55 protein-coding genes (2 of these 55 running past the window's edge) are annotated in these 55,674 nt (G+C 64.7%); 28 read left to right on the forward strand and 27 right to left on the reverse strand.

Annotation, left to right across the window (positions count from 1 at the left end; all coding sequences use genetic code 11):
* The 7 genes from ACFOLG_RS00565 to ACFOLG_RS00595 all read right to left on the reverse strand — a co-directional run.
* Positions 1 to 559: the 5' portion of a class I SAM-dependent methyltransferase gene (locus ACFOLG_RS00565; protein ID WP_386087332.1), read on the reverse strand. The gene continues 392 nt to the left of window position 1, outside the view; the window shows 559 of its 951 coding nt (coding positions 1-559); its start codon is at positions 557 to 559; the stop codon falls past the left edge of the window.
* A 210-nt stretch (positions 560 to 769) separates the two neighbouring features.
* Positions 770 to 1,309, reverse strand: coding sequence for a pantetheine-phosphate adenylyltransferase (gene coaD / locus ACFOLG_RS00570; protein ID WP_174873313.1), 540 nt, complete (start codon positions 1,307 to 1,309; stop codon positions 770 to 772).
* 248 nt (positions 1,310 to 1,557) lie between these two features.
* The gene (locus ACFOLG_RS00575) at positions 1,558 to 2,532 is read right to left on the reverse strand and encodes a peptide ABC transporter ATP-binding protein (protein WP_386087335.1); all 975 of its coding nucleotides are present in this window, start codon (positions 2,530 to 2,532) and stop codon (positions 1,558 to 1,560) included.
* The gene (locus ACFOLG_RS00580) at positions 2,529 to 3,503 is read right to left on the reverse strand and encodes an ABC transporter ATP-binding protein (protein WP_386087337.1); all 975 of its coding nucleotides are present in this window, start codon (positions 3,501 to 3,503) and stop codon (positions 2,529 to 2,531) included. The genes ACFOLG_RS00575 and ACFOLG_RS00580 overlap by 4 nt, the downstream gene beginning before the upstream one ends.
* A gap of 9 nt (positions 3,504 to 3,512) precedes the next feature.
* Positions 3,513 to 4,439 (reverse strand): ABC transporter permease subunit, encoded by a 927-nt coding sequence (locus tag ACFOLG_RS00585; RefSeq protein WP_386087339.1) that lies wholly within the window; start codon positions 4,437 to 4,439, stop codon positions 3,513 to 3,515.
* A gap of 13 nt (positions 4,440 to 4,452) precedes the next feature.
* Positions 4,453 to 5,481, reverse strand: a complete 1,029-nt coding sequence (locus tag ACFOLG_RS00590) for an ABC transporter permease subunit (protein WP_349588299.1) — start codon at positions 5,479 to 5,481, stop codon at positions 4,453 to 4,455.
* A 344-nt stretch (positions 5,482 to 5,825) separates the two neighbouring features.
* Positions 5,826 to 7,418: an ABC transporter substrate-binding protein gene (locus ACFOLG_RS00595; protein WP_386087341.1), complete on the reverse strand. Its 1,593-nt coding sequence runs from the start codon at positions 7,416 to 7,418 to the stop codon at positions 5,826 to 5,828.
* A gap of 407 nt (positions 7,419 to 7,825) precedes the next feature.
* On the opposite strand from ACFOLG_RS00595, the gene ACFOLG_RS00600 reads away from it, so the two are divergent.
* Positions 7,826 to 8,752, forward strand: a complete 927-nt coding sequence (locus tag ACFOLG_RS00600; protein ID WP_386087343.1) for a LysR substrate-binding domain-containing protein — start codon at positions 7,826 to 7,828, stop codon at positions 8,750 to 8,752.
* A 63-nt stretch (positions 8,753 to 8,815) separates the two neighbouring features.
* Here ACFOLG_RS00600 and ACFOLG_RS00605 read toward each other — a convergent pair whose 3' ends face one another.
* Entirely contained in the window at positions 8,816 to 9,937 is a 1,122-nt protein-coding gene (locus ACFOLG_RS00605; RefSeq protein WP_386087345.1) for a beta-ketoacyl-ACP synthase III, read from the reverse strand.
* A 327-nt stretch (positions 9,938 to 10,264) separates the two neighbouring features.
* Here ACFOLG_RS00605 and iscR point away from each other — a divergent pair, with 327 nt between their 5' ends.
* The 13 genes from iscR (at position 10,265) to ACFOLG_RS00670 (ending at position 19,980) form a co-directional block, all read left to right on the forward strand.
* Positions 10,265 to 10,756 (forward strand): Fe-S cluster assembly transcriptional regulator IscR, encoded by a 492-nt coding sequence (iscR, locus tag ACFOLG_RS00610; protein ID WP_386087347.1) that lies wholly within the window; start codon positions 10,265 to 10,267, stop codon positions 10,754 to 10,756.
* A gap of 22 nt (positions 10,757 to 10,778) precedes the next feature.
* Positions 10,779 to 11,996, forward strand: coding sequence for an IscS subfamily cysteine desulfurase (locus ACFOLG_RS00615; protein ID WP_386087348.1), 1,218 nt, complete (start codon positions 10,779 to 10,781; stop codon positions 11,994 to 11,996).
* A gap of 54 nt (positions 11,997 to 12,050) precedes the next feature.
* Entirely contained in the window at positions 12,051 to 12,434 is a 384-nt protein-coding gene (iscU, locus tag ACFOLG_RS00620; protein ID WP_386087350.1) for a Fe-S cluster assembly scaffold IscU, read from the forward strand.
* A 104-nt stretch (positions 12,435 to 12,538) separates the two neighbouring features.
* Positions 12,539 to 12,862 carry an iron-sulfur cluster assembly protein IscA gene (iscA, locus tag ACFOLG_RS00625; protein WP_386087352.1) on the forward strand — a complete coding sequence of 108 codons (324 nt, stop codon included), beginning with the start codon at positions 12,539 to 12,541 and terminating at the stop codon, positions 12,860 to 12,862.
* 87 nt (positions 12,863 to 12,949) lie between these two features.
* The gene (gene hscB / locus ACFOLG_RS00630; protein WP_386087354.1) at positions 12,950 to 13,483 is read left to right on the forward strand and encodes a Fe-S protein assembly co-chaperone HscB; all 534 of its coding nucleotides are present in this window, start codon (positions 12,950 to 12,952) and stop codon (positions 13,481 to 13,483) included.
* Between the two features lie 59 nt (positions 13,484 to 13,542).
* On the forward strand, positions 13,543 to 15,402 hold the full coding sequence (hscA, locus tag ACFOLG_RS00635) for a Fe-S protein assembly chaperone HscA (RefSeq protein WP_386087356.1): 1,860 nt from the start codon (positions 13,543 to 13,545) through the stop codon (positions 15,400 to 15,402).
* Positions 15,403 to 15,444: 42 nt separating this feature from the next.
* Entirely contained in the window at positions 15,445 to 15,786 is a 342-nt protein-coding gene (fdx, locus tag ACFOLG_RS00640; RefSeq protein ID WP_386087358.1) for an ISC system 2Fe-2S type ferredoxin, read from the forward strand.
* Positions 15,787 to 15,797: 11 nt separating this feature from the next.
* A complete protein-coding gene (gene iscX / locus ACFOLG_RS00645) occupies positions 15,798 to 15,992 on the forward strand; it encodes a Fe-S cluster assembly protein IscX (RefSeq protein ID WP_386087360.1) in 195 nt (64 codons plus the stop codon).
* Positions 15,993 to 16,124: 132 nt separating this feature from the next.
* Positions 16,125 to 16,760, forward strand: coding sequence for a glutathione S-transferase family protein (locus tag ACFOLG_RS00650; protein WP_386087362.1), 636 nt, complete (start codon positions 16,125 to 16,127; stop codon positions 16,758 to 16,760).
* Between the two features lie 107 nt (positions 16,761 to 16,867).
* Positions 16,868 to 17,482, forward strand: coding sequence for a uridine kinase (gene udk / locus ACFOLG_RS00655; protein ID WP_386087364.1), 615 nt, complete (start codon positions 16,868 to 16,870; stop codon positions 17,480 to 17,482).
* Between the two features lie 239 nt (positions 17,483 to 17,721).
* The gene (locus ACFOLG_RS00660; RefSeq protein ID WP_386087366.1) at positions 17,722 to 17,979 is read left to right on the forward strand and encodes a hypothetical protein; all 258 of its coding nucleotides are present in this window, start codon (positions 17,722 to 17,724) and stop codon (positions 17,977 to 17,979) included.
* A 256-nt stretch (positions 17,980 to 18,235) separates the two neighbouring features.
* Positions 18,236 to 19,474, forward strand: a complete 1,239-nt coding sequence (gene hmpA, locus ACFOLG_RS00665; protein WP_386087539.1) for an NO-inducible flavohemoprotein — start codon at positions 18,236 to 18,238, stop codon at positions 19,472 to 19,474.
* A 56-nt stretch (positions 19,475 to 19,530) separates the two neighbouring features.
* Positions 19,531 to 19,980: an Rrf2 family transcriptional regulator gene (locus ACFOLG_RS00670; RefSeq protein ID WP_386087368.1), complete on the forward strand. Its 450-nt coding sequence runs from the start codon at positions 19,531 to 19,533 to the stop codon at positions 19,978 to 19,980.
* A gap of 80 nt (positions 19,981 to 20,060) precedes the next feature.
* Here the strand turns inward: ACFOLG_RS00670 and hemN are convergent, their stop codons facing one another.
* Entirely contained in the window at positions 20,061 to 21,467 is a 1,407-nt protein-coding gene (gene hemN, locus ACFOLG_RS00675) for an oxygen-independent coproporphyrinogen III oxidase (RefSeq protein ID WP_386087370.1), read from the reverse strand.
* 111 nt (positions 21,468 to 21,578) lie between these two features.
* Here hemN and fnr point away from each other — a divergent pair, with 111 nt between their 5' ends.
* Entirely contained in the window at positions 21,579 to 22,325 is a 747-nt protein-coding gene (gene fnr, locus ACFOLG_RS00680) for a fumarate/nitrate reduction transcriptional regulator Fnr (protein ID WP_386087372.1), read from the forward strand.
* A gap of 55 nt (positions 22,326 to 22,380) precedes the next feature.
* Here the strand turns inward: fnr and ACFOLG_RS00685 are convergent, their stop codons facing one another.
* The 3 genes from ACFOLG_RS00685 to ACFOLG_RS00695 are packed head-to-tail and all read right to left on the reverse strand — an operon-like array spanning position 22,381 to position 24,525.
* A complete protein-coding gene (locus ACFOLG_RS00685; RefSeq protein ID WP_386087374.1) occupies positions 22,381 to 22,836 on the reverse strand; it encodes a flavodoxin family protein in 456 nt (151 codons plus the stop codon).
* 4 nt (positions 22,837 to 22,840) lie between these two features.
* Positions 22,841 to 23,752, reverse strand: a complete 912-nt coding sequence (locus tag ACFOLG_RS00690; protein ID WP_386087375.1) for a DUF1853 family protein — start codon at positions 23,750 to 23,752, stop codon at positions 22,841 to 22,843.
* The gene (locus tag ACFOLG_RS00695; RefSeq protein WP_386087377.1) at positions 23,749 to 24,525 is read right to left on the reverse strand and encodes an RNA methyltransferase; all 777 of its coding nucleotides are present in this window, start codon (positions 24,523 to 24,525) and stop codon (positions 23,749 to 23,751) included. The genes ACFOLG_RS00690 and ACFOLG_RS00695 overlap by 4 nt, the downstream gene beginning before the upstream one ends.
* A gap of 144 nt (positions 24,526 to 24,669) precedes the next feature.
* Between ACFOLG_RS00695 and ACFOLG_RS00700 the strand changes: the two genes are divergently transcribed.
* Positions 24,670 to 25,458: an inositol monophosphatase family protein gene (locus ACFOLG_RS00700; RefSeq protein WP_386087379.1), complete on the forward strand. Its 789-nt coding sequence runs from the start codon at positions 24,670 to 24,672 to the stop codon at positions 25,456 to 25,458.
* A 178-nt stretch (positions 25,459 to 25,636) separates the two neighbouring features.
* On the opposite strand, the gene ACFOLG_RS00705 is transcribed toward ACFOLG_RS00700, so the two are convergent.
* The 4 genes from ACFOLG_RS00705 to ACFOLG_RS00720 form a co-directional block, all read right to left on the reverse strand.
* Positions 25,637 to 25,771, reverse strand: coding sequence for a DUF3149 domain-containing protein (locus tag ACFOLG_RS00705; protein WP_386087381.1), 135 nt, complete (start codon positions 25,769 to 25,771; stop codon positions 25,637 to 25,639).
* 209 nt (positions 25,772 to 25,980) lie between these two features.
* Positions 25,981 to 26,991, reverse strand: coding sequence for a cytochrome d ubiquinol oxidase subunit II (locus ACFOLG_RS00710; RefSeq protein ID WP_386087383.1), 1,011 nt, complete (start codon positions 26,989 to 26,991; stop codon positions 25,981 to 25,983).
* Positions 26,988 to 28,325, reverse strand: coding sequence for a cytochrome ubiquinol oxidase subunit I (locus tag ACFOLG_RS00715; protein ID WP_386087385.1), 1,338 nt, complete (start codon positions 28,323 to 28,325; stop codon positions 26,988 to 26,990). The genes ACFOLG_RS00710 and ACFOLG_RS00715 overlap by 4 nt, the downstream gene beginning before the upstream one ends.
* A 3-nt stretch (positions 28,326 to 28,328) precedes the next feature.
* Complete coding sequence (locus tag ACFOLG_RS00720; RefSeq protein ID WP_386087386.1) at positions 28,329 to 28,898, reverse strand: GbsR/MarR family transcriptional regulator; 570 nt, start codon at positions 28,896 to 28,898, stop codon at positions 28,329 to 28,331.
* Between the two features lie 312 nt (positions 28,899 to 29,210).
* Between ACFOLG_RS00720 and ACFOLG_RS00725 the strand changes: the two genes are divergently transcribed.
* The 3 genes from ACFOLG_RS00725 (at position 29,211) to ACFOLG_RS00735 (ending at position 34,210) form a co-directional block, all read left to right on the forward strand.
* A complete protein-coding gene (locus tag ACFOLG_RS00725; protein ID WP_386087388.1) occupies positions 29,211 to 31,061 on the forward strand; it encodes a sensor domain-containing diguanylate cyclase in 1,851 nt (616 codons plus the stop codon).
* 94 nt (positions 31,062 to 31,155) lie between these two features.
* Positions 31,156 to 33,699 carry a DNA mismatch repair protein MutS gene (mutS, locus tag ACFOLG_RS00730; protein ID WP_386087390.1) on the forward strand — a complete coding sequence of 848 codons (2,544 nt, stop codon included), beginning with the start codon at positions 31,156 to 31,158 and terminating at the stop codon, positions 33,697 to 33,699.
* Positions 33,700 to 33,772: 73 nt separating this feature from the next.
* Entirely contained in the window at positions 33,773 to 34,210 is a 438-nt protein-coding gene (locus ACFOLG_RS00735; protein ID WP_386087392.1) for a hypothetical protein, read from the forward strand.
* A 99-nt stretch (positions 34,211 to 34,309) separates the two neighbouring features.
* Here ACFOLG_RS00735 and aceK read toward each other — a convergent pair whose 3' ends face one another.
* From aceK to ACFOLG_RS00750, 3 genes are all read right to left on the reverse strand, one after another.
* Positions 34,310 to 36,082, reverse strand: a complete 1,773-nt coding sequence (gene aceK / locus ACFOLG_RS00740; RefSeq protein ID WP_386087393.1) for a bifunctional isocitrate dehydrogenase kinase/phosphatase — start codon at positions 36,080 to 36,082, stop codon at positions 34,310 to 34,312.
* Positions 36,083 to 36,163: 81 nt separating this feature from the next.
* Entirely contained in the window at positions 36,164 to 36,835 is a 672-nt protein-coding gene (locus ACFOLG_RS00745) for a pseudouridine synthase (protein WP_386087395.1), read from the reverse strand.
* Positions 36,796 to 37,047 (reverse strand): hypothetical protein, encoded by a 252-nt coding sequence (locus ACFOLG_RS00750; RefSeq protein ID WP_386087397.1) that lies wholly within the window; start codon positions 37,045 to 37,047, stop codon positions 36,796 to 36,798. Before ACFOLG_RS00750 ends, ACFOLG_RS00745 begins: the two co-directional genes overlap by 40 nt.
* A gap of 251 nt (positions 37,048 to 37,298) precedes the next feature.
* On the opposite strand from ACFOLG_RS00750, the gene ACFOLG_RS00755 reads away from it, so the two are divergent.
* Together ACFOLG_RS00755 and icd are read left to right on the forward strand one after the other, a co-directional pair.
* Complete coding sequence (locus ACFOLG_RS00755) at positions 37,299 to 39,536, forward strand: NADP-dependent isocitrate dehydrogenase (protein ID WP_386087399.1); 2,238 nt, start codon at positions 37,299 to 37,301, stop codon at positions 39,534 to 39,536.
* Between the two features lie 296 nt (positions 39,537 to 39,832).
* On the forward strand, positions 39,833 to 41,077 hold the full coding sequence (gene icd, locus ACFOLG_RS00760; protein WP_386087401.1) for an NADP-dependent isocitrate dehydrogenase: 1,245 nt from the start codon (positions 39,833 to 39,835) through the stop codon (positions 41,075 to 41,077).
* Between the two features lie 76 nt (positions 41,078 to 41,153).
* On the opposite strand, the gene ACFOLG_RS00765 is transcribed toward icd, so the two are convergent.
* Positions 41,154 to 42,041 carry a LysR family transcriptional regulator gene (locus ACFOLG_RS00765; RefSeq protein WP_386087403.1) on the reverse strand — a complete coding sequence of 296 codons (888 nt, stop codon included), beginning with the start codon at positions 42,039 to 42,041 and terminating at the stop codon, positions 41,154 to 41,156.
* Between the two features lie 94 nt (positions 42,042 to 42,135).
* On the opposite strand from ACFOLG_RS00765, the gene mdtH reads away from it, so the two are divergent.
* Positions 42,136 to 43,335: a multidrug efflux MFS transporter MdtH gene (mdtH, locus tag ACFOLG_RS00770; RefSeq protein ID WP_386087405.1), complete on the forward strand. Its 1,200-nt coding sequence runs from the start codon at positions 42,136 to 42,138 to the stop codon at positions 43,333 to 43,335.
* A 64-nt stretch (positions 43,336 to 43,399) separates the two neighbouring features.
* Here mdtH and ACFOLG_RS00775 read toward each other — a convergent pair whose 3' ends face one another.
* The gene (locus ACFOLG_RS00775) at positions 43,400 to 43,603 is read right to left on the reverse strand and encodes a cold-shock protein (protein WP_386087407.1); all 204 of its coding nucleotides are present in this window, start codon (positions 43,601 to 43,603) and stop codon (positions 43,400 to 43,402) included.
* A gap of 238 nt (positions 43,604 to 43,841) precedes the next feature.
* Here ACFOLG_RS00775 and clpS point away from each other — a divergent pair, with 238 nt between their 5' ends.
* Together clpS and clpA are read left to right on the forward strand one after the other, a co-directional pair.
* A complete protein-coding gene (gene clpS, locus ACFOLG_RS00780) occupies positions 43,842 to 44,150 on the forward strand; it encodes an ATP-dependent Clp protease adapter ClpS (protein WP_386087409.1) in 309 nt (102 codons plus the stop codon).
* On the forward strand, positions 44,150 to 46,432 hold the full coding sequence (clpA, locus tag ACFOLG_RS00785) for an ATP-dependent Clp protease ATP-binding subunit ClpA (RefSeq protein WP_386087411.1): 2,283 nt from the start codon (positions 44,150 to 44,152) through the stop codon (positions 46,430 to 46,432). Before clpS ends, clpA begins: the two co-directional genes overlap by 1 nt.
* 131 nt (positions 46,433 to 46,563) lie before the next feature.
* On the opposite strand, the gene xerD is transcribed toward clpA, so the two are convergent.
* The 6 genes from xerD to ACFOLG_RS00815 all read right to left on the reverse strand — a co-directional run bounded on the left by xerD (position 46,564) and on the right by ACFOLG_RS00815 (position 52,241).
* On the reverse strand, positions 46,564 to 47,454 hold the full coding sequence (xerD, locus tag ACFOLG_RS00790) for a site-specific tyrosine recombinase XerD (protein ID WP_386087413.1): 891 nt from the start codon (positions 47,452 to 47,454) through the stop codon (positions 46,564 to 46,566).
* A gap of 81 nt (positions 47,455 to 47,535) precedes the next feature.
* Positions 47,536 to 47,895 carry a 50S ribosomal protein L19 gene (gene rplS / locus ACFOLG_RS00795; RefSeq protein ID WP_349588397.1) on the reverse strand — a complete coding sequence of 120 codons (360 nt, stop codon included), beginning with the start codon at positions 47,893 to 47,895 and terminating at the stop codon, positions 47,536 to 47,538.
* 1 nt (position 47,896) lies between these two features.
* The gene (gene trmD / locus ACFOLG_RS00800; protein WP_386087415.1) at positions 47,897 to 48,667 is read right to left on the reverse strand and encodes a tRNA (guanosine(37)-N1)-methyltransferase TrmD; all 771 of its coding nucleotides are present in this window, start codon (positions 48,665 to 48,667) and stop codon (positions 47,897 to 47,899) included.
* Positions 48,667 to 49,176: a ribosome maturation factor RimM gene (rimM, locus tag ACFOLG_RS00805; RefSeq protein WP_386087417.1), complete on the reverse strand. Its 510-nt coding sequence runs from the start codon at positions 49,174 to 49,176 to the stop codon at positions 48,667 to 48,669. Before rimM ends, trmD begins: the two co-directional genes overlap by 1 nt.
* Positions 49,177 to 49,209: 33 nt before the next feature.
* Entirely contained in the window at positions 49,210 to 49,458 is a 249-nt protein-coding gene (gene rpsP / locus ACFOLG_RS00810; protein ID WP_088965286.1) for a 30S ribosomal protein S16, read from the reverse strand.
* A 77-nt stretch (positions 49,459 to 49,535) separates the two neighbouring features.
* The gene (locus ACFOLG_RS00815; RefSeq protein WP_386087419.1) at positions 49,536 to 52,241 is read right to left on the reverse strand and encodes a bifunctional acetate--CoA ligase family protein/GNAT family N-acetyltransferase; all 2,706 of its coding nucleotides are present in this window, start codon (positions 52,239 to 52,241) and stop codon (positions 49,536 to 49,538) included.
* A 237-nt stretch (positions 52,242 to 52,478) separates the two neighbouring features.
* Between ACFOLG_RS00815 and nadA the strand changes: the two genes are divergently transcribed.
* From nadA to ACFOLG_RS00835, 4 genes are all read left to right on the forward strand, one after another.
* Positions 52,479 to 53,396 carry a quinolinate synthase NadA gene (nadA, locus tag ACFOLG_RS00820; protein ID WP_386087421.1) on the forward strand — a complete coding sequence of 306 codons (918 nt, stop codon included), beginning with the start codon at positions 52,479 to 52,481 and terminating at the stop codon, positions 53,394 to 53,396.
* A gap of 108 nt (positions 53,397 to 53,504) precedes the next feature.
* Entirely contained in the window at positions 53,505 to 54,245 is a 741-nt protein-coding gene (gene surE / locus ACFOLG_RS00825; protein WP_386087423.1) for a 5'/3'-nucleotidase SurE, read from the forward strand.
* Complete coding sequence (locus ACFOLG_RS00830) at positions 54,230 to 54,904, forward strand: protein-L-isoaspartate(D-aspartate) O-methyltransferase (RefSeq protein WP_386087425.1); 675 nt, start codon at positions 54,230 to 54,232, stop codon at positions 54,902 to 54,904. Before surE ends, ACFOLG_RS00830 begins: the two co-directional genes overlap by 16 nt.
* A gap of 87 nt (positions 54,905 to 54,991) precedes the next feature.
* Positions 54,992 to 55,674, forward strand: the 5' portion of a protein-coding gene (locus ACFOLG_RS00835; RefSeq protein WP_386087427.1) for a peptidoglycan DD-metalloendopeptidase family protein. 406 nt of this gene lie beyond the right edge of the window; only the first 683 of its 1,089 coding nucleotides appear in the window; it begins with the start codon at positions 54,992 to 54,994; the stop codon falls past the right edge of the window.

Consider the following 55,674-nt stretch of genomic DNA (forward strand, 5'->3'; position numbering starts at 1 on the left):
CCTGGTAGGTGTTGGACAGGTCCACCGTCTCGCTGCTCACCGCGCCACCGGCGGCGGCGTACACGGTGAAGCTGCCGGTGTAGGCGAACAGGTTGAGAAAGCGCTTGCCGGCGGCCTCGTCGCGCACCCGCAGCCGGGTGTTGCGGTGGTCGAGGAACAAGCCGGTGTCCAGGTAGGCATCCAGGTTCACCCAGAAGCGCAGCCCCTGCTCCGCCACCACGAAGTCCTCGCCGTCGCGGCCGGTCTTCTGGTACTGGCTGTCGCCCTTCTGCCGGCGCCGCGCCTTCAGCGCGATCTTGTCCGCCGTCACGCCGGTCACCGCGCAGATCGCCTGCTGCACCGCCGCCATCCATTCGGCGTACTCGTCATCGCCGATCTGCCAGCCGGTATCGTATTCCTGCAGGTGGATACGCTCGCCGTAGATGTCGATGATCAACGGGAACTGCGGCACGTCGCGGTCGTACACGCGCCAGGCGTCCAGCCCGCTGCGCTTGGCCCACTTGGCGTAGTGCTTGTAGTTCTTGGAAAGACGGCCCTGGAAGGCGGATACGTCTGCCATGTTTTACCTCGGAAATGCGACGCGCCGGAACGTGTCCGGCGCGGGATGTATTCGGTGTGCGGCCAACGTTGGCCGCGCGATTCAAGCGCTATGTACGATCTCGCGCGCCAAGACGAAAGCGGCTGAGGAAGCGGAATTTGTACCTGCTAACTGCGCATGTCGAATGCCGCTGGCAACGCAAGTCTCGCCGACGCGCAGCAGGTCGTAGCCTCAGTCCAGCTGCTGCACCTGCTGCTGGTAATAGTTTACCAGCTTGCGGTACACCGGTTCCGGCACGTAGTGGCGGATCATCTGCTCCCAGCCCTGCGGCCCCATCAGGCCCTTCACCATGGTAGAGGACACCTCGGCGTACTCGCGCGGCGGCAGCAGGAAGATGGTGGTGATGTCGGCGTGCAGGTCGGAGTTGATGTAGCGCATGGTGCGCTCGTACTCGTAGTCGCTGGCGGTGCGGATGCCGCGAATGATGTAGTTGGCGTCGATGCTCTGCGCGTAGTTGACCAGGAACTGGTTCTCGAACACCTCCACCTTGAGCTTGGAAAAGCCGCGCGTCACCGCGCGCAGCATGTCCAGCCGCTCGTCCACCGAGAAGCTGCAGCGTTTTTCCGGGTTGACGCCGATGGCCACCACCAGCTCGTCGAACAGTTCGACGGCTTCGCGGATCATCCACAGATGCCCGTTGGTTACCGGGTCAAAACTGCCGGCATAGACGGCTCGCTTCAATTGACGCTTTCCTTTGTTGCTATGTGTCATGGCGGAATGTACTTGCGGCTAGAAGGTGGGACAAGGCTTTTTTGCTGCAATGCAGAATAAAAAGCACCGGAGCGGTGCGATTCACCACTCCGGTGCTTGTACTGTAGTGCATGCGTGCCCAGCCAGGCGGTCAGGCGCACGAAGGGTCAGCCAAGGCGCAACGGGCCGAAACAGCGGCATGTACACCAGGTACATGCGCATGTTGCGGCACGTTGCAACGCAGGCTCAGCCGAATCCGCCGCTCACGCTCAGGCGTTGATGCTTTCCGCGTGATGACAGGCCACCTGGTGTCCGGCCAGTTCGCGCAGCTGCGGCACTTCCTGGCTGCAACGCTCGGTGGCGAACGGGCAGCGCTTGTGGAAGGCGCAGCCGGTGGGCGGGTTGAGCGGGCTGGGCAGCTCGCCGCTAATCTTGATCTTGGCGCGGCGGTCTTCCTCGCGCACCGACGGCGTGGCCGACAGCAGCGCCTTGGTGTACGGGTGCAGCGGCTGGCTGTAGATCGCCTCCTTGCTGCCCACTTCCACCGCGCGGCCCAGGTACATCACCATCACATCGTCGGCGACGTGCTCCACCACCGCCAGGTTGTGCGAGATGAACACGTAGGCGGTGTGGAACTCTTCCTGCAGATCCATGAACAGGTTCAGCACCTGCGCCTGGATCGACACGTCCAGCGCCGAGGTCGGTTCGTCGGCCACCACGATCTGCGGCTGCAGCATCATGGCACGGGCGATGGCGATACGCTGGCGCTGGCCACCGGAGAACATGTGCGGGTAGCGGTAGTAGTGTTCCGGGCGCAGGCCGACGCGCTGCATCATGGCGCGCACCTTGGCCTCGCGCTCGCTGGCCGACAGCTTGGTGTTGATCAGCAGCGGTTCGCCCAGCTGGTCGCCGATCTTCTGCCGCGGGTTGAGCGAGGCGTACGGGTTCTGGAACACCATCTGCACCTTGCTGCGCAGTGCCTTCAGCTCGGCATGGCTGGCACGGGCGATGTCGACGCCATCCAGCACCAGCGAGCCGGAGGTCGGCGCCTCGATCAGCGTCAGCTGGCGCGCCAGGGTGGACTTGCCGCAACCGGATTCACCGACCACGGCCAGGGTTTTGCCGGCCTTCAGTTCGAACGATACGCCGTTGAGCGCCTTTACCATCGCCTTCGGCTTCATGAAGCCCTGCGACACCTCGTAGTGACGAGTCAGGTCGCGAGCCTGCAGTACGGTCTGGCTCATTTGGCCTCCTTGTCAAACAGCGGGAAGAAGCAGCGCACGGCGCCGTGCTCATACGGGGTGATGGCCGGGCGCTCGGCGCGGCAGCGCTCCTGTGCGTACGGGCAGCGCGGGCTGAGCAGACAGCCCTTGGGGCGGTCGTACTGGCCGGGCACGATACCCGGCAGGGTGGTCAGCCGGCGTGCGCCCTTGCTGTGCTCTGGGATGGAGGCCAGCAGCGCCTCGGTGTACGGATGTACCGGGTGCTGGAACAGGCGCGGCACGGTGCCCTCTTCCGCCACCTGGCCGGCGTACATCACCGCCACGCGGTGCGCCACTTCGGCAATCACCGCCAGATCGTGGGTGATCATGATCAGCGCCATATTGCGCTCTTTCTGCAGGTTGACCAGCAGTTCCATGATCTGCGCCTGGATGGTGACGTCCAGCGCGGTGGTCGGTTCGTCGGCAATCAGCAGCTTGGGGTTACAGGCCAGCGCCACCGCGATCATCACGCGCTGGCTCATGCCGCCGGACAACTGGTGCGGGTAGGCCTCCAGCCGGGTCTTGGCGGCCGGGATTTCCACCAGCTCCATCAGCTCCAGCGCGCGCGCCTTCAGCTCGGCGCCGCGCAGGCCCTGATGCACCTTGAGCACTTCCATGATCTGGTAGCCGACGGTGTAGCTGGGGTTCAGCGAGGTCATCGGGTCCTGGAAGATCATGGCGATGTCCTTGCCGACGATCTTGCGGCGCTCCCGCGCGCTGATGGTGAGCAGGTTCTTGCCGTCGAATTCCAGCTGATCGGCCACGATGCGGCCCTGGCCTTCCAGCAGGCCCATCATCGCCATCATGGTGACGGATTTGCCGGAGCCGGATTCGCCGACGATGCCGACGATCTCGCCCTGGTCGACACTGAGGTCCAGGTTTTCCACCGCGCGGAACGGGTTGGCCGCATTGCCGAACTCGACCGACAGATTCTTGATTTGCAACAGACTCATGATTTTCCCTTACGCCGCGCGCTTCATTTTCGGGTCCAGCGCGTCACGCAGGCCATCACCCATCAGGTTGATCGACAGGACCGCCAGCAGAATGGTCAGGCCCGGCATCAGCACCACCCACCAAGCGCTGGTCATGTAGTCGCGCGCGCCGGACAGCATGGTGCCCCACTCCGGCGTCGGCGGCTGTACGCCCATGCCCAAGAAGCCCAGGGCGGAGATTTCTAGGATGGCGGAGGAGAAGCTCATGGTGGCGTGCACGATCAGCGGCGCCATGCAGTTGGGCAGCACGGTGACAAACATCAGGCGCAGCAGCTGCGCGCCGGAGACGCGGGCGGCGGTGACGTAGTCGCGGTTCAGCTCGGTGATGGCCGAGGCGCGGGTCAGCCGCACATAGCCCGGCAGACCGACCACGGCGATGGCGATCATGGCGTTGACCAGGCCCGGGCCGAGGATGGCCATGATGGCGATGGCCAGCAGCAGCGACGGCAGCGCCATCATGATGTCCATCAGCCGCATGATCAGGCTGCCGATCACTTTCGGGAAGAACGCCGCCAGCAGGCCGAGAATCACGCCGGGAATCAGCGACAGCAGCACCGATACCAGGCTGATCAGCAGCGACATCTGCGCGCCGTGGAACAGGCGCGCCATGATATCGCGGCCCAGTTCGTCGGTGCCGAGCAGGAACTGGCTGTTGCCGCCTTCGGCCCAGGACGGCGGGGTGAGCAGGTGGTCGCGGAACTGTTCCAGCGGGTCGTGCGGCGAGATCAGCGACGCGAACAGCGCACAGAACAGCACGATGGACATGAAGATCAGCCCGGCGACGGCGCCCTTGTTCTGCTTGAAGCTCTGCCAGAACTCTTTCAGCGGCGACGGGTAGCTCAGCGCCGGATCATCGTTGGCCGCAACGGTTTGCGGCGAGGTATTCACATTGGCCATGTTGGTTTCCTGCTTACTTGGCGTGACGGATGCGCGGGTTGGCGATGCCGTACAGGATGTCGACGATGAAGTTGGTGACGATAACCAGCGTCGCCACGATCAGGATGCCGTTCTGCACCACCGGGTAGTCGCGGCGGCCGATGGCTTCGATCAGCCACTTGCCGGTGCCCGGCCAGGAGAAGATGGTTTCGGTCAGCACCGCGCCGCCCATCAGCGTGCCCACCTGCAGGCCGATCACGGTCAGCACCGGAATCAGCGCGTTGCGCAGGGTGTGGATGAAGATCACGCGTGCCGGCGACAGGCCCTTGGCGCGGGCGGTGCGCACGTAGTCTTCACGCAGCACTTCCAGCATCGAGGAGCGGGTCATCCGCGCGATGGTGGCCAGCGGGATGGTGCCCAGCACGATGGTGGGCAGGATCAGGTGCATCACCGCGTCCTTGAAGGCGCCGGCGTTCAGCTCCGGATCGGCGATCTGGGCGCGCCAGGCGTCGATCAGCATGAAGCCGGTGTACGGCTGCACGTCATACTGCAGGTCGATACGACCGGACACCGGGGTCCAGCCGAGGAAGACCGAGAAGAACATCACCGCCAGCAGGCCCCACACGAAGATCGGCATGGAGAAGCCGGTGAGCGAGATGCCCATCACGCCGTGATCGAAGATGGAGCCGCGCTTGATGGCGGCCACCACGCCGGCCAGCAGGCCGAACACGGTGGCGAACACCAGCGCGCACAATGCCAGTTCCAGCGTGGCCGGGAACAGGGTGGTGAATTCCTTCCACACGCTTTCCTGGGTCTTGAGCGACGCGCCGAGGTCACCGTGGAACAGCTTGCCGATGTAGTCGAAGTACTGCACGTAAAGCGGCTGGTCGAGACCGAGGCGCTTCATGGCGGCGGCGTGCATCACCGGATCGAGCGAGCGTTCGCCGACCATGACTTCGATCGGGTCACCCGGAATCATGCGGATCAGCGCAAAAGTCAGCAGCGTGATGCCGAAGAAGGTTGGGATGAGGACACCCAACCGACGCAGAATGAATGCGAACATGTGAATACGTCTCCCGTGCATATCGCTTGTGACGACATGACGTGTCCTACCGGATCAGGGAAAGCGCAAGGAAAGCAGGAAGACGGTAAACGTCAGGGGGAGGCGCCGGGCGGCTGGTTGCATCTGAACCACCCACCTATACCAGCTGCAAGGCCGCCACGGCAGAACGCACTTTAGCGGTACCCGGCACTACCGGCCTTGACCCAGGTCAACGCTGCCGCTGCTCGCGGCGCCGCCGACTTTCCTTTTGCATAACCTGATAGCCAATCAGCAAACAAGGAGGGGCCGATGGCGCCCTCCTTGTCCTTGAGTGCGGAGCAAGCCCCGCGCAACTTCAATACCGCTTATTTAACGCTTACGCCTTCGAAGGCATAGTCGCCGAACGGGCTGATCTTGAAGCCGTTAACTTCCTTGCGCATCGGCTGGTTCACAGTCGAGTGGGCAATGGTCGACCACGGCAGATCTTTCTTGAAGATTTCCTGTGCCTTCATGTACAGCGCGGTGCGCTCTTTCATGTCGGTGCTCTTGCGTGCCTTCAGTACCGCAGCGTCGAAGTCCTTGCTGCAGTAACGGGCATAGTTGGAGCCACCCACGGCTTCGCAGGTCAGCAGCACGCCCAGGAAGTTGTCCGGGCTGGCGTAGTCGCCGGTCCAGCCGATCAGGCCGGTGTCGTGCTCGCCGTTCTTCATGCGCTTCAGGTACTCACCCCATTCGTAGGTAGTGATCTTGGCCTTCACGCCGATCTTGGCCCAGTCGGACTGGATCATTTCGGCCATCAGCTTGGCGTTCGGGTTGTACGGACGCTGTACCGGCATCGCCCACAGGGTGATTTCAAAGCCGTTCGGGTAGCCGGCCTTGGCCAGCAGTGCCTTGGCCTTGGCGATATCGGTCGGCTGGTTGCGCAGCTTGCTGTTGTAGGACCACAGCGAAGCCGGGAACGGGTTGGCCGCTTCCTGGCCCTGACCCTGGTATACCGCGTCGATGATGGCCTTGCGGTTGATCGCCATGTCCAGTGCCTGACGCACTTCCAGCTTCTTCAGCTGCGGCTTTTCAACGTTGTACGACAGGTAGCCGATGTTGAAGCCCGGTGCAGTGGTCACTTTCAGTGCCGGATCAGCCTTCATGCCGGCCAGGTCCTGCGGCTTCGGATAGGACATGATGTGGCATTCGCCGGCCTTCATCTTCTGCGCACGCACCGAAGCATCGGTGGTGATGGCGAAGATCAGGTTGTCGACTTTAACCGCGCCCTTGCGCCAGTAGTCTTTGTTGGCCTTGTAACGGATCTGCGCATCTTTCTGGTAGCGCACGAACACGAACGGGCCGGTACCGATCGGCTGCTGGTTGATCAGGGAGGCCTTGCCTTCCTTCATCAGCTTGTCGCCGTACTCAGCGGATTGCACCGAAGCGAACGGCATGGCGATCTTGGCCAGCAGGTCGGCGTCCGGGTCCTTCAGGATGAACTTGACGGTGTTGGCGTCAACTTTTTCCACTTTCACGATGTTGGCATCAAGGCCGGTATCGGAAGCGTACGGGTATTCAACCGGGTAAGCCTTGTTGAACGGGTAGTTCTTGTCGACCATGCGGCTGAAGGTGAACACCACGTCATCGGCGTTAAAGTCGCGGCTCGGCTTGAAGTAGTCGGTGGTGTGGAACTTCACGCCCTTGCGCAGCTTGAAGGTGTATTCCTTACCATCTGCCGATACGGTCCAGGATTCGGCCAGACCCGGGATGGTCTTGGTGGAGCCTTTTTCGAATTCCACCAGACGGTTGAACATGGCATGGCCAGCGGCGTCAAACGTAGTACCACCGGTGTACTGCGCGGAGTCAAAGCCTTCCGGGCTGGCTTCGGAGCAGTAAATCAGGGTTCCCGCGGCATGGGCGGCGGTGGCTGCAACGGTCAGACCGGCAGCAAACAGCAGGTGCTTGGCTACTTGCATGTTTCTCAATTCCCTATTTCTATTTTGATGAAGTGATGCCTGGCATTGCCACGACAACAATGCAAAAGGCGTACCGGATTGTTGTTAGCCCCGGACAAATGCATTATGCGACGCCAGTAGATAACCACAAGGCGTTATCTGCCATTTCACGTCACGCCATGCGCTTATCGCGCTGCAATATGTTGTTTTGGGTCGCGCGGCGGCGGCTTTCCACCCCCAGCCTTACCCCCTGCATGGGACTACGCTCCGGTTCCACCCACTCGGACACCTTCCAGCGCCGATGGCGGGCGAGTATTTCACAAGCCGCGCTATCACATCCACTGAGTAAAATTGATGTTCTATGTGATTTTGTTATAGCCTAGCGCCATCGCGTTTCTTGCGGCCAAGCTGCGGCCGGCCAAATAAAAATGATTCGTTTTCGACAGATCGAGGCATTTCGCTGCCTGATGAGCTGCGGCACCACCGTGGCCGCGGCGCGGCGCATGCATATCACCCAGCCAGCCATCAGCCGTTTGATCGCCGATCTGGAGGAAGACCTGGGCTTCCGCCTGTTCAACCGCACCAAGGGCCGCATGGAGCCGACTACCGCCGCCATCCGCTTCCAGCGCGCAGTGGAGGAGAACTTCCTGGGGCTGGAACGGCTGCGCCAGGCAGCGGAAACCATCCGCACCGACGAGAACGAAGGCCTGGCCATCGCCTGCATGCCTGTCCTTTCGACCAGCCTGCTGCCGCACATCCTCAAGGAGTTCTTCAAGCTGCGCCCCGACGTACCGGTGAAAATCGATACCGTCGGCAATGCCGAAGTGATGGTGAAGCTGCAGGATCTGAAGGTGGACGTGGCCATCAGCCTGACCATTCCGGCGATTGCCGGCATCGAGGTGGAGCCGCTGCTGGAGGCGGACGCGCTATGCGCGCTGCCGGCCGACCACCCGTTGGCCGCACGCGAGGTGATCACCCCGCAGGACCTGGCCGACGAGACGGTGATCGGCTGGATGCCCAACTACCCGCTGAGCCAGAACCAGGAAGAAAAATACTTCGGCCACGCCGGGGTTGCGCCGCGCTACAACATCCGCACCCACACCTCGCACACCCGCTATGCGATGGTGGCGCACGGCTTCGGCGTATCCATCGTCGAGCCGTTCGCCTCCGAACTGTGGCTGCACCAGGGCGTGGTCACCCGCCCCTTCGTCACCGAATCGCGCCACAGCTACGTGCTGGCCTACCCGTCCAGCGGCAGCCGCTCCGCCATCCTGCAGGATTTCCGCCGCGCCACCTTGCGAGTGGTGAACGACAAGCAACTGCTGCCGTGGGCGATTCCGCTGACCCAGGAATAGGTAGCCAGCACGATATTGAAAAAGGGCACCCGCGAGTGCCCTTTCTTATGCCGCATCCGCAGCTCAGCGCTTGCGCACGATCACGCTGCCCACCGAGTAACCGGCGCCGAACGACGACAACACGCCGATGTCGCCGCTGGCCAGGTCGGCATGGTGCAGGTGGAAGGCGATCACCGAACCGGCGGAGCTGGTATTGGCGTAGCGGTCCAAAATCACCGGCGCCTCGACCGCGTCGGCATCGCGCCCCAGCACCCGGCGCGCGATCAGCTGGTTCATGCTCAGGTTGGCCTGGTGCAGCCAGAAGCGCTTCACGCCGGTCGGCGCAATCGCCTGGCTGTCCAGATGCGCCACGATGTGCTCGCCCACCATCGGGCACACTTCCTTGAATACCTTGCGCCCCTGCTGCACGAACAGTTTGTCCAGCGCGCCGATGCCGCGCTCGTCGCAACGGTTGAGGAAGCCGAAGTTGTTGCGGATGTTGTTGGAGAACACCGTGGCCAGCTTGCAGCCCAGCACCTCGAACACGTTGGCCGCAGTGGTGCCGTCGGCGCGCTCCAGCACCACCGCGGTGCAGGCATCGCCGAAGATGAAGTGGCTGTCGCGGTCGCGGAAGTTCAGGTGTGCCGAGCAGATCTCCGGGTTCACCATCAGCACCGCGCGCGCCTGGCCGCTGGCAATGGCGTTCACCGCCGTCTGGATGCCGAAGGTGGCCGAAGAGCAAGCCACGTTCATGTCGAAGGCAAAACCGTTGATGCCCAGCGCCTGCTGCACCTCGATCGACAGCGCCGGGTACGGCCGCGGCATGTTGGAGCAAGCGGCGATCACCATATCGATGTCGGCAGCCGTCTTGCCAGCGGCGGCCAGCGCATCGCGCGCGGCGGCCAGCGCCATCTCGGCCGGCACCGACAGCGCGTCGTTGTCGCGCTCCGGCAGCCGCGGCGCCATGCGCTGCGGGTCCAGCACGCCGCTGGCATCCATCAGGTAGCGTTGCTTGATGCCGGAGGCCTTCTCGATGAACTCGGCGCTGGACGCCTGCAGCGGTTCCCGCTCGCCGGCGGCGATCGCCGTCGCGTGCTGCTGGTTATAGTCTGCGACATAGGCATTGAACGCCGTTACCAGCGCCTCGTTGCTGACGGCGTTGGGCGGGGTAAACAGGCCGCTGCCGCTAATCACCACATCATGCATGGTTGTTTCCTTCGTTCTGTCGGGCAGCAAGGCCCACCATCAATCAAACAATTGTTTGCCGAATGATACACCATGCCGCCACCGTGCCAGCAGGCGACGGAAAAAACGCTGCCAAGCTCGCGAAATTACAGGTAAAATCCCCGCTCCGCTGCAAACGCGGCCATCCATGCCAGCCTCCGTCGCACGACGTACGCCAAGCGCAGGATTCCCCGCCCCTCCGGCAGTCATTATCCTTGCCTCCGACAGTATTGAACTCCCCGCGCACAATAGTTGACTAAATTACTCGGGATTGGGATAATCCGGTCAACCACTCTGGGAGCCTACACCATGCGCCTCACCACCAAAGGACGCTTTGCCGTCACCGCCATGCTGGATCTCGCGCTGCGCGAATCCGGCGGTCCGGTAACGTTGGCCGGCATCAGCGAGCGTCAGGGCATTTCCCTGTCCTACCTGGAACAGCTGTTCGGCAAGCTGCGCCGCGCGCAGCTGGTAGAAAGCGTACGCGGCCCTGGCGGCGGCTACACCCTGGCACGTACCGTGGCCGAGATCTCCGTCGCCGACATTATTGTCGCCGTTGACGAACCAGTGGACGCCACACAGTGTGGCGGCCGCGAAAACTGCCACGATAATCACCGCTGTATGACCCACGACCTGTGGACCAGCCTCAACGCCACCATCTTCGACTACCTGTCCAAGATCAGCCTGGCCAGCCTGGTAGACAACCAGAAGGCGAAAGACACCAGCGTCGTACAAGATCAACGCACCCTGCGCCGCACAGCCTCCTGTAGCGACGCCATCGCCGGCAGCAACGCTGCCTGACGCGACTACGTGGAGACCCGTAATGAGCGAGCATAAGCACCCGATCTACCTCGACTACTCCGCCACCACCCCGGTTGATCCGCGCGTGGCCGAAGTGATGATCCCGTACCTGACCGAACAGTTCGGCAACCCGGCTTCGCGCAGCCACAGCTACGGCTGGGTAGCGGAAGAAGCGGTGGAAAACGCCCGTGCCGACGTGGCCGCGCTGGTGAACTGCGATCCGAAAGAGATCGTGTGGACCTCCGGCGCCACCGAGTCCAACAACCTGGCCCTGAAAGGCGCCGCCCAGTTCTACAAGAGCAAGGGCAAGCACCTGATCACCCAGCGCACCGAACACAAGGCGGTACTGGACACCATGCGCGAGCTGGAGCGTCAGGGCTTCGAGGTGACCTACCTCGACGTGCAGGAAAACGGCCTGGTGAGCCTGGCCGATTTCGAAGCCGCGCTGCGCCCGGACACCATCCTGGCCTCCATCATGTTCGTCAACAACGAGATCGGCGTGATCCAGCCGATCGCCCAGCTGGGCGAAATCTGCCGCGCCCGCGGCGTGCTGTTCCACGTGGACGCCGCCCAGGCCACCGGCAAGGTGGAAATCGATCTGGAGCAGCTCAAGGTCGACCTGATGAGCTTCTCCGCGCACAAGACCTACGGCCCGAAAGGCATCGGCGCGCTGTACATCCGCCGCAAGCCGCGCGTGCGCCTGGAAGCGCAGATGCACGGCGGTGGCCACGAGCGCGGTTTCCGCTCCGGCACCCTGGCCACGCACCAGATCGCCGGCATGGGCGCCGCCTTCCGCATCGCCCGTGAAGAAATGGCCAGCGAAAACGCCCGCATCGGCGCGCTGCGCGACCGCCTGTGGGCAGGCCTGCAGAGCATCGACGAGGTGTATCTGAACGGCGACATGGACCAGCGCGTGCCGCACAACCTGAACGTGAGCTTCAACTTCGTCGAGGGCGAAAGCCTGATCATGGCGATCAAGGATCTGGCCGTGTCCTCCGGTTCGGCCTGTACCTCCGCCTCGCTGGAGCCGTCCTACGTGCTGCGCGCCCTGGGCCGCAACGACGAACTGGCGCACAGCTCGATCCGCTTCTCTATCGGCCGCTTCACCACCGAAGCCGACATCGACTACACCGTGCAGCTGCTGCAGCAGAAGATCGGCAAGCTGCGCGAACTGTCGCCGCTGTGGGAGATGTTCCAGGACGGCATCGACCTCAACACCATCGAGTGGGCCGCCCACTAAACCATTTTGATGATGCGGCCAACGTTAGAGGTTGGCCGCACGCAGGAGAAGATCATGGCATACAGCGACAAGTTGATGGACCACTACGAAAACCCCCGCAACGTGGGTGCTTTCGACAAGGGTGACGAATCGGTAGGTACCGGCATGGTCGGCGCCCCGGCCTGTGGCGACGTGATGAAGCTGCAGATCAAGGTCAGCGAAGACGGCATCATCGAAGACGCCAAGTTCAAGACCTACGGCTGTGGCTCCGCCATCGCCTCCAGCTCGCTGGTCACCGAATGGGTGAAAGGTAAGTCGCTGGACGAAGCGATGGCCATCAAGAACACCGAGATCGCCGAAGAACTGGCCTTGCCGCCGGTGAAGATTCACTGCTCGATCCTGGCCGAAGACGCGATCAAGGCCGCCGTCGCCGACTACAAGCAAAAGCACGTGAAATGATTCGAGGACACCTCGATAAACCCAGCTGCATGCAAGCGGGCGTTTATCGGGGGCGTCCTTCACGGCGGGCCGCTGGCCCGCCGCCAGCACAAGGCAGAAGCATTATGGCAATCACGCTTACCGAACGCGCAGCAACCCACGTCAGCAACTTTATCGCCAAACGCGGCAAGGGCCTGGGCATCCGTCTGGGGGTGAAAACCTCCGGCTGCTCCGGCATGGCTTACAAGCTGGAGTTCGTGGATGTCACCAGCGACGACGACGTGACCTTCCAGAGCCACGGCGTCACCGTGTTCACCGACGCCAAAAGCCTGGCCTACCTCGACGGCACCGAGCTGGACTACGCCAAGGAAGGCCTGAACGAAGGCTTCCAGTTCAACAACCCGAACGTGAAGAACGAGTGCGGTTGCGGCGAAAGCTTCAACGTCTAAGCCCGCTCCCTGCCACCGGCTGTGCCGCCCCCACGCGGCAGGGCCGGTTTTGACGTTTTTTTACCCCGGTTTTTGCAGAAAGCCCGCATGTCCGCCGACTTCTCGCAGGATCACTTCACGCTGTTCCAGCTGCCGCGCCGCTTCCGTATCGATAGCGCCGCGCTGGACAGCGCCTGGCGCACCGCCGCCGCCGCCGCGCACCCGGACCGCTTCGCCGCCGCCGGCGACGCGGAAAAGCGCGTGGCGCTGATGCAGGCCACCCGCATCAACGAGGCCTACCAGACGCTGAAGTCGCCGCTGGCGCGCGCCCGCTACCTGCTGACGCTGGCCGGCGTGGATACCGCCGAGGAAACCAACACCAGCATGCCGCCGGCGTTCCTGATGGCGCAGATGGAATGGCGCGAGAACATCGAGGACGCCCGCCACGGCAAGGACGTGGCCGCGCTGGAAGCACTGTCGCGGCAGCTGCGCGGCGATGTGACGGCACTGGAAGCCGAGCTGGCCACGGTGCTGGACGACACCGCCGACACCGCCGCCGCCGCGCTGCTGGTGCGCAAGCTGCGCTTTCTGGAAAAACTGGACCAGGAAATCGGCGACGCCATCGAAGCGTTGCTGTACTGAACCCGCACAAACCCCGGGTTGGCCGCGGCCAACCTTTGCACAAAGTAAGCTGACCCGACATGGCCCTACTGCAAATCGCCGAACCCGGCCTTTCCGCCGCCCCGCACCAGCACCGCCTGGCCGTGGGCATCGACCTGGGTACCACCAACTCGCTGGTTGCCACCGTGCGCAGCGGCAGCGCCGGCGTGCTGCCGGACGAGCAGGGCCGCACCCTGCTGCCGTCGGTGGTGCGCTACGCGCCGGACGGCAGCGTGGTGGTGGGCTACGCGGCGCAGGCCGAACAGAGCCGCGATGCGGCCAACACCGTGGTGTCGGTGAAACGCTTCATGGGCCGCGGCCTGGCCGACATCCATGACGTTGGCCGCAGCGCCTACCGCTTCGTCGACGCGCCGGGCATGGTGCAGCTGGTGACCCGCGCCGGCCACAAGAGCCCGGTGGAAGTGTCCGCCGACATCCTGCGCACGCTGAAGAGCCGTGCCGAAGCCAGCCTCGGCGGCGATCTGGTGGGCGCGGTGATCACCGTGCCGGCCTACTTCGACGACGCCCAGCGCCAGGCCACCAAGGACGCCGCGCGCCTGGCCGGCCTCAACGTGCTGCGCCTGTTGAACGAGCCCACCGCCGCCGCCATCGCCTACGGCCTGGACAACGGCGCCGAGGGCACCTACGTGGTGTACGACCTCGGCGGCGGCACTTTCGACGTGTCGGTGCTGGCGCTGTCGCGCGGCGTGTTCGAAGTGCTGGCCACCAGCGGCGACTCCTCGCTCGGCGGCGACGACTTCGACCACCGCATCTACTGCTGGATTCTGGAACAGGCCGGCCTGCACGGTCTGACCGCGCAGGACACCCGCCTGCTGCTGACCCGCGCGCGTGAAGCCAAGGAGGCGCTGAGCGAGCACGCCAGCACCCGCATCACCGCCGTGCTGGCCGACGGCCAGACCATCGACCTGGAGCTGGCGCAGGCCGCCTTCCACGACATCAGCAAGACCCTGCTGGACAAGACCCTGCTGCCGGTGCGCAAGGCGCTGCGCGACGCCAAGATCACCGTTGACGACGTCAAGGGCGTGGTGATGGTGGGCGGCGCCACCCGCATGCCGCAGGTGCAGAAAGCCGTCGGCGACTTCTTCGGCCGCCCGCCGCTGACCAACCTCGACCCGGACAAGGTGGTGGCGCTGGGCGCCGCCATCCAGGCCGACGTGCTGGCTGGCAACAAGGGCGGCGACGACTGGCTGCTGCTGGACGTGATTCCGCTGTCGCTGGGCATCGAGACCATGGGCGGGCTGGCGGAGAAGATCATCCCGCGCAACAGCACCATTCCGGTGGCGCGCGCGCAGGAATTCACCACCTTCAAGGATGGCCAGACCGCGATGTCCATCCACGTGCTGCAGGGCGAGCGCGAGCTGGTGGCCGACTGCCGCAGCCTGGCCAAGTTCGTGCTGCGCGGCATCCCGCCGATGGTGGCCGGCGCCGCGCGCATCCGCGTCACCTTCCAGGTGGACGCCGACGGCCTGCTGTCGGTAACCGCGCGCGAGCTGACCTCCGGTGTGGAGGCCAGCATCGAGGTGAAGCCGTCCTACGGCCTGTCCGACGACGAGATCAGCCGCATGCTCACTGAATCGCTGAGCCATGTGCAGGAAGACATCAACGCCCGCAAGCTGCGCGAGGCGATCGTGGATGCCGAGAGCCTGATCGCCGCCATCCACGCCGCGCTGGAAGTGGACGGCGACCTGCTGGAGGCCGAGGAACGCGCCGAGCTGGATGGCGCGCTGGCCGGCCTGCACACCGCCATCGCCACCCAGGTGACGCGCGACGTCAACGCCGCCACCCAGCGCCTGAACCAGATTAGCGAGCCGTTTGCCGCCCGCCGCATGGACCGCAACATCCAGCGCGCGCTCAAGGGCAAGAACATCGGCGCCCTGTAACCATTGAGACGGCCGCCTGCGGCCAACCCGGAGAACTACCCCATGCCGCGTATCATCGTGCTGCCCAATACCGACCTGTGCCCGGACGGCGCCGTGCTCGACGACGTCGCCACCGGCACCAGCATCTGCGAGGCGCTGCTGGCCCACGACATCGAGATCGAGCACGCCTGCGAAATGTCCTGTGCCTGCACCACCTGCCATGTCATCGTGCGCGAAGGCTTCAACTCGCTGCCGCCGTCCGACGACTTGGAAGACGACATGCTGGACAAGGCCTGGGGGCTGGAGGCGCAATCGCGCCTGTCCTGCCAGGCCATCGTCACCGATCACGACCTGGTGGTGGAGATTCCGCGCTACACCATCAACCACGCCCGCGAACATCACTGAGGAGCCCGGCCATGAAGTGGAGCGACATCAACGACATCGCCATCGAGCTGTGCGACGCGCACCCGGACATCGACCCGAAAACCGTGCGCTTCGTCGACCTTCACAACTGGGTGGTGGACCTGCCCGGCTTTGACGACGACCACAAGCGCGGCGGCGAAAAAGTGCTGGAAGCGATCCAGCAGGCCTGGATCGACGAGGCGGAATAAGCCGCCAACGTTGGCCGCATGCCGTTCCCCACGCCCTGCCCCGCGCAGGGCGTTTGCGTTGCCGGCCCGCGGCGCGGCCGGCTTTGCTATGCTGGAGCATTCCAGATTCCACCAGCACCTTCGGAGGCCGTCATGCTGACCCTGGTCATCGGCAACAAGAATTTCTCGTCATGGTCGCTGCGGCCGTGGCTGCTGCTCAAGCACATCGGCGAGCCGTTCCGCGAGCAGCACATCCGCCTGTACATGCCGGACAGCCAGCAGCACCTGCTGGCGGCCAACCCGGCCGGCAAGGTGCCGGTGCTGTACCACGACAACCTGCGCGTGCACGATTCGCTGGCGATCTGCGAATACCTGAACGAGCTGTTCCCCGCCTCGAAGCTGTGGCCGGACGACCCGGCCGACCGCGCCGAGGCGCGCGCGGTCAGCGCCGAGATGCACAGCGGCTTTCTGGCGCTGCGCGGCGAGCTGCCGTTCAACGTCACGCTGCGTACCCGCCACGAGCCGTCGGCGGAGGCCGCCGCCGACATCCGCCGCATCTGCGACATCTGGCAGGGCCTGCGCCAGCGCCACGTGGATGGAGGGCCGTGGCTGTTCGGCCGCTTCAGCATCGCCGATGCCATGTTCGCGCCGGTGGCCTGCCGCTTCGTCAGCTACGGTATCGAGCTGCCGCCGCTGGCCGCCGCCTATGCCGACCACCTGCTGGCCGATGCCGCGCTGCTGGAGTGGTTCGACGCCGCGGAAACCGAACAGGCCGCTACGCTAGCGTGAGCGCGGCGTCACGCGGCCGGCGCCGCAGCCTGGCCATTTGGCCGCCACGGTAGTCGGATGCACGCCAAGTCATTAGAATGGCGGGCTTTTTTGTTGGGGCAACAGACATGAGCACACCGTTCATCATCGGCATCGCTGGCGGCAGCGGCAGCGGCAAGAGCACGGTCACCCACAAGGTGCTGGAGGCGATCGGGCCGGAGATGGCAGCCGTGATCGTGCAGGACTACTACTACCGCGACCAGAGCCACCTGTCGTTCGAACAGCGCCTCGGTACCAACTACGACCACCCGCACGCCTTCGACTGGCCGCTGCTGATCGAGCACATCGACGACCTGCGCAACGGCCTGGCCATCGACATGCCGGTGTACGACTTCGCGCGCCACAACCGCGCCGAGGAGACCGTGCGCATCCAGCCGGCGCCGGTGATTGTGATCGAGGGGCTGTTCCCGCTGTACGACGCCGCGCTACGCGACATGATGTCGCTGAAGATCTTCGTCGATACCGACGCCGACGTGCGTTTCATCCGCCGCCTGAAGCGCGACATCGCCGAGCGCGGCCGCACCACCGACAACGTGATCGAGCAATACCTGGCCACGGTGCGGCCGATGCACAACCAGTTCATCGAGCCGACCAAGCGCTTTGCCGACGTGATCCTGCCGCACGGCGCCAACGAGCCGGCGGTGGACATCATCACCACCAAGGTCACCAGCCTGATCGGCTAGCAAGCGGCTGATTTCTTGCAACTTTCCGGCGGCCGCCCTATCCAACCCGCCATCTTGCCGCCAGGCCCAAGTTTGGCCACGACGAGTGTTGCCAGCACCCGGACACCCGGCGCTAAAACCGCAAGGCGGCCGCCGCCGTGCACCGCCGGGCTTGGCCGCGGCCACCAACGCGTTACCCTGCAGCTGTGCGGCCAAGCCACCGCGTGGCCGCCGGCTTATTCACCACCACAGGAGCAACCATGTTCACCCTGAAACCGCGCAACCCGTTTGCGCACGCGCCGCAGCTGAAGAAGGGCGGCGCCCACCAGCGCAGCGCCTCCAGTGCCCGCTTTGGCAACAAACAGGCATTGCTGGCCGAGCTGGACGACTGGTATGAGGAATACCGGGACGCCCCCGCCACCGAACACATCACGGAGGCGGACGGTAGCGACAAACCGGGCTGCGGCCCGGTTTTTTTGCGCCCGCCCCCGCTCGGCGACCACCACGCCCGGCACTAAGCGAGCCGCCGCGCCCCTGCACCGGCCACCCGCCGTGACAGCCACCCAGCCCCCCCGGCCTCTCCGTCCTTCACCAGTCTCCCCGACCCGCCCTACTCCCCGTTACACCATCTCGCCACCGCCGCCGTGACAGCCCCAATTCAAACATGTACAATTGGCACATATTTAATTTGCCGTTGCCAGCGGCCCTGCCATGCATCAGCGGCTGGGAAGCGGCGAGCCCGACACGGGCACTGGCGCTTTTAAAAATGTATAAATTACACATCTAAAGGATGCACACATGCTGGATGCCGCTACCCGCCAACTGGTCAAAGCCACCGCCCCGGTACTGAAAGAGCACGGCGTTACCCTCACCCGCCATTTCTACGCCCGCATGTTCCAGCACAACCCGGAGCTGAAGCAGATCTTCAACCAGGGCCACCAGCAGGCCGGCAGCCAGCAGCAGGCGCTGGCGATGGCGGTGGCCGCCTACGCCGAGCACATCGACAACCCGTCGGTACTGGCGCCGGTACTGGCGCTGGTGGCCAACAAGCACGCCAGCCTGGGCATCCGCGCCGAGCACTACCCGATTGTCGGCGGCCACCTGCTGGCCTCGATCCGCGAGGTACTGGGCGAGGCCGCCAGCGATGAACTGATCGCCGCCTGGGCCGCCGCCTACGGCCAGCTGGCCGACATCCTGATCGCCGAGGAAGCCAAGCTGTACCAGCAGGCCGCGGGCCAGCGCGGCGGCTGGAGCGGCTGGCGCGGCTTCAAGGTTGGCCGCAAGGTGGTGGAGAGCGAAGAGATCACCTCCTTCTACCTGCAGCCGGCCGATGGCGGCCCGCTGCCGCAGTACCGCCCGGGGCAGTACCTGTCGGTACGCCTGCTGGTGCCGCAGCTGGGCATGGTGCAGCCGCGGCAGTACAGCCTGTCGTCGGCGCCCGGTGGCAGTGCGCTGCGCATCTCGGTGAAACGTGAAGCCGGCGACAACAGCCCGGCCGGCATGGTGTCCAACCAGCTGCATTACGCGGTGAACGAGGGCGACCATCTGGACGTGGCGCCGCCGATGGGCGATTTCTTCCTGCACGAGGAGCGCAGCGGCCCGGTGGTGCTGCTCAGCGCCGGCGTCGGCACCACGCCGCTGCTGGCGATGCTGGAACAGCTGCTGCAGCACAACAGCCCGCGCAGCATCCGCTACCTGCACGCCTGCCGCCACGGCGGCGTGCACGCCTTCCGCCAGCAGTTGGCCAACTGGACGCGCGAATACCCGCAACTGCAAAGCCAGGTCTGGTACGAGCAGCCGCGTGCCGAAGACGTCGCCGGCCGCGACTACCAGCATGTTGGCCGCATCGAGCTGGCGGCGGTGGCGGCCAGCGCCATCCTGCCGGATGCCGACTACTACCTGTGCGGGCCGCTGCCGTTCATGCAGCAGCAGCAGGCCGCGCTGCTGGCGCTGGGGGTGGACGCCGCGCGCATCCACGCCGAGGCCTTCGGCACCGGCGGCACCGGGCTGTAATTGAGGCCGGCGCCCAGCAAGCGTATGCTCTGGGCTTTGCTCCCGACGCCGCCGCCATGCAACTGACGCACTTTACCGACCTGGGCCTGCGGGTACTGATGTACCTGAGCTACCCGCAGCGCGAGACCCCGGTCACCATCAGCGAGATTGCCGAACGCTTTGGCGTGTCGCGCAATCACCTGGTCAAGGTGGTGCATTTCATGGCGCAGCACGACTGGCTGGCCACCAGCCGCGGCAAGGGCGGCGGGCTGGCGCTGTCTCGCCCCGCCGCGCACTACCGGCTGGGCGAGGTGATCCGCTCGCTGGAAGACATCGGCGACCTGATCGACTGTGCCGAGCCGCCGTGCTTCCTGCGTGGCCGCTGCCAGCTGAAAGGCGTGCTGGACGAGGCGCTGGGCGCCTTCTTCGCGGTGCTGGACCGCTACACCCTGGCCGATGTGGTGGCCACCCCCACCGGCGAGGCCATCGCCGTGCTGCACCTGATGGGCGTGCCCAGCCGCAGCTAGGCATCCGCCAAGGTTGGCCGCAAACAAAAAGCCCGGCTATGCCGGGCTTTGTTGCGTCTGCCGCCGCGCTGTCGCCGGCCTCAGATGGTCTTGGAGTAGCGCGCGCGGGTTTCGCGCTCGCGCAGGTGGCGGTCGAACACCATGGCGATGTTGCGGATCAGGAAGCGGCCCTTAGGCGCCACCATCAGGAAGTCGCCGTCGAAGGTCAGCAGCCCCATGTGCTGGAACTCGCGGATCAGCGGCAGCTCGTCGGCGAAGTAATTGGCGAAGTTGATGGCGAAGGTTTCCTCGATCGCCTCCACCGACAGCGAGAAGCGGCACATCAGCGACTGGATCACGCTACGACGCAGGATGTCGTCCTGGGTCAGCGTCATGCCGCGCAGCACCGGCAGGTGGCCGGCATCCAGCGCCGCGTAGTAGGCGTCGATATCCTTCTCGTTCTGCGAATAACAGGGACCGACCTTGCCGATCGACGACACCCCCAGGCCGATCATGTCGCAGTCGGCGTGGGTGGAGTAGCCCTGGAAGTTGCGCTGCAAGCGGCCCTGCTGCAGCGCGCGGGTCAGCTCGTCGTCCGGCTTGGCGAAGTGGTCCATGCCGATGAACACATAGCCGGCGTCGGCCAGCTGCTGCACCGAATTCTGCAGGATGTCCAGCTTGTGCGCGGCACTGGGCAGGTCAGCCTCGTTGATGCGTCGCTGCGGCATGAACACGCTGGGGAGGTGCGCGTAGTTGTACAGCGCGATGCGGTCCGGGTTCATCGCCACCACCTTGTCCACCGTGCGGCGCACCGAGTCGGCGTTCTGCAGCGGCAGGCCGTAGATCAGGTCGACGCTCACCGACTTGAAGCCGGCCTCGCGCGCGGCGCTGATCACGGTGAGGGTCTCCTCCTCGCTCTGGATACGGTTCACCGCCTGCTGTACCGCCGGGTCGAAGTCCTGGATGCCCACGCTCATGCGGTTAAAGCCCAGCCGGCCCAGGTGCAGCACGGTGTCGCGGCCAACCTTGCGCGGGTCGATCTCGATGGAAAACTCGCCATCCGGCAGCAGCTCGAAATGCTGGTTGATGGCAGCCATCACCCGGCTGAGCTGCTCGTCGGACAGGAAGGTCGGCGTGCCGCCGCCAAAATGCAGCTGGATCACCTTCTCGCGGTAGCCGAGGCGGCCGGCCACCAGGGCGATTTCTTTTTCCAGGTAGTCCAAGTATTGGTCGGCGCGGCTCTTGTCCTTGGTGATGATCTTGTTGCAGCCGCAGTAGTAGCAGATGGTGTTACAGAACGGCACGTGCACATACAGCGAGATCGGCCGATGGCTGGCACCGATGGCATGCTGCTGCAGCCAGTGTTCGTAATCCTTGACCCCAAAGCCGCCGTGAAAGCGGTCGGCAGTGGGGTAGGAAGTGTAGCGCGGGCCGGAACCTTCCAGTTTTTCGATCAGCTCGCGATCGAAAACACATTGGGTCGGCATAAAGGGGGCGGTGGGTGTCATAATTTTCTGGCTTGGAAAACTGGTGGTGGGCTGGTAAATTTGCGCTAATTGACACTTGCCACGCTTTGACGCGTGTCAAGCAAGCCTCTAGCCTTGCGAAAACCGGAACCCATGACCGAGCAAACCCCCTCCCTGCACACACTGAAAGTGTCGTGCTCCAACTGTAGTTTGCGCGAACTCTGCTTGCCAGTCGGCCTGAACCGGGAAGAAATGGCCCAGCTCGATGCGGTGATCCGCCAGAGCCGCCGCCTGAAGCGTGGCGAATACCTGTTCCGCTCCGGCGAAGGCTTCCGCTCGCTGTACGCGGTGCGTACCGGCTTCTTCAAGACCTGCGTTTCCAGCCAGGACGGCCGCGAGCAGGTGACCGGCTTCCAGATGTCCGGCGAGCTGATGGGACTGGACGGCATCTCCGCCAGCCAGCACGGCTGCGACGCCATCGCGCTGGAAGACAGCGAGGTGTGCGAGCTGCCGTTCAACCGCATGGAAACCCTGGGCCGCGACATCCCCAGCCTGCAGCACCATTTCTTCCGCCTGATGAGCCGCGAGATCGTGCGCGACCAGTCGGTGATGCTGCTGCTGGGTAATATGAAGGCGGAGGAGCGGCTGGCCGCCTTCCTGCTCAACCTGTCGCAACGGCTGGCCGCGCGCGGCTTTGCCGCCAACGATTTCATCCTGCGCATGAGCCGCGAGGAAATCGGCAGCTTCCTCGGCCTGAAACTGGAAACCGTCAGCCGTACGCTGTCCAAGTTCCAGCAGCAAAGCTGGCTGAAGGTGGACCACAAGCATATCCAGATGCTGCAGCCGGAAGAGCTGAAGGCGCTGGTGGCCGGCTGCTCGCAAGCCAACAGCCTGCGCTAAGCCAGCTCCACCACCACGCCCCGCCCTGCGGGGCGTTTTGCATGCCAGTCCGGTGCTAGATGGCGCCGATCGACAGCGCCGCCGCCAGCGTGGCGCCCAGTTCCGCCGCGGCGGCCAACGCCGCCTCCGTCACCTCGCCCTTTACCAGCAGCGGCGGCAGCGCCTCGTGCAGCGGGTAGCCGCTGGCGATGCGGCGGATGGCAGTCAGCGCGCCCTGGCCGTCGTTGCCGGCGCTGATGATCAGCGCGTACGGCAGACCCGCCACCTTGCCCTGCGCCGGGTAGAAGGTGCGGTCGAGAAAATCCTTCAGCGCGCCGGCCATGTAGCCGAAATTCTCCGGCGTGGCCAGCACCAGCGCGTGGCAGGCCAGCAGCTCGTCGATGCCGGCCTGCAGTGCCGGCAGCACCCGCACCGCCACATTGTCCTCGCCGCCGGCGGCGCCCGCCGCGGCCATCACCAGTGCCCGGGTATGGCCGCTCTGGCTGGCGTAGACGAACAGCAGGGTCTTCATGGGGCTACGATGCAGCCAGCTTGCGTTGCAGCTCGGCCAGCATGCCGGGCCGCGGCCAGTCGTCGCGCACCACGAAGCCGCGCGCGATCTCATGCCAGTCGCCGTCGGCCGCCGGCACCAGCTCGGCCACCAGCCGCGCGCCGTCGGCCACCGCCAGCTCGGCCTGCAGCTGCGCCAGGCTCAGCACCGACTCGACGGCAGCGCGCGCCGGCGCCAGCCAGCTCAGCCGCGGCAGGATCAGCCAGCGGCTGTCGGCGGCATGCTGCGGCCAACATTCGGACAGCCGCCGCCACCAGCCGCAGCAGGCATCCGGGTTGCAAGGAAATTGCGGCCGCGGCGCGCCGGGGTAGAACAGCCAGCCGGACAGCCGGCTGTAGGCCGGGCAGCCGGCAAAGCCGGCCGGCAGCTGCGCTGCCGGGTGGCAACCCAGCGCCAGCTGGCTGGCCAGCTTGCGGTATTTCAGCGGCCAAGCATCGCGCAGGCTGGGGCCGACCAGCTCGCCGCCGGCGGCATCCAGCTGCAGGTAGAACTTGCTGGCCGCCTCCAGGTGCAGCGGCTGGCCGTCGATACGCAGCAGGTAGTCGAATTCGCCTATGCTGCGGCCGTGCTCGGCCAGCGGCAGGTTGGCCGCCACGCAGTCGATATGCGGCGCCAGCTCGAACCAGAATTCGAGCAGCGACTCGGCATACACCCCCAGCCGCCGCGTCGGCCGCGCCACCAGCCAGGCCAGCAAGGGCTGCGGCGCGGCATCCAGCGCCAGCAGTTGCGGCCAACCTTGCGGCCCCAGCAGCCGCGCGCTGTCGATCTCGGCACCGCTGTGCCACGGCGCCGGGCAGGTAAGCAGAAAAGCCAGATCGCGCACCGGCGGGCAGCGTAGCGCGCTGAGGCCCTCGGCCAGCCGGTGGCGGTAGTTCATGATGCGCTGTCGTCTGAATCTGCGCCCTGCGCCTTGCCGGCAAGGCGCTGCGCCTGCTTGTAGAAACCGCGCAGGATATCGATCTCCTCGCGCAGCAGGCCGGCGCGATGGAACATGGTGCGCAGGCGGCGGATCATGCGTTCGCTGTTGCGGCGGCGGTAGTAGCCGATGTCTTCCAGCGTGGCGTTCAGGTGATCCACCATGCCGTCCACCTCGCCCTGGGTGGCGCTGACGCCGTCCGGTTTCAGGTAGTCGACGCTGACGCCGGTATGGCTGAACAGCTCGTAGGTCATCACCTGCACCGCCATCGCCAGGTTGAGCGAGAAGTAGTCCGGGTTGCCCGGCACGGTCACCAGCCGGTTGCACTGCTCCACTTCCTCGATCGACAGGCCGAAGGTCTCGTTGCCGAATACCAGCGCCACCTGCTCACCGTCGCGCGCGCGCGCGATCAATTCCGGCGCGGTTTCGCGCGGGGTGGACAGCGGCGTGCTGAGCTCGCGGCGGCGGCTGGTCAGCGCGCAGGCCACGGTGACGTCGGCCAGCGCCTCCGCCAGCGTCGGCACCACGGTGGCGGTCTGCAGCAGGTCCACCGCGCCGGAGGCCAGCGTGTCGGCCTCGTCGGACGGGAACACCTTGGGCGCCACCAGGTACAGCCGGGTGAGGCCCATGGTCTTCATCGCCCGCGCCGCCGAACCGATATTGCCCGGGTGGTTGGGACGAGCCAGCACGACGCGAATGTTCTTCAAAAAATCAGGTACTTGGGGTTTATTCATCGGGTGATTTTGCGTAGAATCGCGGGTTTTCCGAAACGTCCGTCGCTGCGACGGGGTTTTGTCGCTCCTTAACCCAGACAAGTTTACGGCAGGCGTCGCCCGACAGCGGGACGACGATTGCCCATTTCTATTGTGAGGCCGTCAATGCATCCTATGCTCAATGTCGCGGTAAAAGCCGCTCGCCGCGCCGCCAATGTGATCCAGCGCGCATCGCTGAACCTGGATTCCATTCGCGTCGAAAACAAAAAGCACAACGATTTCGTATCCGAAGTCGACCGTGCCGCCGAACAGGCGATCATTGATGTCATTCTGGAAGCGTATCCGAAGCACGGGATTCTAGCAGAAGAGTCCGGTGCCTCCGGCCTCGGCGCCGCCGAATACGAGTGGATCATCGATCCGCTGGACGGCACCACCAACTTCATTCACGGCCATCAGCAGTACTGCGTGTCCATCGCGCTGGCGCACAAGGGCCAGATCCAGCAGGGTGTGGTGTACGACCCGAACCGCAACGATCTGTTCACCGCCAGCCGCGGCGTGGGCTCGTTCCTCAACGACCGCCGCATCCGCGTGTCCAAGCGCATCAACATGAACGAATGCCTGATCTCCACCGGTTTCCCGGTAGTGGACCAGAGCATGCTGGACCTGCACCTGGACATCCTGAAAGACGTGCTGAAGAAAACCGCCGGCGCCCGCCGCGAAGGCTCCGCCGCGCTGGACCTGTGCAACGTGGCCTGCGGCCGCGTGGACGGTTTCTTCGAGTTCAACCTCAAGCCGTGGGACATCGCGGCCGGCAGCCTGATCGTGCAGGAAGCCGGTGGCATGGTCACCGACTTCCACGGCGAACAGACCTGGTTCGAAAGCGGCGACATCGTGGCCGCGCCGCCGAAAGTACTGGGCCAGCTGCTGCCTATCATCGCGCAGCACGTGAAGTAAGCAGTAGCCGGATGAGACAAAGCCCCCGCGCACGCACCGTGCCGGGGGCTTTGTCTTGAGCATGCAAACTTGGCCGCATGGCGGCAGTGCGGGCAAAAAAAGAGGGGTACGGCCCACCACCGTACCCCCAAACACACACACATCAAGAGGATCTTGCCGGCATCGGCTGCCGGTAGCCTTACTGCTCGTCGCGGGAATTCGCTTTCTTGATGAAGTAGCTGATGCATACCCCCACGATGACCGTCGTTACGGAAATAACGATAATGCTCAGACGACCCACATCATCCGATAGCAGCTGTTTCCACAGTTCCACGATGCTCTCCTTCCGGCTAGCCGGCATTCAATCTGGATGAAGCGATCATACCCCTGCATCCATGAGGGGCTTTGATGCAAGTCAAGCAGCGCTGACGCTGGTAACGGTTTGTATCTCGCAGTGCACAACTGGCGCACGGCCATGCGGCGGCAGACGTGAAAAAGGGCAGGATTTCTCCTGCCCTTTTGTGTTGGCGCAATGTTGTCACATCAGGAATAGCTTAGCCCGCGCGCCTTGCCCCAGAACACGCGGTAGGCGAACACGGTGTAGCCGATGATGGCCGGCAGCACCACCGCGGCGCCGATCAGGATCACCCACAGCGCCTCCGCGTCGCTGGCCGCCTGCCAGATGTCCAGCCGGCCGATGACGATCTCCGGAAACACGCTGTAGGCCAGCCCCCAGAACGACAGCAGCACGATGCCCACGCTGGCGGCGAATGGCAGCCAGCAGAAGCTGTCGCGCCCCGCCGCCTGCCGTGCGGCCAACCTGGGCAGGCTGAACGCCAGCAGCACGAACAGCGCCAGGCTCACCAGCGGCAGCGGCAACAGCAGCAGGAAATCCGGCAGCAGGAACCACTTGGCGGCGATGCGGCTGCTGGCCAGCGGCGTGGCAATCGACACCAACAGCACCGCCAGCGCGGTGCCCAGCAGCGCGCGCTGCGCCCAGCGGACAGCACGCTGCTGCAGCTCGCCCTCGGTTTTCATGATCAGCCAGCCGGCCCCCAGCAGCACATAGCCGGCGGCCAGCCCCACGCCGGCCAGCAAGGCAAAACCCCAGGCGGCGGCGCCGGGCGCAAAGCCGGTAAGGTAGCGCCCCAGCATCACCCCCTGGCTCAATGCGGCCAACAGCGAGCCGGCGGCGAAGGCGGCGTTCCACGCCGGCTGGTGGTGCGCCTGCGCCTTGACGCGGAAATCGAAGGCCACGCCGCGCAGGATCAGCCCCAGCAGCATCGCCGCCACCGGCAGGTACAGCTCGCCGAGGATGATGCCGTGCGCCATGGGGAAGGCCACCAGCAGCAAGCCGACGCCCAGCACCAGCCAGGTTTCGTTGGCATCCCAGAACGGGCCGATGCTGGCGATCATGGTGTCGCGCTGGCTGTCGCTGCCCAGCGGCAGCAGTATGCCCACGCCCAGGTCGTAGCCGTCCAGGATCACGTAGGCGAGCAGCGAGATCGCCATCAGGCCGGCAAAGATCACCGGCAATACCAGTTCCGCAGTCATGCCGATACTCCTTCAAGGTTGGCCGCAGCCGGCTGGCCGGCCTTGCGCGCCAGGTAGAACACCACCGACACATAGCTCGCCAGCAGCACCGCATACAGCGCCAGATACATCAGCAGCGTGGACAGGATCATGCCGCCGCCCACCGTCGAGGCTGCCTCCGCGGTGCGCAGGATGCCGGTCACCAGCCACGGCTGGCGGCCGATTTCGGTGACGTACCAGCCGGCCAGGGTGGCCACCCAGCCGGAGAAGGTCATCGCCACCAGCAGCCGCGCCAGCCACGGTGCCGGCTCGCCGCGGCGGCGCAGCTGCCACAGCGCCAGCCAGCTGGACAGCAGCATCAGCCCGCCCACCGCCACCATCACCCGGAAGCTCCAGAACACCTTGGCCACCGGCGGGTGGCCGGCACTGAACTCGTTCAGGCCGCGGATCTCGCCATCGGGATGGTGGGTGATGATCACGCTGGCCAGCTTCGGCACGCCCAGCGCGTAGCGGTTGCTGCGGCTGGCTTCGTCCGGCAGTGCGAACAGCAGCAGCGGCGCGCCGCGCTCGCTGTGCCACACGCCCTCGATCGCCGCCAGCTTGGCCGGCTGGTGCTCGAAGGTGTTCAGCCCGTGCGCGTCGCCGGCCAGTATCTGCAGCGGAATCAGCACTGCGGCCAACGTCACCCCGGTTTTCAGCGCGGCACGCACGCCGCCGGCACGATCGCCGCGCAGCCAGCGGTAGGCCGACACCCCGGCCACCAGGAAGGCTACCGTCAGCCCGGAGGCCAGCAGCATGTGGGTAAGCCGGTACGGCATCGACGGGTTGAAGATCACCGCCAGCCAGCTCAGCACATGCACCTTGCCACCCACCACGCTGACGCCGGCCGGCGTCTGCATCCAGGAATTCAGCGCGATGATCCAGAACGCCGACACCGTGGTGCCGAACGCCACCAGGAAGGTGGCCAGCGTATGCACCCGGTTGCTCACCCGCGAGCGGCCGAACAGCATCACCCCCAGGAAGGTGGCCTCCAGGAAAAAGGCGGTCAGCACTTCGTAGGCCAGCAGCGGCCCGGCCACGTTGCCGACGCGCTGCATATAGCCCGGCCAGTTGGTGCCGAACTGGAAGCTCATGGTGATGCCGGACACCACCCCCAGCGCGAAGGTGAGCGCGAAGATCTTCACCCAGAAGCCATAGGCGTCCAGCCACGCCGCATCGCCGCTATGGTCGAAACGGCGCTTGAAGAACAGCAGCACCCAGCCCATGGCAATGCTGATGGTGGGAAACAGGATGTGAAAGCTGATGTTGGCCGCAAACTGGATGCGGGCCAGGGTGACGGGGTCGAGCGACTCCATGATCTACTCCTCCTTGCCGCCGTCGCGGCCGGTAAGCCGCGACAGGCTCTGGGTGAACTGCAACACCTTCTGCACCTGGCTGCCCAGCTTCATCAGCTTCTGCAGCGTGTCCACGTCCATGTCGCGGATGTCGGCGAACCAGCGCGTCACCAGCTCGATCAGCTGGTACATCTCGTTCATGCGTGCCTGCGCGTGGCGTTCGGCGTCGTTGCCCGGGGTTTCCAGAATCGCGCCGCGCAGCATGGTCAGCGTCGGCTCCACCTCGCGCTTCTGCCGCTCCTCCGCCAGTGTCTTGAATATGGCCCACACGTCTTCCGGGGTGGAGAAATACTCGCGGCGGTCGCCTGGCAGGTGCTGCAGCTTCACCAGCTTCCAGGCCTGCAGCTCCTTCAGCGCCATGCTGGTATTGGAGCGCGAACAGCCGATGGCCTCCACGATGTCGTCGGCGTTGAGCGGCGTGTCGGAGACATACAGCAGCGCGTAGATCTGGCCCACGGTGCGGTTGATGCCCCAGTGGCTGCCCATCTCGCCGAAATGCAGCACGAAGGACTGGATCAGGGGTGGCAGATTCATGGTTTTTCCAATTTTCAGTAATTTCTGAAAGTTTGACACAGATCAAAGACTGGCCGCAACACCCTGCTGCTGCAGGTTGCCCGATCTGGTCGCCGAATTCGCCGCCACGCCGGTGCCGACAAGGCGCCAGCCCGTCCGGCGCCGTCGTGCCGCGTCTGCCCGGCCACGACCACGCTTTGGCCTGCATCAAGCCGCCATCAGCTGCCGCCCCCGCGCGGCGCCGCGCTGGCGGCCGGCCACGCCAAGCTGCTTATTGTTGCCTGCCGGCACAGCAACGATACTGTAGCTATCGAAACTCCACCGGGGCGCGCGATGGCAGATCCATCCAGGCTTTGCGTCGAGCTGCTGCACGCGACTGCCCCGACCCTGGGCGGCCACTACCTGCAGACGCTGGTCAGCGCCGTCGCCAGCCACTTCCCGGGCAGCCAGGCGCTGCTCAGCAGCCTGCATTTCCAGCCCCGGCAGCACGCGCGCATCCTGTACAGCCATCCGCCGCTCGCCTCGGACGGCTACGACGTGGCCGGCAGCCCCTGCGAACAGGTGATCCGCTGCGGCCAACCTTTGCTGCAGCAGCAGGGGCCGGCCGGCGCCCGCTCGCCCACCGGCAGCGCCTGGCAGGGCTATGCCGCCTGGCCGCTGCACGACGCACAGGGCAACTGCCTGGGGCTGCTCAGCCTGTTCTGCCCGCACGCCGCGGGGCTGGACGACGCGCTGCTGGCCGGACTGGCGCCGTTTGCCGTGCGCGCCAGTGCCGAGCTGCAGCGCCTACAGCAGGAGGCCGCGCAGCAGCAGCGCATGCGCTGGCACGCGCTGCACAGCAGCGTGCTGCGCCAGTACGTCACCGCGCAGCAGGCACTGCCCGCGCTGCTGCAACAGGTGCTGCACCAGGTCGAGCAGCAGCTGCCGGGCTGGCTGTGCAGCATCGTGCTGCTGGACGACCGGCAATGCCTGCACCCGGTGGCGGCACCGTCGCTGCCCGCCGCCTACAGCAAGCTGCTGCACGGCATGGCCATCGGCCCCACGGTGGGCAGCTGCGGTGCCGCCGCCTGGCACGGCCAGCGCGTGGTGGCGGAGAACCTGCAGCAGCACCCCAACTGGCAGCCGTACCGCGCCATCACCGCCCGCTTCGGCCTCGGCAGCTGCTGGTCGGAACCCATCGTCGACAGCAAGGGCAAGGTGCACGGCACCTTCGCCGTCTACCAGCGCCAGCCGGCCACCCCCACGCCGCAGGCGATCACCATCCTGGAGGACTGCGCCCGGCTGCTGGCGGTGATCATGGAAAACAGCGAGATCCGCCGCTCGCTGGACAGCCGCACCAGCTGGTACCAGGCGGTGCTGCAGAACGCCGCCGACGCGCTGTCCATCATCGACATGGACGGCCGCTTCCTGGAAGTCAGCGACTACCTGTGCCAGATGCTGGGCTACAGCCAGGACGAGCTGCTGAGCATGCACCTGTGGCAGGTGGTGCCGGATGTCAGCCCGGAGCTGATCCGCCAGCGCCTGGCCGCCACCCTGGAGGCCGGCGAAACTTTCGACAGCGTCAACCGCAGCAAGCACGGCGAGCTGATCGAGGTGGAAGTCAGCGCCCGCCGCATCGTGCTGGACGGCAAGCCGGTGATCTGGGGCTCGGCGCGCGACATCCGCGAGCGCAAGGCGCTGGAGCGCCAGCTGCGCGAGCAGGCCAGCATCGACATGCTCACCGGCCTGGCCAACCGCCGCCACTTCCTGCAGCGGCTGGAGGCGCAGCTGGCCGCCCCGCAGGCCGGCAGCATCCTGTGGATGCTGGACCTGGATCACTTCAAGGCCATCAACGACCACTACGGCCACGACTGCGGCGACCACGCGCTGACCCACTTCGCCCAGCTGCTGCGCCAGCTGCTGCCGGCCGACACCCTGGCCGGGCGGCTGGGCGGCGAGGAGTTCGCCGTGCTGCTGCTCGGCGTCGACGCCGACATGGCGCAGCGGCTGGCCGAAACGCTGCTGGCCAGCCTGCGCCGCCAGCCGCTGCAGTACCAGCAGCACAGCGTGCCGCTGCGGGTGTCCATCGGACTGAGCCAGCAGCGCGCCGGCGACAACAGCAGCAGCCTGCTGTCGCGCGCCGACCAGGCGCTGTACCAGGCCAAGCACCAGGGGCGCGACCGCTGCTTTGTGCTGTTGCCGTGACGTCCCGCATGGCATCCCGTAAAATGTCGCGCCGCGCCCCGCCAGTCGGGGCGCCAGCATTTTTGCGGCCAACCTTTTGCCCAGGATTCACCGAATGAGCACGCCCCAGCACACCCCGATGATGCAGCAGTACCTCGCGCTGAAGCGCGACCACGCCGACAAGCTGCTGTTCTACCGCATGGGCGACTTCTACGAGCTGTTCTACGAGGACGCGGAAAAAGCCTCGCGGCTGCTGGACATCACCCTCACCGCGCGCGGCGCCAGCGGCGGCGCGCCGATCAAGATGGCCGGCATCCCCTACCACGCGGCGGAAGGCTATCTGGCGCGGCTGGTGAAGATGGGCGAATCGGTAGCCATTGCCGAACAGGTCGGCGACCCGGCGCTGGCCAAGGGCCCGGTGGAGCGCAAGGTGGTGCGCATCGTCACCCCCGGCACGCTGACCGACGCCGCGCTGCTGGACGACAAACGCGACAACCTGGTGCTGGCGGTGAACATGCACAAGGGCGTGCTGGGCCTGGCCTGGCTGTCGCTGGCCAGCGGCGAATTCAAGATCATGCAGACCGGGGTGGAAGAGCTGCACAGCGAACTGGAGCGGCTGAAGCCGGCCGAGCTGGTGATTCCCGACGACACCGGCCTGGCGGCGTTCGAGGCCATTACCATGCCGCGCAAGAAGCTGCCGCCGTGGCAGTTCGACACCGAGTCGTCGCAGCTGGCGCTGACCCGCCACTTCGGCACCCGCGACCTGGCCGGCTTCGGCGCCGACACCCTGCCGGTGGCGGTGGGCGCCGCCGGTGCCTTGCTGGAGTACGTCAAGTCGACGCAGGGGGTGAACCCGGCGCACATCGCCCAGCTGGCGGTGGAGGATGCCGGCGAGCTGATCCGCATGGACGGCGCCACCCGCCGCAACCTGGAGCTGACCGAGACCATCCGCGGTGAGCCCTCGCCCACCCTGGCCTCGCTGCTGGACACCTGCGCCACCAGCATGGGCAGCCGCCTGCTGCGCCACTGGCTGCATCACCCGATCCGCCGCCACGACAAGCTGGCCCGCCGCCAGCAGGCGGTGCGCGCACTGTTGGCCGCACACGGCGAGGTACACGCGCAGCTGCGCGAGGTGGCCGACATCGAACGCATCACCGCCCGCGTGGCGCTGCGCTCGGCGCGCCCGCGCGACCTGGCGGCGCTGCGCGATTCGCTGCTGGCACTCGCCGGCGTGAAAACGTTGGCCGCAAGCCTGCCGGCACCGCTGCTGGCCGAGCTGGCGGCGCTGCTGCCGGACAATTCGCCGGTGGAGGCGATGCTGAGCGAGGCGATCCTGCCGGAGCCGTCCACCTTCCTGCGCGACGGCGGCGTGATCAACCACGGCTTCCATGCCGACCTGGACGAGTTGCGCGCCATCCAGACCGACTGCGGCGACTTCCTGCTGGCGCTGGAAGCGCGCGAGAAGGAGCGCAGCGGCATCAGCACGCTGAAGGTGGAATTCAACAAGGTGCACGGCTTCTATATCGAGGTCAGCAAGGCGCAGTCCGACAAGGTGCCGGACGACTACCGCCGCCGCCAGACGCTGAAAAACGCCGAGCGCTACATCACCCCGGAGCTGAAGGCCTTCGAGGACAAGGCGCTGTCGGCACAGGACAAATCGCTGGCGCTGGAAAAGCAGCTGTACGAGGCGCTGCTGGACCGGCTGGCGCCGCACATCAGCGAGCTGAAACTGATCGCCCAGGCGGTGGCCGGGCTGGACGTGCTGGCTGCCTTTGCCGAGCGGGCGGAAACCCACAACTACGTGGAGCCGGAATTCGTGGCGGAGACGCGGCTGGAAATCATCGCCGGCCGCCACCCGGTGGTGGAGGCGGAGGTGGAACGCTTCATCGCCAACGACACGGTGCTCGGCGCCGAGCGCAAGCTGCTCTTGATCACCGGCCCGAACATGGGCGGTAAATCCACCTATATGCGGCAGAACGCGCTGATCACCCTGCTGGCGCACATCGGCAGCTTCGTGCCGGCCGAGCGCGCCACCATCGGCCAGATCGACCGCATCTTCACCCGCATCGGCGCCAGCGACGACCTGGCCGGCGGCCGCTCCACCTTCATGGTGGAAATGACCGAAACCGCCAACATCCTCAACAACGCCAGCGACAAGTCGCTGGTGCTGATGGACGAGGTTGGCCGCGGCACCTCCACCTTCGACGGCCTGGCGCTGGCCTGGGCCATCGCCCGCGCGCTGATCGAGAAGAACCGCGCCTACACCCTGTTCGCCACCCACTATTTCGAGCTGACCAGCCTGGCCGGCGAGTACGACTCGGTGGCCAACGTGCACCTGTCGGCAGTGGAGCACAAGGACCGCATCGTGTTCCTGCACCACGTGGAAGACGGCCCGGCCAGCCAGAGCTACGGCCTGGCGGTGGCGCAGCTGGCCGGGGTGCCGCCCAAGGTAATCCGCGAGGCCAAGCGCTATCTCACCGAGCTGGAAAACGAATCCGCCGCCCGCGCCCAGCCGGACCTGTTCGCCAGCCCGGTGGTGATCCAGCACGAGCCGGAACCGCACCCGGCGGTGGAAGCGCTGGCGGAGCTGGAGGTGGACAATCTTTCGCCGCGCCAAGCGCTGGACTGGCTGTACCAGCTGCAAAAAATGACAAAATAAAGGCAGGTTATTTTTTAGGGCTTTCCTACAATAAATAAATCGATGGCCACACAGGAAAGGAGACACAAAGATTATGCATGCAGAAGGTAACGCCGTAGTTTCCGCGCTGGCGCGCCTGTTTGGTGCCGCCAACGGTGGCGAAGCCCTCCCGCTGTCGGGTATCCGTGAACGAGCCAGCAAGGAGTTATCGCAATTTGCCCGCATCGTGCGGGAAGAACTGGATACCCATGGTATCTCCGTCCCGCCCGCTATCAGCCTGATCAGCTGCCCCGATTGCAGCTTGGTTGTGGCAGGCGACCACCCGCAACGCGAGGCCATCCAGGCCTTGCTGGCAAACGATCAACGTATTGCCAAGTACTTCAAGGAAGTGGAAGTTCTGTTCGAAGTGGTGCGCGCGGCAGAAAATGCCGGCGAGGTTTTTCCGGAAGACAGCTGTTTCCATGTCGGCCTCACCAGTGCCGGCCCAGTGGCGTATTTTGACGACCACCACTGCCCGCCGACGCTGGCGTGAGCAGATGCAGTAGCAAAAAACGGGAGGCGCTGCCTCCCGTTTTCATTGGCGGCCAACCTGTTCGCCGCGACACATGCCGGCCACCGGCGACATTCTGCCTCAGCCCGCCGGCCGCGCGCGCCGCGCCGGGTAGCGCTGGCAGAAGCGCATTTCCACCGGGTAGGGATAGAAGTCCTCGATGCAGCCCTCGCGGATGCGCTGCTGCTTGTGCTGCCAGAACGCCGCATCCAGCAGCTCGCGGTGGTACTGCAGGAACACCCGCCGCACCAGCGGATCGCCCAGCAGGAAGGTGCCGAACTCCTCTGGGAACACGTCGCCGCGCGCCACCGGGTACCACACCTCGCCGGACATCTCCATTTCCGGGTTCGGCGCCGGCGGAATGCGGCGGAAGTGGCAGTCGGTCATGTACTCGATTTCGTCGTAGTCGTAGAAGATCACCCGCCCGTAGCGGGTGACGCCGAAGTTCTTGAACAGCATGTCGCCAGGGAAGATGTTGGCCGCAGCCAGGTCGCGAATGGCATCGCCGTACTCGCGCACCACCCGCTCTTTCTCCGCCTCGCCGCAGCTCATCAGGTACAGGTTCAGCGGCTTCATGCGCCGCTCGATGTACAGGTGACGGATGACGATGCTGTCGTCGCCCTCCTCGATGCTGCTGGCCGCCAGCCGGCGCAATTCGTCCAGCAGCTCGGCGCTGAAGCGCGCCTTGGGAAACGCCACGTTGGAAAACTCCAGCGTGTCGGCCATGCGGCCAACCCTGTCGTGGCGTTTCACCAGCTGGTACTTGGCCTTCACCGTGGCGCGATCCACTTCCTTGGGGCCGCCGAACACGTCCTTGATCAGCTTGAACACGTAGGGGTAGGACGGCAGGGTGAACACCAGCATTACCAGGCCGCGGATGCCCGGCGCCACGGTGAACTGGTCGCCGGAGTGCTGCAGGTGCTGCATGAAGTCGCGGTAGAAGGTGTTCTTGCCCTGCTTCTGCAGCCCGAGCATGGTGTACAGCTCGGCCTTGGTCTTGGTCGGCAGCATCGAGCGCAGGAACTGCACATAGCCGGACGGCACCGCCATGTCGGCCATGAAATAGGCGCGGCTGAAGGAGAACAGCACGCCGATGCGCCACGGCTCCAGCAGCACGGTGTCGATGAACAGTCGGCCGTCGGCATCGTGCAGCACCGGCAGCGCGAACGGGTAGACCTGGCCGCCGTTGATCACCTTGCCGAAGATGTAGGCGCTCTTGTTGCGGTAGCAGGCGCTGGACAGCACCTGGATCTGCAGGTTGGCCTCGGCCTGCGGCCAACGTTGGCCGCAGAATTCGTCCACCGCCCGGATCACCCGCGCCAGGTCGCGCGACTGGTTGGCGAACGGCAGCCGCCAGCCGAAGTCGGCCACGATCCGGCGCAGCGCACGGCGCAGGCCGCCCTGTGCCGGGTAGTAGCTGCGGTAGCTCGGCGGCTCGGACTCGATGTACTCGGTGGAGATCGCCGGGCGGATGAAGATGAAGTCGTTGTTGAAGTAGTCGCGGTGCAGGATGCGGGTGAACACCGAGTTGAAGAAGGTTTCGGCCAGCTCCGGCTGCTTGTGGTTGGTGAGCAGGCCGATGAAGTACAGCTTGGCCTGCTGCCAGATTTCGTCATCCAGCAGGTCGGCGTGATACACCTGCTGCAGCCGCTGCACCGTCTCGTGCACCCGCTCGTCGTAGAACTGGATGCGGTCGCGTACCAGCTTCTGCACCCCCTGCCAGTCGGCGTCCTCGAACAGCTGCTTGGCCTGCTGGCTCACCTCACGGAACAGCCGGTAGTGGCGGTCGAAGCCGTCCACCAGCGCCAGGGCAATCTCGCGCGCCACCGGGTTGTAGTACTCGGGAATCAGCATGCTGGCACCTCGGTTGCGCCTGCCGCGCGGCGGCGGGCCGGGAGGGAACAAGCGCCGCAGCCGGCGGCGCGCACTGCGGGGCTACTTTTTGGCGAAGCGGAAGCGCGGCGCCGCGCTTGCTGCGGCCTTCGCCGCCGCCGGTTCCCGCGGCTTGCCGGCTGCTGCCGGCGCGGCGGGCTTGGCATGCCGCGGGCGCGGCAGGTCGGCCAGCGACACCTCGATGCTGCGCAGCATGCCCGGTTGCAGGTCGTCCAGCCGCCACGGGCCGATCGCCACCCGCACCAGCCGCAGTGTCGGCAGCCCCACCTTGGCGGTCATGCGCCGCACCTGGCGGTTCTTGCCTTCGCTGATGATGATTTCCAGCCAGGCATCCGGCACCGTCTTGCGAAAGCGCACCGGCGGCTTGCGCTCCCACAGCGCCGGCGCTTCCGGCAGCAGCCGCACCTCGGCCGGCTGGGTGATGAAGTCCCCCAGGTCCACGCCGTCGCGCAGCGCCTGCAGCTGCTCCTCGCGCGGCCGGCCTTCCACCTGCACCCAGTAGGTCTTCGGCTGTTTCCAGCGCGGGTCGGCGATGCGGTGCTGTAGCTCGCCGTCGCCGGTCAGCAGCAGCAGGCCTTCGCTGTCGGTATCCAGCCGCCCGGCCGGGTAGACGCCGGCGATCGGCACGCAGGATTTCAGCGTCGGGTGCAACGGGTGGTCGGAAAACTGGCAGATCACGCCATACGGCTTGTTGAGCAGGATGAGTTCGGACATGGCTGGCGGGCAAAGTGACTATTGCCCGGATGATAGCAAGCCGCGACGGTGGCGGCACAGCGGCGGCCGGCCCGCAGCAGCGCGGCATTGTCTTGCGCCAGATCAAATTCAAACATTCGTTTCAGAACATCGCCACCGCTGGCGGCGGCACAGGCTTCGGATGCGGCGGCACAAAACGTCGCTTCAGCGCGACATAATTCATATTCGAACAAGCGTCTATCTTGAAAACGACAGGAAAGTTCGAAACTGCTGCGAACAGCAGGGTCCCAACGCGTTATAATTCGCATTTGAAAAGTCGCCCGAGAGTCACCGGGCAGCATGGTCCCTGGCGCCGCCAGCGTCTTGCGGACTGCACGCCCGCCTTTCCAATGTCTTTCCCCGCGTCGACACGGGTTGTCGTCCCGCACAGCAAGCCCCCCGTGCCATTGTTATGTCGTCACAAGATAATCATGGAGATAGCGTAATGCCTTCGGAACAGCCGACCATCATCTACACCCTCACCGACGAAGCGCCCGCGCTGGCAACCAGCGCCTTCCTGCCGATCATCCGTACCTTTACCGGCCCCGCTGGCATCAATATCGATACCGCTGACATTTCTGTCGCCGCGCGCGTACTGGCCGAGTTTCCCGATTATCTGACCGACGCACAAAAAGTGCCGGACACCCTGGCCGATCTGGGCCGCCTGACGCAGGACCCGGACGCCAACATCATCAAGCTGCCGAACATCAGCGCCTCCGTCGGCCAGCTGCAGGCCTGCATCAAGGAACTGCACAGCAAGGGCTACCCGGTGCCGGAATACCCGGAAAACCCGAGCTCCGACGAAGAAAAGGCCATCAAGGCGCGCTACAGCAAGTGTCTGGGCTCGGCGGTGAACCCGGTGCTGCGTGAAGGCAACTCCGACCGCCGCGCCCCCAAGGCGGTGAAAGAATACGCGCGCAAGCACCCGCACAGCATGGCTGAATGGAGCCAGGCATCGCGCACCCACGTTTCGCACATGCACCACGGCGACTTCTACCACGGCGAGAAGTCCATCACCCTGGACAAGGCACGTGACGTGAAGATGGAACTGGTGACCGCCAGCGGCCAGACCATCGTGCTGAAGCCGAAGGTGGCGCTGCAGGACGGCGAGATCATCGACTCCATGTTCATGAGCAAGAAGGCGCTGTGCGAGTTCTACGAGAAGGAAATCGAAGACGCGCACAAGACCGGCGTGATGTTCTCGCTGCACGTGAAAGCCACCATGATGAAGGTGTCGCACCCCATCGTGTTCGGCCACTGCGTGAAGATTTTCTACAAGTCGGCGTTCGAGAAGCACGGCAAGCTGTTCGACGAGCTGGGCGTGAACGTCAACAACGGCATGGCCAATCTGTACGACAAGATCGCCACCCTGCCGCAATCCAAGCAGGACGAGATCAAGCGCGACCTGCACGCCTGCCACGAAGGCCGCCCGGAGCTGGCGATGGTGGATTCCGCCAAGGGCATCACCAACTTCCATTCGCCGAACGACATCATCGTTGATGCCTCCATGCCGGCGATGATCCGCAACGGCGGCAAGATGTGGGGCGCCGACGGCCGCCTGAAGGACGTGAAGGCCGTGATGCCGGAATCCACCTTCGCCCGCATCTACCAGGAAATGATCAACTTCTGCAAATGGCATGGCAACTTCGATCCGAAGACCATGGGCACCGTGCCGAACGTTGGCCTGATGGCGCAAAAAGCGGAAGAGTACGGCTCGCACGACAAGACCTTCGAGATCTCCGAAGACGGCGTGGCCAACATCGTTGACCTGGCCACCGGCGAAGTGCTGCTGAGCCAGAACGTGGAGCAAGGCGACATCTGGCGCATGTGCCAGGTGAAGGACGCCCCGATCCGCGACTGGGTGAAGCTGGCGGTGACCCGTGCCCGCAACTCCGGCATGCCGGCAGTGTTCTGGCTCGACCCGTACCGTCCGCACGAAAACGAGCTGATCAAGAAGGTGAAGCGCTACCTGAAGGATCACGACACCAGCGGCCTGCACATCGAGTGCATGTCGCAGGTGCGCGCCATGCGCTACACCCTGGAGCGCGTGATCCGCGGCCTGGACACCATCTCGGTAACCGGCAACATCCTGCGCGACTACCTGACCGACCTGTTCCCGATCATGGAACTGGGCACCAGCGCCAAGATGCTGTCCATCGTGCCGCTGATGGCCGGCGGCGGCATGTACGAAACCGGTGCCGGCGGTTCCGCACCGAAACACGTGCAGCAGCTGGTGGAAGAAAACCACCTGCGCTGGGATTCGCTGGGCGAGTTCCTGGCCCTGGCGGTATCGCTGGAAGACCTGGGGCTGAAGACCGGCAACGACAAGGCCAAGATCCTGGCGCAGACGCTGGACGCCGCCACCGGCAAGCTGCTGGACAACAGCAAGGGCCCGTCGCCGAAGACCGGCGAGCTGGACAACCGTGGCAGCCAGTTCTACCTGGCGATGTACTGGGCACAGGAGTTGGCCGCACAAAGTGCCAACGCCGAGCTGGCCGCCCAGTTCGCGCCGCTGGCCAAGGCACTGACCGACGGCGAGGCACAGATCGTGGCCGAGCTGAAGGCGGTGCAGGGCCAGCCGGTGGACATCGGCGGCTACTACCTGGCCGATGCCGCCAAGTGCCAGGCGGTAATGCGCCCGAGCGCCACCTTCAACGCCGCGCTGGCCGCCGTAAACGCCTAAGCCAGCCGCGACCGCAGCGCCATGCGCTGCCTGCACCCCACCACGCCAGGGCCCAGCCCTGGCGTTTTTTCTTGCTGCTGGCGGCCGCTTGCCGGCGCGCATGTTCCACCAAGCGCCTGCTCGGCTACAATACCCCGGCGTGGCACGCTATCGAACACAGATACCGCTGCGGCCAACCTTGAGCTAACAATAACAAGCAGCAGTCGCCTGTAACGCAGGGTGCGACAGCCAGGGGCCGCAGTGCGGTAGCCACGACACAGGTCAACACAGATGGAGTCCACAGAGGAGTGGTAGTGATGAGCGCATCCCATATCAAGGTACCGGCCGGCGGGCAGAAAATCGTTCCGGGCCAGCCGATTCCGAACAACCCGATCATCCCGTTCATCGAGGGGGACGGCATCGGCATCGACATCGCCCCGGTGATGATCAAGGTCATCGACGCCGCGGTGGCCAAGGCCTACGGCGGCGAGAAGCAGATCCACTGGATGGAAGTGTATGCCGGCGAGAAATCCACCCGCCTGTACGGCCCGGACGAATGGCTGCCGCGGGAAACCTTCGATGCGCTGAAGGAATACTCGGTGTCGATCAAGGGCCCGATGACCACCCCGGTCGGCGGCGGCATCCGCTCGCTGAATGTGGCGCTGCGCCAGGAGCTGGACCTGTACCAGTGCGTGCGCCCGGTGCAGTACTTCCAGGGCGTGCCCTCGCCGCTCAAGCAGCCGGAACTGGTGAACATGGTGATCTTCCGCGAGAACACCGAGGACATCTACGCCGGCATCGAATGGGCGGCACAGTCCGAAGGTGCGAAGAAAATCATCAAGTTCCTGCAGGACGAGATGGGCGTGAAGAAGATGCGCTTTCCGGAGACCTCCGGCATCGGCATCAAGCCGGTATCCATCGAGGGCACCCAGCGCCTGGTGCGCGCCGCCATCCAGTACGCGGTGGACAACGACCGCAAGTCGGTGACCATCGTGCACAAGGGCAACATCATGAAGTTCACCGAGGGCCTGTTCCGTGATGTGGCCTACCAGCTGGCGCAGGACGAGTTCGGCGCCCAGCCGATCGACGGCGGCCCGTGGTGCAAGTTTGCCAACCCGAACACCGGCCGCGACATCATCGTCAAGGACGCCATTGCCGACGCCTTCCTGCAGCAGATCCTGCTGCGCCCGGCCGAGTACGACGTAGTGGCCACCCTGAACCTGAACGGCGACTACATCTCCGATGCGCTGGCCGCGCAGGTAGGCGGCATCGGCATCGCGCCGGGGGCCAATATCTCCGACCAGTACGCCTGCTTCGAAGCCACCCATGGCACCGCACCGAAATACGCCGGCCAGGACAAGGTGAACCCGGGCTCGCTGATCCTCTCCGCCGAGATGATGCTGCGCCACCTGGGCTGGAAGGAAGCCGCCGATCTAGTGATCCGCTCCATGGAGGCCGCCATCGCCGACAAGCAGGTGACCTACGACTTCGCGCGCCTGATGGACGGCGCCACCGAGATCAGCTGCTCCGCCTTTGGCGACGCGATGATCGCGCGGATGTAAGCCAAGCCGTAGTAAGGCACAAGGCCCGCGCTGCGGGCCTTGTGCGTTTCATGCGGCCAACGTTGGCCGCATGCCGCTACGCCCAGTCCGGCGCCATCGCCCGCACCGTGTCCAGCACCTGCTGCTTGGGGGCATCCGGGCGCTTGCCGGCGCGCCAGGCCATCATCACCTCCCACTGCCACAGCGGCAGGTCGCCGATCTGCAGCTTCACCAGCCTGCCCTCGCGCAGGTCGCGCTTCACCGCCACCTCTGGCGAGAAGGTCAGGAAACCGTGCTCCATCGCCAGCTCGCGCGCCGCGCTGGCCGGCTGTACCGCGTGCAGTGGCCAGCTGACGGTGCGGTGCGGCCGCAGCAGCGCCATCAGCTCGTCGCAACCATCGCCCCAGAACTGCGGCGCCAGCCGCTGGTTGGCCACCTCGGCCAGCGTCAGCACGCCGGCACGCGCCAGCGGGTGGCGCTTGTGCACCACCGGCACGATGGGCGAGCACCAGATGCGCTCCATCTGGATACCGGCCATCGGCGGGCATTTCAGCACGAAGCCCACCTCGGCGGTGCCGGTGAGCAGCCGCTCCATGATGGCCGGCGAGTGGTCGGTGCTGCAGCGGATCTCGAACGGCGCCTCGGCCAGCGCCAGCAGCACCGGACCGAAGATCACCGACGCCAGCGACGGCAGGCTGGCCAGCGTCAGCCGCGGCAGCGCCGGCGCGCCCTGCACCGCCTTGCGACCCTCCTCCAGCGCCGCCAGCGCGGCACGGGCGGCGGGCAGAAACGCCTGACAGGCGGCAGTGGCCACCGCGCCACGGCGATGGCGCAGGAACAGCCGGGTGCCGATTTCCTGCTCCAGCGCGGCGATGCGCTGGCTCACCTGCGGCTGCGACCAGCCGCGCCGCGCCGCTGCCTGGCTGAAGCTGCCGCAGGCGACGATATCTAGCAGCAGCGCCAGATCGTCTATCGAAATAGCCATAAGCAAAACCAATAGGAAATATTAGCTGTTAACGGCTTCAATGATAGCTGCTGCACCATGACAATAGGGCACCAATTCAGGGCATGGAGCGATCATGGCACGCATGGCACAGGCACGGCGCCTGGGGCGCTACTTCATTTTTCTGGACACCGCGCTGGTGGTATTCGGCTTCTTCATCGTGTTCCCGCTGATCAGCCTGCACTTTGTCGACCAGCTGGGCTGGGCCGCCGCCGCTGTCGGCCTGGCGCTGGCCGTGCGCCAGTTGCTGCAGCAGGGCCTGGGGCTGCTGGGCGGTTCGCTGGCCGACCGTTACGGCGCCCGGCCACTGATCGTGGCCGGCATGCTGCTGCGCGCCGCCGGTTTTGCCGTGATGGCCGAGGCCGACAGTGCCGCCCTGCTGGTATTTTCCTGTGTGCTGTCCGGGCTGGGCGGCACGCTGTTCGACCCGCCGCGCTCGGCACTGGTGATCAAGCTGACGCGCCCGGCAGAGCGCAGCCGCTTCTACAGCCTGCTGATGATGGTAGAAAGCGCCGCCGGGGTGGCCGGTGCCATGATCGGCTCCTGGCTGCTGCATTTCGACTTCTGGTGGGTGGGCATGGGTGGCTGCGCCATCTTCGTGCTGGCGGCTGCGGCCAACCTGTGGCTACTGCCAGCCTATCGCGTCACCGCGCGCCGCACTTCGCCGCTGGCATCGATGCGTACCGTACTGGCCGACAAGCGCTATATGCGGCTGGTGCTAACGCTAAGCGGCTACTACGCGCTGGGGGTGCAGATCATGCTACTGGTGCCGGTGGTGTTGAAGCAGCTCAGTGGCAGCAACCAGGCAGTGGGCTGGATGTATGCGCTGGAAACGGTGCTGTCGCTCAGCCTGCTGTACCCGCTGGCCCGGCTGGGCGAGCGCCATTTCACCCCGGCCGGGCGCATCCTGTGCGGCATCGGTCTGATGAGCCTCAGCCTGCTGCTGATGAGCATGGTGCGCCAGCCGCTGCCGGCCTTCGTGATCCTGGCGCTGTTCTATATCGGCTCGCTGATCACCGAGCCGGCACGCGAAACGCTGCTGGCCGGCATGGCCAGCAACGACGCCCGCGCCGGCTACACCGGCACCAGCCGCCTGGGGCTGGCGCTGGGCGGCGCCGCCGGCTACCTGGGCGGCGGCTGGCTGCTGGACATCTCGCGTGCCGGCAACACGCCGGCGCTGCCGTGGCTGGTGCTCACCACGGTCGGCATCGTCACCATGCTGGCACTGCAACGCCAGCTGTACCCGCGCCGCCGGAGCGGCTGGCAACCGGCCTGAATGCCGGACGCAAAAAAACCCCGCATCCTCGGATGCGGGGTTTTTCATGCAGCTTGCGTAAAAATTACGCCTTCTGGATGTTGGACGCCTGCTTGCCCTTCGGGCCTTGGGTCACTTCGAAGCTTACGCGCTGACCTTCGGCCAGCGACTTGAAGCCTTGCACATTGATTGCGGAGAAATGTGCAAACAGGTCTTCACCACCCTCGTCCGGAGTGATGAAACCAAAACCTTTAGCGTCGTTGAACCACTTAACGATACCAGTTGCCATGTGTCACTAAACCTCAAGTAGACGGTAGCAGGCTGGTGAGGCCTGCAAATTATTGAGAGCTGGCGCGCAGCAGCAGGTACAGTAATGCATACGGCTGACACGTCGCAGCGGAACACCGATTGCCTTTCTACGCTTCGCCTGTGACAACGTCAAGACAATGCAATAGAAAGCGGCAGACCTTGAAAAAGCCCCTGCCCGAACCAAAATTGAATTGAGCGCGAATTCGCAGAAGGTTCCCATGTCTACGCAGTACAAGGATGATGTCTCGACCGAGGCCAGCAAGGTCCGGGCGAATCCGCCACCGCTATATAAGGTATTGTTGTTAAACGACGATTTCACCCCGATGGATTTTGTGGTGGAAGTCTTGCAGCACTTCTTCCACATGGATGCGGAAAAAGCCACCCGCGTCATGTTGCAGGTCCACAATGAAGGCAGGGGCCTTTGTGGTGTTTACACCAAAGACATTGCTGCCACCAAAGTTGCACAAGTTTTGCAGCACGCACAGACGCACCAGCATCCGCTGCAGTGTGTCATGGAGGAAAACTGATGATTGCCCAGGAACTGGAAGTAAGCCTGCACATGGCGTTCATGGATGCACGGCGCAAGCGGCATGAATTCATCAGCGTTGAGCACCTGCTCTTGGCGATGACCGACAATCCGTCTGCGGCCGAAGTCCTGCGTGCCTGCGGTGCCAATATCGAGCAGCTGAAGAAACAGCTGACCGACTTTATCGACGAACACACCCCCACCGTGCCCGGCGATGCCGATGTGGAAACCCAGCCCACACTGGGGTTCCAGCGCGTGATCCAGCGCGCCATCCTGCACGTGCAGTCTTCCGGCAAGAAGGAAGTCACCGGGGCCAACATCCTGGTCGCCATCTTCGGCGAAAAGGATTCGCACGCCGTGTATTACCTGCACCAGCAAGGCATTTCGCGCCTGGACGTGGTGAACTTCATTTCCCACGGCATTACCAAGCAAAGCTCCAAGCCGACCTCCAGTTCCGGCAGCCAGGATCACCACGACAGTAGCGAGAGCGAAGGGGAGGATGGCAACGGCTCGCCGGGTGGCGCGCTGGAAAACTACACCCAGAACCTGAACCAGCAGGCGCGCGACGGCAAGATCGACCCGTTGATCGGCCGCGAGCAGGAAGTGGAACGCGTGATCCAGATCCTGTGCCGCCGCCGCAAGAACAACCCGCTGCTGGTGGGTGAGGCCGGCGTCGGCAAGACCGCCATCGCCGAAGGCCTGGCCCGCCGCATCGTTGCCGGCGAAGTGCCGGAGGTGCTGACCCGCGCCACCGTGTACTCGCTGGACATGGGCGCGCTGCTGGCCGGCACCAAATACCGCGGCGATTTCGAGCAGCGCCTGAAACAGGTGATCAAGCAGCTGGCCGAGGACAGCCACGCCATCCTGTTCATCGACGAGATCCACACCCTGATCGGGGCCGGCGCGGCCTCCGGCGGCACGCTGGACGCATCCAACCTGCTGAAGCCGGCGCTGTCCAACGGCAGCCTGCGCTGCATCGGCGCCACCACCTACGGCGAGTACCGCGGCATCTTCGAGAAAGACAGCGCGCTGTCGCGCCGCTTCCAGAAGATCGACGTGCCGGAACCGTCGGTGGAACAGACCATCGAGATCCTGAAGGGGCTGAAGAGCCGCTTCGAGGCGCACCATGGCGTGAAGTACACGTTGGCCGCACTGTCGACCGCCGCCGAGCTATCGGCGCGCTACATCAACGACCGCCATCTGCCGGACAAGGCCATCGACGTGATCGACGAAGCCGGCGCGGCGCAGAAGATCCTGCCCAAGTCGCGGCAGAAGAAGGTGATCAACAAGGGCGAGATCGAGGACATCATTGCCAAGATCGCGCGCATTCCGGCCAAGACCATCTCCAGCGACGACCGCAACGTGCTGAAGAACCTGGACCGCGACCTGAAGAACGTGGTGTTCGGCCAGGACAAGGCCATCGATGCGCTGGCCGCCGCCATCAAGATGTCGCGCTCCGGCCTCGGCAACCCGCAGAAGCCGATCGGCTCCTTCCTGTTCTCCGGCCCGACCGGGGTGGGCAAGACCGAGGTGGCCAAGCAGCTGGCCTATTTCCTGGGGGTGGAGCTGATCCGCTTCGACATGTCCGAGTACATGGAGCGCCACGCGGTGTCGCGGCTGATCGGCGCGCCGCCGGGCTACGTCGGCTTCGAGCAGGGCGGCCTGCTCACCGAGCAGATCAACAAGCATCCGTACGCGGTACTGCTGCTGGACGAGATCGAGAAGGCGCATCCGGACATTTTCAACGTGCTGCTGCAGGTGATGGACCACGGCACGCTGACCGACAACAACGGTCGCAAGGCGGACTTCCGTAACGTGGTGATCATCATGACCACCAACGCCGGCGCCGAGTCGCTGTCCAAGGCCTCGATCGGCTTCACCGGCAGCAAGCAGACCGGCGACGAGATGGCCGACATCAAACGCCTGTTCAGCCCAGAATTCCGCAACCGGCTGGATGCCATCATCCCGTTCCGCATGCTGGACGAGGTGATCATCCTGCAGGTGGTGGACAAGTTCCTGATGCAGCTGGAGCACCAGCTGTCGGACAAGAAAGTGGACATCCACTTCAGCGACACGCTGCGCAAGCACCTGGCCAAGCACGGCTTCGACCCGCTGATGGGCGCGCGCCCGATGGCACGCCTGATCCAGGACACCATCCGCAAGGCGCTGGCCGACGAGCTGCTGTTCGGCAGGCTGGCACATGGCGGCGACGTGACGGTGGACCTGGATGCCGAAGGCAAGGTGGCGCTGAACTTTGGCGAGCTGGCCGAAGCCACCGTGTAAACGCTGTCTGCCGACGCAACAACGCCCCGCATTGCGGGGCGTTTTTTTATTGCGGCCAACGTTGGCCGCAAACCTCGGCCCCGGCAGCGGCGGCGTCGCGCGCGCAGCCATGCTCCGCCCCAGGCTCGGCTTCAGCCGCGCGGATGGTGCATCGCGTGCAGCGCCTTCAGCCGCTCGCGCGCGACGTGGGTGTAGATCTGGGTAGTGGACAGGCTGGCGTGGCCCAGCAGCAGCTGTACCACGCGCAGGTCGGCGCCGTGGTTCACCAGGTGGGTGGCAAAGGCGTGGCGCAGGGTGTGCGGCGACAATGGCGGAATGCCGGCCTGGCGGCCGTATTTGACGATCAGGTGCCAGGCCATCTGCCGTGTCATCGCCTGCTTGCGGTTGCTGACGAACAGGTCCTCGCTGCGCGCCGCGCCCATGATCAGCGGCCGGCTATCCGCCAGGTAGCGCCGCAGCCAGTCCTCGGCCACCTCGCCCAGTGGCACCAGCCGCTCCTTGTTGCCCTTGCCGACGATGCGCACATAGCCTTCGCCCAGCTGCAGCTGCGGCAGGGTCAACCCCACCAGCTCGCTGACGCGCAGGCCGGTGGCGTACAGCGTCTCGATCAGCGCGCGATCGCGCAGCCCCAGCGTGGTGTCCACCTCCGGCGCCGCCAGCAGCGCCTCGACATGCCCTTCCGACAGCGCGCCGGGCAGGCGCAGCCCCAGCCGCGGCGCCTGCAGGTGCACGGTGGGGTCGTCGTCGCGCAGCTTCTGCTGGCACAGGTAGTGGTAGAAGCGGCGCGCGGCGGACAGCCGCCGCGCGCGGGTGGCCGGCTTGTCGGTGTCGATCAGCTGCAGCATCACCTGCTCCAGCGCCGGGGTGTCGGCGCTGTCCAGGTTATGGCCATACGGCTGCAACGCCTGCTCCAGGCGCAGCAGGTCGCGGCGATAGGCTGCCAGGGTGTTGGCCGACAAGTTGTCGGCCAGCCACAGCGTGTCGAGGAAAGTGTCGAGATGGAGAGAAGTGGCTACCGTCATCTGCTGCGGCCAACGTTGGACATGAAAAAAGCGCCGGCAGCTGCCGGCGCTTTCAGGGTACGACAAGTCAACCGTAACGGCTTACTTGCGAACCAGTTTTTCCTTGATACGTGCGGACTTGCCGGTACGACCACGCAGGTAGTACAGCTTGGCGCGACGTACGTCACCACGGCGCTTCACTTCGATGGAAGCTACCAGCGGGGAGAAAGTCTGGAAAGTACGCTCAACGCCTTCGCCGGAAGACAGTTTGCGCACGATGAAGGAGCTGTTCAGACCGCGGCTACGCTTGGCGATTACCACGCCTTCGTAAGCCTGCAGACGCTCGCGGTTACCTTCCTTTACTTTTACCTGAACGATAACGGTATCGCCCGGTGCAAATTCAGGGATGGTTTTACCCAGACGGGCGATTTCTTCCTGTTCCAGTTGCTGGATCAGATCCATGTTAATGCTCCTTGTTTTTGCTGGAATCTTGTTCCTGCTGGTACTCCGCCAGCAGCCGAGATTCCTGTTTGGTCAATGTGCGCGACGCCAGCAATTCGGGACGGCGCTCGAAAGTGCGCCCCAGGGATTGCTTCAGTCGCCACTTGGCGATCATGGCGTGATTGCCGGACATCAGGACATCCGGCACCCGTACACCACGATATTCTTCCGGCCGGGTGTAGTGCGGGCAATCCAGCAGATCGTTCACGAACGAATCTTCATACGCGGACTGCGCATCGTTGAGCACGCCGGGCAACAAACGCAGCACGGCATCCATCAACACCATGGCAGGTAGTTCGCCACCGGACAGCACGTAATCCCCGACCGAGATTTCTTCGTCGACTGCGCTGTCGATCAGGCGCTCGTCGATACCTTCGTAACGCCCGCACAGCAGGATCAGCCCTGGCTTTTGCGCCAGTTCCGCTGCCTTGGCATGCGTCAGGCGACTGCCTTGCGGCGACAGGTAAATGACGTGGCTTTGCTCGACACCCTGCGCCGCCTGCCGGGCCTTGGCCGCGGCAATGGCTTTTTCCAGCGGCTCCACCATCATCACCATGCCTGGGCCACCGCCATAAGGGCGATCGTCCACGGTGTGGTAATTGTCGGTAGTGAAGTCGCGCGGATTCCAGGCGCCAAACTGCCAGATCGTCTGTTCCAGCGCCCGCCGGGTTACCCCGAAGCGGGTCAGCGAGTCGAACATTTCCGGGAACAGCGTAATGGCATCAAGCTGCATTAATAATCCAGGCCCCAGTCCACGGTGATGCGTTTTGCGGCCAGATCAACATCGACAATGTAATCCGACACAAAAGGTATCAGCCGCTCATCCGTTTCACCACGGACAACCAGAACGTCGTTGGCACCGGTTTCCATCAGGTCGGTCACTTTGCCCAACACGATGTTCTCGCGGTTGACCACTTCGAGGCCAATCAAATCAATCCAGTAATACTCATCCGCCGGAGGCTTGGGCAGCAATTCGCGCGGAATCGCCACCTGCATGCCGCGCATGGCTTCCGCCACATCGCGATCGTCCACTTCCTCGAACTTCACCACCAGCGCCTTGGGCTGGATGGCACCGTCTTCGAAAGTGAAAGCCTTCCATTCGCCGTTTTTCTGCTTCAACCACCACTGCGGGTAGTCGAACAGGCTATCGGTATTTTCGGTGTCTGCCTGGACTTTCACCCAGCCACGAACACCAAAGGCGCCGCGGACGAACCCCATTACCACTAGATCTGCGTCACGCATGCGCCTTGCTTCCTTACTGACCTAATTACAAAATCAGGCAGCTTTGGACTGCTCTTTCAGCAGCTTGGCAACAGCGTCGGACACCTGGGCGCCAACACCGATCCAGTGGTTCACGCGGTCCATGGCCAGACGAACGCGCTCCTGCTTGTCGTTGGCTACGGCGTTGTAGAAACCCAGACGCTCGATGAAGCGGCCGTCACGACGGTTGCGGGAGTCGGTTACAACCACGTTGTAGAACGGACGGTTCTTGGAACCGCCGCGAGACAGGCGAATAACTACCATTGTCGATTATCCCTAAAAATTCGGATTCGTAGAAAAGCCCCCGATTCTATGGCATTTTTCCCTTACGCCGCAAGCGCTTATTGGACCGACGGCGCAGGCGGCTCCGGCGACAGGTTTTTGGTCACGATGGTGAGTGCCCGGTCCTCCGGATGTACCTGCACGCCAAAACCCAGCCGGGTCATGAGTTTGAGCATGCCCTTGTTGCCGGCCAGCACCTCGCCCACCATCACTTTCAGCCCCTGCTCGCGCGCGGCGTCGAACAGCGCGTTCATCAGGATCACGCCGATGCCCTTGCCCTGCCAGTGGTCGGCCACCTCCAGCGCGAATTCGCAGCTCTCGTTGTCCGGATCGGTGACGTAGCGTGCCACTGCCAGCTGCTCTTCCACGCCGTCGGCCTCGCGTATCATCGCCAGCGCCATCTCGCGGTCGTAGTCCAGCTGGGTGAAGCGCACCAGCATCGATTGCGACAGCTGCTTGATGCTGGACATGTAGCGGTTGTAGCGGCTTTCCTCCGACAGATTGCGCACGAACTCCTGTTGCATGTGCGCATCCTCCGGCCGCACCGGGCGGATGATCACCGGCGTGCCATCCTTCAGCATCGAGCAATGCACCATGTGCATCGGGTACGGCATGATGGCCATGTGACCGTACGGCTTGCTGCGCGCCGGCAAGGGCTGAATGATGATGCGCGCATCAAGCGCCAGCACGCCCTGCTCGTCCGCCATCACCGGGTTGATGTCCATCTCGCGCACTTCCGGCAGCTCGCACACCAGCTCCGACACGTGCAGCAGCACGCTCTTCAGCGCCTCCATCTCCACCGCCGGCATGTTCTTGAACGGGCCGAGAATCTTGCCGATACGGGTCTTGTCTATCATGCGCTCGACCAGATACTGGTTGACCGGCGGCAGGCTCAGCGCACGGTCCTGCATCACCTCCACCGCGATGCCGCCGGCGCCGAAGGTGATCACCGGCCCGAACGAGGCATCGTGGGTCACCCCTACCATCAGCTCACGCGCGTTGCGCCGCTTGCGCATCGGCTGCACCGAAATACCTTCGATGCGCGCATCCGGCCGCGCCGCCTGCGCGCGCGCCAGGATGGCGGCGTAGGCCTCGCGCAGGCTGGGTTCGTTGGCGATATTCAGCTCCACGCCGCCGACATCGGACTTGTAGATGATGTCCGGCGAGTCGATCTTCAGCACCACCGGGTAGCCGATGTCTGCGGCCAACCTTGCCGCCTCATCGGCGTCGCGCGCCAGGCGCGCCGGGTTCACCGGGATATGGAACGCCGCCAGCACCTCCTTGCTCTCGCGCTCGGACAGCACCGCCCGCCCCTGCTGCTTGGCCGCGGCGATCACCGCGCGGGCACGCGACACGTCCGGCACTACCAGGGCACCTTCCAGCGGTGCCGGCGTCTGCAGCAGCATCTGCTGGTTATGGTGGTAGGACGCCAGGTTGCGGAACACCTCGATGGCGAATTCCGGCGCGCGGAAATGCGCACACTTGGCCTTGGAGAACAGCTCGCGGCTTTCCGATACCTTGGCATCGCCCAGCCAGGACAGGAACATCGGCTTGCTGGACTCGCGCTGCAGGCCGACCATCAGCTGCGCGGTGGTCAGGTGGTCGGTGCCGGCCTGCGGCGTGAAGATCACCAGCACGCCGTCGACATTCGGGTCGTCGAGGCAGACCTTCACCGCGGTACGGAAGCGCACCGGGCTGGCGTCGCCGATGATGTCCACCGGGTTGCCGTGCGACCAGTTGGCCGGCAAGGCATCGTTCAGCAGCGCCATCGAGGCGTCGGACAGTTTGGCCAGCTCCACGCCGTACATATAGGCACTGTCCGCCGCCAGCACACCGGGGCCAATACCGTTGGTGACGATGGCGAGGCGCCGCCCCTGCACCCGGTAGTTGGCCGCCAGCACCTTGGCGGCGGTGAACAGCTGCGCGATGGTAGACACCCGCAGCACACCGGCGCGCGACAGCGCGGCGTCGAACACGTCGCCGCTTTCCACCAGGTTGGAGGAATGGGTCAGGCCGGTGACGTCGTCCTCGTAACGGCCGGACTTCACCACCACCACCGGCTTGGTACGCGCCGCGGCGCGCAGCGCGCTCATGAAGCGGCGCGCGTCATGCACGTGATGCACGTGCAGCAGGATGCCCTGGGTGAAGTTGTCCGCCACCAGGTAATCCAGAATCTCGCCGAACTCCACATCCAGCGCTTCGCCCACCGACACCACGCTGGAGAAGCCGATGCCCTTGCTGTCGGCCCAGTCCAGCATCGCCGTGCACAGCGCCGATGACTGCGACACCAGCGCCAGGTTGCCGGCGCGCACCCGGCTGTTGTAGTTGCTGGCGTTGAAGCCGGCCACCGGCCGCATCAGCCCCAGCACGTTGGGGCCGAGAATACGAATACCGTAGTGCTTGGCGATAGACAGCGCCTCGGCCAGCGCGGCACGCTCCTGCTCCTCGGAATCGGCGAAATCCTTGGCCAGCAGGATGCCCTTCACCCCCTTCTTGCCGCAGTCCTTGACGATGGCGGGCAGGCTGCGCAGCGCAGTGGTGACCACCGCCATGTCCACCGGGCCATCGATCAGCTTCACCGACGGCTGCGCCGGGATGCCGCCCACCACCTTGTGGTTCAGGTTCACCGGGTACAGCTTGCCCTGGAAGTTGCCCGCCAGCAGGTTGGCGAACACCGCCTGCCCTACCGAGCCCGGCGTGTCGCTGGCGCCGACCACGGCGACATTGCGGGGGGAAAACAGTGGCGTCAGGTAGTGCGGTTTCATGATGCGGTATCCCGGTTAACACAGGCAGCCACCCACGTGCACTGCCCGGCATAAAATGCTTTCATGGCAACGAGTTGCCAACGTTGGCCGCAGCTTGCCGGCGGCATCAAGCGCGGCCGGCCAGTAGCGTTGGCGGTCTATTATTGCTAATCTTCCCGATTCGGCGGGCAACTTATGTTGCGCCGCATCAAATGATAACCCCGATTCAGCAGAGGCCTTCCCTCCCGGGAGCAGCACATGAGCAAACGCGTCGTCACCCTCGCCCACTACTACACCCAGCCGGAAATCCAGCAAATGGCCGACAAGGTCGGCGACAGCCTGGAACTGTCCCTGTTCGCCCGTGAATCCAACGCCGACATCATCGTCTTCGCCGGCGTGCGCTTCATGGCGGAAACCGCCAAGATCCTCAACCCACAGGCCGAGGTGATCCTGCCGGATGCCGGCTCCACCTGTTCGCTGGTTACCCAGACCGACGTTGCGGCACTGCAACAGTGGCGGGAAAGCTACCCGGACCACGTGCATGTGTCTTATATCAACTCCTCCGCCGCGCACAAGGCCATCTCCGACTGGATCGTCACCAGCCGCAATGTGGACGACATCATTGCCGACCTGTACCAGCAGGGCAAACAGGTGATCTTCTCGCCGGACCGCAATATGGGCGCCTACCTCAACTACCAGTACGGCTACAACATGCCGCTGTGGTCGGCGGTGTGTGAGGTGCACGACAAGTTCAACGAGGCGGCGCTGGACGAGGCGCTGAGCGCCAGCGCCACCCCGGCGCACCTGATCGCCCACCCGGAAAGCCCGCTGCCGGTGCTGAAACGCGCCGAGTACGTCGGCTCCACTTCCGGCATGCTCAACTGGGTGAAGGCCTACAGCGGCGACGTGAGCGACGTGATCTTCGTCGCCACCGAGGACGGCATCCTGTACAACATGCGCCTGGCGCGCCCGGACCTGGACATCCGCCAGGCGCCGATCTACGCCGGTTGCCAGTGCAACTCCTGTCCATACATGAAGATGAACACCATCGAGTCGGTGAAGCGCGCACAGCAGGGCATCGGCACCCGCATCGACTACCTGAGCGAGGCGGAGATGGACGCAGCCCGCCTGCCGATCGAGCGGATGCTGGAATTCAGCCAGCGCTACTACCGCTGATCCATCGCCATCACAGCCCGCCCCTCGGCGGGCTGTTTCACTTGCGGCACAAGGTTCCCGTCGCGCCCGGAGATGGATACAATCAGTCCATCTGGATGGAAGAGCGACATGAGAATTCTGATCAGCAATGATGATGGCTATTTTGCCCCCGGCCTGGCCGCCCTGGCCGCCAGCCTGAGCAAGTTGGCCGAGGTGGTAGTTGTCGCTCCCGAACGAGATCGCAGCGGTGCCAGCAACTCGCTGACGCTGGATCGCCCGCTGTCGGTGAAAAAAGCCGCCAACGGTTTCTACTATGTCAACGGCACGCCAACCGACTGCGTGCACGTGGCGGTAACCGGCTTTCTGGAGCAGCGCCCGGATCTGGTGGTTTCCGGCATCAACCACGGCCCCAATATGGGGGAGGACACGCTCTACTCCGGTACCGTGGCCGCCGCCACTGAGGGCTTCCTGCTGGGCATCCCGGCAATTGCCTTCTCCCTCGCCGGCAAGAACAATCATTTCGACACCGCCGCCCAGGTCGCCAGCGATCTGGTGCAACGCTTCATTGCCAAGCCGTTCGCCAGCCCGATGCTGCTGAATGTCAACGTTCCCGACCTCCCGCTGGACTCACTGGGCGGCCATGAAGTTACACGACTTGGCCGCCGCCACATGGCCGAACCGGTCATCCGCGCGCACAACCCGCGCGGCGACACCGTGTACTGGGTGGGGCCGGTGGGACCGGAGCAGGACGCCGGCGATGGCACCGATTTCAGCGCCATCCGCCGCAAACAGGTTTCCATCACCCCGCTGATGATCGACCTGACAGCCCGTGACCAACTGGGTGCAATCAAAACATGGCTCAATCCCTAGTAGCAGCAGGCAATAACTACGGCATGCTGTCGGAACGCACCCGCATGCGCATGGTGGAGCGCCTGCGCCAGCAGGGCATTACCGATGAACGCGTGCTGGCCGCCATGTTCGAGGTACCGCGTCACCTGTTCATCGACCAGGCACTGGCCACTCGTGCCTACGATGACGTGTCGCTGCCTATCGGCCAGGGGCAAACCATCTCGCAGCCGCTGACCGTGGCACGCATGACCGAAAAGCTGCTGGAAGGCCGGGCCATGCCAGGCAAGATTTTGGAGATCGGCACCGGCTGCGGCTACCAGACTGCGGTGCTGCTGAAAACCGGCGCCCAGGTGTTCTCGATTGAACGTCTGGCCGGCATTCTGGACAAAGCCAGACAGAACCTGCGCAATGCCAAGCTGGTACACGCCCGGCTGGTGCATGGCGACGGCCATCTGGGCCTGCCCGATATCGCCCCGTTCGACGGCATCATCATCACCGCAGCGGCGCGCCAGGTACCGGCACCGTTGCTGGCGCAACTGGCGGATGGCGGCCGGTTGATCCTGCCGGTGGGCGATCAGCAGGAGCAGCACCTGTGGCTGTATGAGAAAACAGCCGAGGGCATCCGCAAAACCAAGCTGGAAGCCGCCAAATTCGTTCCCCTGCTGCCCGGCAAGCAGTGATGCAAGGCAAAAACGCAACACCCCTTTCACTCAGCGTTGCCAGACAATTTACTTTGTATGGGATGCTGGCATATAAATTGTCAACCAATGCAAAATTCTTCGCTAACCCAACAGATTACTCGCTTTAGCCCGCTGTTAGCCGCCCTGCTGCTGAGCGCATGTGCGCAACTGCAGCAGGATACGCCGGCCCAGATTGTTCGCGGCCAACCTTCTGTGCTGCATGGCACCGGTGGCAGCCAAGCGGCAGCGGTAGGCAACAACAGCAGCAAGGCGACAACGCAAGCGATTGCCATTGGTGGCAGCCCGCAACCCAGAGCGGTGGCAACTGGGAAAACAACCCACACGGTCCAGCCAGGTGAAACCGTGTACCGCATCGCCGTCAACAACGGCCTGCGTTACCAGGATCTGGCCGAGTGGAACAACTTGGACGGCTTCAACATCAAGGTAGGCCAGGTATTGCGCCTGACGCCACCCGGAGCCACCACCGCACCGGCAGCTGTTGCCACGGTGGCGGGCAAGCCAGTCGAAACCAAACCGGCCAACGGGCAAGTGCCGGTTGATGCCAAGGCACCGACCAGCTCGGTGCCAACGGCAAACGGGGCAGAAATCAAGCGCTATCCAAAAGCCTTGAAACTGCCTTACTCGGAGGAGGCCAGCAAGAGTCTCCCGGCCCAAAGCGAAGGCAATGGCAAAGCGGCAAGCCCGGCACCGGTCGCTGCATCGACGCCAGTGGCCAGCGCCAAGGCAGAAGCCTCCGCACCGTCAGCAGC

This window comes from Vogesella facilis, from assembly GCF_042648525.1.
Lineage (GTDB): Bacteria > Pseudomonadota > Gammaproteobacteria > Burkholderiales > Chromobacteriaceae > Vogesella > Vogesella facilis.

Coding starts and splice junctions, on each gene's coding strand:
- ACFOLG_RS00605 (WP_386087345.1), bottom strand. CDS start 9,937: ATGCATGATGTGGTGATTAGCGGCAGCGGCCTGTTTACCCCGCCCAAC.
- clpA (WP_386087411.1), top strand. CDS start 44,150: ATGATTGCCCAGGAACTGGAAGTAAGCCTGCACATGGCGTTCATGGAT.
- ACFOLG_RS00575 (WP_386087335.1), bottom strand. CDS start 2,532: ATGAGCCAGACCGTACTGCAGGCTCGCGACCTGACTCGTCACTACGAG.
- rpsP (WP_088965286.1), bottom strand. CDS start 49,458: ATGGTAGTTATTCGCCTGTCTCGCGGCGGTTCCAAGAACCGTCCGTTC.
- ACFOLG_RS00685 (WP_386087374.1), bottom strand. CDS start 22,836: ATGAAGACCCTGCTGTTCGTCTACGCCAGCCAGAGCGGCCATACCCGG.
- mdtH (WP_386087405.1), top strand. CDS start 42,136: ATGGCACGCATGGCACAGGCACGGCGCCTGGGGCGCTACTTCATTTTT.
- mutS (WP_386087390.1), top strand. CDS start 31,156: ATGAGCACGCCCCAGCACACCCCGATGATGCAGCAGTACCTCGCGCTG.
- aceK (WP_386087393.1), bottom strand. CDS start 36,082: ATGCTGATTCCCGAGTACTACAACCCGGTGGCGCGCGAGATTGCCCTG.
- iscU (WP_386087350.1), top strand. CDS start 12,051: ATGGCATACAGCGACAAGTTGATGGACCACTACGAAAACCCCCGCAAC.
- icd (WP_386087401.1), top strand. CDS start 39,833: ATGAGCGCATCCCATATCAAGGTACCGGCCGGCGGGCAGAAAATCGTT.
- ACFOLG_RS00590 (WP_349588299.1), bottom strand. CDS start 5,481: ATGTTCGCATTCATTCTGCGTCGGTTGGGTGTCCTCATCCCAACCTTC.
- ACFOLG_RS00580 (WP_386087337.1), bottom strand. CDS start 3,503: ATGAGTCTGTTGCAAATCAAGAATCTGTCGGTCGAGTTCGGCAATGCG.
- ACFOLG_RS00775 (WP_386087407.1), bottom strand. CDS start 43,603: ATGGCAACTGGTATCGTTAAGTGGTTCAACGACGCTAAAGGTTTTGGT.
- ACFOLG_RS00670 (WP_386087368.1), top strand. CDS start 19,531: ATGCAACTGACGCACTTTACCGACCTGGGCCTGCGGGTACTGATGTAC.
- xerD (WP_386087413.1), bottom strand. CDS start 47,454: ATGACGGTAGCCACTTCTCTCCATCTCGACACTTTCCTCGACACGCTG.
- ACFOLG_RS00745 (WP_386087395.1), bottom strand. CDS start 36,835: ATGTCCGAACTCATCCTGCTCAACAAGCCGTATGGCGTGATCTGCCAG.
- ACFOLG_RS00815 (WP_386087419.1), bottom strand. CDS start 52,241: ATGAAACCGCACTACCTGACGCCACTGTTTTCCCCCCGCAATGTCGCC.
- iscX (WP_386087360.1), top strand. CDS start 15,798: ATGAAGTGGAGCGACATCAACGACATCGCCATCGAGCTGTGCGACGCG.
- fnr (WP_386087372.1), top strand. CDS start 21,579: ATGACCGAGCAAACCCCCTCCCTGCACACACTGAAAGTGTCGTGCTCC.
- coaD (WP_174873313.1), bottom strand. CDS start 1,309: ATGACACATAGCAACAAAGGAAAGCGTCAATTGAAGCGAGCCGTCTAT.
- iscR (WP_386087347.1), top strand. CDS start 10,265: ATGCGCCTCACCACCAAAGGACGCTTTGCCGTCACCGCCATGCTGGAT.
- ACFOLG_RS00710 (WP_386087383.1), bottom strand. CDS start 26,991: ATGACTGCGGAACTGGTATTGCCGGTGATCTTTGCCGGCCTGATGGCG.
- ACFOLG_RS00615 (WP_386087348.1), top strand. CDS start 10,779: ATGAGCGAGCATAAGCACCCGATCTACCTCGACTACTCCGCCACCACC.
- ACFOLG_RS00755 (WP_386087399.1), top strand. CDS start 37,299: ATGCCTTCGGAACAGCCGACCATCATCTACACCCTCACCGACGAAGCG.
- ACFOLG_RS00660 (WP_386087366.1), top strand. CDS start 17,722: ATGTTCACCCTGAAACCGCGCAACCCGTTTGCGCACGCGCCGCAGCTG.
- ACFOLG_RS00600 (WP_386087343.1), top strand. CDS start 7,826: ATGATTCGTTTTCGACAGATCGAGGCATTTCGCTGCCTGATGAGCTGC.
- ACFOLG_RS00690 (WP_386087375.1), bottom strand. CDS start 23,752: ATGAACTACCGCCACCGGCTGGCCGAGGGCCTCAGCGCGCTACGCTGC.
- ACFOLG_RS00765 (WP_386087403.1), bottom strand. CDS start 42,041: ATGGCTATTTCGATAGACGATCTGGCGCTGCTGCTAGATATCGTCGCC.
- fdx (WP_386087358.1), top strand. CDS start 15,445: ATGCCGCGTATCATCGTGCTGCCCAATACCGACCTGTGCCCGGACGGC.
- ACFOLG_RS00725 (WP_386087388.1), top strand. CDS start 29,211: ATGGCAGATCCATCCAGGCTTTGCGTCGAGCTGCTGCACGCGACTGCC.
- udk (WP_386087364.1), top strand. CDS start 16,868: ATGAGCACACCGTTCATCATCGGCATCGCTGGCGGCAGCGGCAGCGGC.
- ACFOLG_RS00595 (WP_386087341.1), bottom strand. CDS start 7,418: ATGCAAGTAGCCAAGCACCTGCTGTTTGCTGCCGGTCTGACCGTTGCA.
- nadA (WP_386087421.1), top strand. CDS start 52,479: ATGAGCAAACGCGTCGTCACCCTCGCCCACTACTACACCCAGCCGGAA.
- rimM (WP_386087417.1), bottom strand. CDS start 49,176: ATGCGTGACGCAGATCTAGTGGTAATGGGGTTCGTCCGCGGCGCCTTT.
- clpS (WP_386087409.1), top strand. CDS start 43,842: ATGTCTACGCAGTACAAGGATGATGTCTCGACCGAGGCCAGCAAGGTC.
- ACFOLG_RS00715 (WP_386087385.1), bottom strand. CDS start 28,325: ATGGAGTCGCTCGACCCCGTCACCCTGGCCCGCATCCAGTTTGCGGCC.
- iscA (WP_386087352.1), top strand. CDS start 12,539: ATGGCAATCACGCTTACCGAACGCGCAGCAACCCACGTCAGCAACTTT.
- ACFOLG_RS00700 (WP_386087379.1), top strand. CDS start 24,670: ATGCATCCTATGCTCAATGTCGCGGTAAAAGCCGCTCGCCGCGCCGCC.
- ACFOLG_RS00830 (WP_386087425.1), top strand. CDS start 54,230: ATGGCTCAATCCCTAGTAGCAGCAGGCAATAACTACGGCATGCTGTCG.
- rplS (WP_349588397.1), bottom strand. CDS start 47,895: ATGGATCTGATCCAGCAACTGGAACAGGAAGAAATCGCCCGTCTGGGT.
- hscB (WP_386087354.1), top strand. CDS start 12,950: ATGTCCGCCGACTTCTCGCAGGATCACTTCACGCTGTTCCAGCTGCCG.
- ACFOLG_RS00650 (WP_386087362.1), top strand. CDS start 16,125: ATGCTGACCCTGGTCATCGGCAACAAGAATTTCTCGTCATGGTCGCTG.
- ACFOLG_RS00735 (WP_386087392.1), top strand. CDS start 33,773: ATGCATGCAGAAGGTAACGCCGTAGTTTCCGCGCTGGCGCGCCTGTTT.
- surE (WP_386087423.1), top strand. CDS start 53,505: ATGAGAATTCTGATCAGCAATGATGATGGCTATTTTGCCCCCGGCCTG.
- ACFOLG_RS00720 (WP_386087386.1), bottom strand. CDS start 28,898: ATGAATCTGCCACCCCTGATCCAGTCCTTCGTGCTGCATTTCGGCGAG.
- ACFOLG_RS00585 (WP_386087339.1), bottom strand. CDS start 4,439: ATGGCCAATGTGAATACCTCGCCGCAAACCGTTGCGGCCAACGATGAT.
- hemN (WP_386087370.1), bottom strand. CDS start 21,467: ATGACACCCACCGCCCCCTTTATGCCGACCCAATGTGTTTTCGATCGC.
- ACFOLG_RS00695 (WP_386087377.1), bottom strand. CDS start 24,525: ATGAATAAACCCCAAGTACCTGATTTTTTGAAGAACATTCGCGTCGTG.
- hscA (WP_386087356.1), top strand. CDS start 13,543: ATGGCCCTACTGCAAATCGCCGAACCCGGCCTTTCCGCCGCCCCGCAC.
- trmD (WP_386087415.1), bottom strand. CDS start 48,667: ATGCAGCTTGATGCCATTACGCTGTTCCCGGAAATGTTCGACTCGCTG.